At 56.3% G+C, this 57671-nt stretch carries 49 protein-coding genes, 2 tRNA genes, 1 other RNA gene and 1 pseudogene (2 of these 53 running past the window's edge); 22 read left to right on the top strand and 31 right to left on the bottom strand.

Translation table 11 applies throughout. From position 1 onward, the window contains the following. The 3 genes from ABX75_RS13105 to ABX75_RS13095 all read left to right on the top strand — a co-directional run. Positions 1-631, top strand: partial view of an oxygenase MpaB family protein gene (locus tag ABX75_RS13105; protein ID WP_047882058.1) — the 3' portion only. 239 nt of this gene lie to the left of the window's left edge; only the last 631 of its 870 coding nucleotides appear in the window; its start codon lies off the left edge, out of view; it ends in the stop codon at positions 629-631. Between the two features lie 68 nt (positions 632-699). After that, entirely contained in the window at positions 700-1716 is a 1017-nt protein-coding gene (locus tag ABX75_RS13100; protein ID WP_047882057.1) for a class I SAM-dependent rRNA methyltransferase, read from the top strand. An 87-nt stretch (positions 1717-1803) separates the two neighbouring features. Next, complete coding sequence (locus ABX75_RS13095; RefSeq protein ID WP_047882056.1) at positions 1804-4737, top strand: DUF748 domain-containing protein; 2934 nt, start codon at positions 1804-1806, stop codon at positions 4735-4737. A gap of 202 nt (positions 4738-4939) precedes the next feature. Here ABX75_RS13095 and ABX75_RS13090 read toward each other — a convergent pair whose 3' ends face one another. Further along, complete coding sequence (locus ABX75_RS13090) at positions 4940-5281, bottom strand: helix-turn-helix domain-containing protein (RefSeq protein WP_047882055.1); 342 nt, start codon at positions 5279-5281, stop codon at positions 4940-4942. Positions 5282-5431: 150 nt separating this feature from the next. Here ABX75_RS13090 and gstA point away from each other — a divergent pair, with 150 nt between their 5' ends. Next, positions 5432-6061 carry a glutathione transferase GstA gene (gene gstA / locus ABX75_RS13085; RefSeq protein WP_034100703.1) on the top strand — a complete coding sequence of 210 codons (630 nt, stop codon included), beginning with the start codon at positions 5432-5434 and terminating at the stop codon, positions 6059-6061. A gap of 229 nt (positions 6062-6290) precedes the next feature. Here gstA and ABX75_RS13080 read toward each other — a convergent pair whose 3' ends face one another. From ABX75_RS13080 to rlmE, 16 genes are all read right to left on the bottom strand, one after another. Next, a complete protein-coding gene (locus ABX75_RS13080; RefSeq protein ID WP_034100705.1) occupies positions 6291-6893 on the bottom strand; it encodes a BON domain-containing protein in 603 nt (200 codons plus the stop codon). Positions 6894-7189: 296 nt separating this feature from the next. After that, on the bottom strand, positions 7190-9295 hold the full coding sequence (pnp, locus tag ABX75_RS13075) for a polyribonucleotide nucleotidyltransferase (RefSeq protein ID WP_034100707.1): 2106 nt from the start codon (positions 9293-9295) through the stop codon (positions 7190-7192). A gap of 193 nt (positions 9296-9488) precedes the next feature. Beyond that, positions 9489-9758, bottom strand: a complete 270-nt coding sequence (gene rpsO / locus ABX75_RS13070) for a 30S ribosomal protein S15 (protein ID WP_003177875.1) — start codon at positions 9756-9758, stop codon at positions 9489-9491. Between the two features lie 115 nt (positions 9759-9873). Beyond that, positions 9874-10791: a tRNA pseudouridine(55) synthase TruB gene (truB, locus tag ABX75_RS13065; RefSeq protein WP_034100709.1), complete on the bottom strand. Its 918-nt coding sequence runs from the start codon at positions 10789-10791 to the stop codon at positions 9874-9876. Positions 10792-10794: 3 nt separating this feature from the next. After that, the gene (gene rbfA / locus ABX75_RS13060) at positions 10795-11190 is read right to left on the bottom strand and encodes a 30S ribosome-binding factor RbfA (RefSeq protein ID WP_034100712.1); all 396 of its coding nucleotides are present in this window, start codon (positions 11188-11190) and stop codon (positions 10795-10797) included. A gap of 159 nt (positions 11191-11349) precedes the next feature. Beyond that, on the bottom strand, positions 11350-13869 hold the full coding sequence (infB, locus tag ABX75_RS13055; protein ID WP_034100714.1) for a translation initiation factor IF-2: 2520 nt from the start codon (positions 13867-13869) through the stop codon (positions 11350-11352). 27 nt (positions 13870-13896) lie between these two features. Beyond that, positions 13897-15378, bottom strand: coding sequence for a transcription termination factor NusA (nusA, locus tag ABX75_RS13050; RefSeq protein WP_034100716.1), 1482 nt, complete (start codon positions 15376-15378; stop codon positions 13897-13899). Between the two features lie 47 nt (positions 15379-15425). After that, a complete protein-coding gene (gene rimP, locus ABX75_RS13045; RefSeq protein ID WP_034100945.1) occupies positions 15426-15884 on the bottom strand; it encodes a ribosome maturation factor RimP in 459 nt (152 codons plus the stop codon). Between the two features lie 140 nt (positions 15885-16024). Further along, positions 16025-16101 (bottom strand) — tRNA-Met (locus ABX75_RS13040). Positions 16102-16197: 96 nt separating this feature from the next. After that, positions 16198-16283 (bottom strand) — tRNA-Leu (locus ABX75_RS13035). Positions 16284-16305: 22 nt separating this feature from the next. Beyond that, entirely contained in the window at positions 16306-16689 is a 384-nt protein-coding gene (gene secG / locus ABX75_RS13030) for a preprotein translocase subunit SecG (RefSeq protein ID WP_034100718.1), read from the bottom strand. Positions 16690-16693: 4 nt separating this feature from the next. Next, entirely contained in the window at positions 16694-17449 is a 756-nt protein-coding gene (gene tpiA, locus ABX75_RS13025) for a triose-phosphate isomerase (protein WP_047882054.1), read from the bottom strand. Between the two features lie 66 nt (positions 17450-17515). Continuing rightward, on the bottom strand, positions 17516-18853 hold the full coding sequence (gene glmM, locus ABX75_RS13020; RefSeq protein ID WP_034100722.1) for a phosphoglucosamine mutase: 1338 nt from the start codon (positions 18851-18853) through the stop codon (positions 17516-17518). Positions 18854-18869: 16 nt separating this feature from the next. Beyond that, complete coding sequence (gene folP, locus ABX75_RS13015) at positions 18870-19721, bottom strand: dihydropteroate synthase (protein WP_047882053.1); 852 nt, start codon at positions 19719-19721, stop codon at positions 18870-18872. 8 nt (positions 19722-19729) lie between these two features. Beyond that, positions 19730-21640, bottom strand: coding sequence for an ATP-dependent zinc metalloprotease FtsH (gene ftsH, locus ABX75_RS13010; RefSeq protein WP_034100726.1), 1911 nt, complete (start codon positions 21638-21640; stop codon positions 19730-19732). Between the two features lie 200 nt (positions 21641-21840). Next, the gene (rlmE, locus tag ABX75_RS13005) at positions 21841-22491 is read right to left on the bottom strand and encodes a 23S rRNA (uridine(2552)-2'-O)-methyltransferase RlmE (protein ID WP_034100727.1); all 651 of its coding nucleotides are present in this window, start codon (positions 22489-22491) and stop codon (positions 21841-21843) included. Between the two features lie 105 nt (positions 22492-22596). Here rlmE and ABX75_RS13000 point away from each other — a divergent pair, with 105 nt between their 5' ends. Beyond that, on the top strand, positions 22597-22905 hold the full coding sequence (locus ABX75_RS13000) for a YhbY family RNA-binding protein (protein ID WP_010206607.1): 309 nt from the start codon (positions 22597-22599) through the stop codon (positions 22903-22905). Between the two features lie 8 nt (positions 22906-22913). On the opposite strand, the gene ABX75_RS12995 is transcribed toward ABX75_RS13000, so the two are convergent. From ABX75_RS12995 to grpE, 8 genes are all read right to left on the bottom strand, one after another. Beyond that, positions 22914-23318 (bottom strand): hypothetical protein, encoded by a 405-nt coding sequence (locus ABX75_RS12995; protein ID WP_034115105.1) that lies wholly within the window; start codon positions 23316-23318, stop codon positions 22914-22916. 28 nt (positions 23319-23346) lie between these two features. Next, positions 23347-23823: a transcription elongation factor GreA gene (greA, locus tag ABX75_RS12990; protein ID WP_034100946.1), complete on the bottom strand. Its 477-nt coding sequence runs from the start codon at positions 23821-23823 to the stop codon at positions 23347-23349. A 2-nt stretch (positions 23824-23825) separates the two neighbouring features. Next, positions 23826-27047 carry a carbamoyl-phosphate synthase large subunit gene (carB, locus tag ABX75_RS12985; protein WP_034100733.1) on the bottom strand — a complete coding sequence of 1074 codons (3222 nt, stop codon included), beginning with the start codon at positions 27045-27047 and terminating at the stop codon, positions 23826-23828. Positions 27048-27152: 105 nt separating this feature from the next. Continuing rightward, complete coding sequence (gene carA / locus ABX75_RS12980; protein WP_047882052.1) at positions 27153-28289, bottom strand: glutamine-hydrolyzing carbamoyl-phosphate synthase small subunit; 1137 nt, start codon at positions 28287-28289, stop codon at positions 27153-27155. Between the two features lie 259 nt (positions 28290-28548). Then, positions 28549-29355: a 4-hydroxy-tetrahydrodipicolinate reductase gene (dapB, locus tag ABX75_RS12975; RefSeq protein ID WP_034100737.1), complete on the bottom strand. Its 807-nt coding sequence runs from the start codon at positions 29353-29355 to the stop codon at positions 28549-28551. A 10-nt stretch (positions 29356-29365) separates the two neighbouring features. Then, the gene (gene dnaJ / locus ABX75_RS12970; protein ID WP_034100739.1) at positions 29366-30490 is read right to left on the bottom strand and encodes a molecular chaperone DnaJ; all 1125 of its coding nucleotides are present in this window, start codon (positions 30488-30490) and stop codon (positions 29366-29368) included. A gap of 317 nt (positions 30491-30807) precedes the next feature. Then, positions 30808-32730, bottom strand: a complete 1923-nt coding sequence (gene dnaK, locus ABX75_RS12965) for a molecular chaperone DnaK (protein WP_034100742.1) — start codon at positions 32728-32730, stop codon at positions 30808-30810. Between the two features lie 102 nt (positions 32731-32832). Continuing rightward, positions 32833-33486: a nucleotide exchange factor GrpE gene (gene grpE, locus ABX75_RS12960; RefSeq protein WP_256203856.1), complete on the bottom strand. Its 654-nt coding sequence runs from the start codon at positions 33484-33486 to the stop codon at positions 32833-32835. A gap of 162 nt (positions 33487-33648) precedes the next feature. Here grpE and recN point away from each other — a divergent pair, with 162 nt between their 5' ends. After that, complete coding sequence (gene recN, locus ABX75_RS12955) at positions 33649-35322, top strand: DNA repair protein RecN (protein WP_047882051.1); 1674 nt, start codon at positions 33649-33651, stop codon at positions 35320-35322. A gap of 82 nt (positions 35323-35404) precedes the next feature. Here the strand turns inward: recN and fur are convergent, their stop codons facing one another. Then, entirely contained in the window at positions 35405-35809 is a 405-nt protein-coding gene (gene fur / locus ABX75_RS12950) for a ferric iron uptake transcriptional regulator (RefSeq protein ID WP_010562662.1), read from the bottom strand. A 98-nt stretch (positions 35810-35907) separates the two neighbouring features. Here fur and ABX75_RS12945 point away from each other — a divergent pair, with 98 nt between their 5' ends. Then, entirely contained in the window at positions 35908-36435 is a 528-nt protein-coding gene (locus ABX75_RS12945; protein ID WP_047882050.1) for an outer membrane protein assembly factor BamE, read from the top strand. Between the two features lie 65 nt (positions 36436-36500). Here ABX75_RS12945 and ABX75_RS12940 read toward each other — a convergent pair whose 3' ends face one another. Together ABX75_RS12940 and ABX75_RS12935 are read right to left on the bottom strand one after the other, a co-directional pair. Then, the gene (locus ABX75_RS12940; RefSeq protein WP_034100752.1) at positions 36501-36803 is read right to left on the bottom strand and encodes an RnfH family protein; all 303 of its coding nucleotides are present in this window, start codon (positions 36801-36803) and stop codon (positions 36501-36503) included. Further along, positions 36796-37230 carry a type II toxin-antitoxin system RatA family toxin gene (locus tag ABX75_RS12935; protein ID WP_034100754.1) on the bottom strand — a complete coding sequence of 145 codons (435 nt, stop codon included), beginning with the start codon at positions 37228-37230 and terminating at the stop codon, positions 36796-36798. The genes ABX75_RS12940 and ABX75_RS12935 overlap by 8 nt, the downstream gene beginning before the upstream one ends. Positions 37231-37398: 168 nt before the next feature. Between ABX75_RS12935 and smpB the strand changes: the two genes are divergently transcribed. Continuing rightward, positions 37399-37881: an SsrA-binding protein SmpB gene (smpB, locus tag ABX75_RS12930; protein ID WP_024077453.1), complete on the top strand. Its 483-nt coding sequence runs from the start codon at positions 37399-37401 to the stop codon at positions 37879-37881. A gap of 34 nt (positions 37882-37915) precedes the next feature. Here smpB and ABX75_RS12925 read toward each other — a convergent pair whose 3' ends face one another. Further along, entirely contained in the window at positions 37916-38683 is a 768-nt protein-coding gene (locus ABX75_RS12925) for a GntR family transcriptional regulator (RefSeq protein ID WP_034115111.1), read from the bottom strand. Between the two features lie 261 nt (positions 38684-38944). Between ABX75_RS12925 and ABX75_RS12920 the strand changes: the two genes are divergently transcribed. From ABX75_RS12920 to ABX75_RS12885, 10 genes are all read left to right on the top strand, one after another. Beyond that, positions 38945-40639: a lactate permease LctP family transporter gene (locus ABX75_RS12920; protein WP_047882049.1), complete on the top strand. Its 1695-nt coding sequence runs from the start codon at positions 38945-38947 to the stop codon at positions 40637-40639. A 70-nt stretch (positions 40640-40709) separates the two neighbouring features. Then, a complete protein-coding gene (locus tag ABX75_RS12915) occupies positions 40710-43520 on the top strand; it encodes an FAD-binding and (Fe-S)-binding domain-containing protein (RefSeq protein WP_034100760.1) in 2811 nt (936 codons plus the stop codon). A 135-nt stretch (positions 43521-43655) separates the two neighbouring features. Further along, a complete protein-coding gene (locus tag ABX75_RS12910) occupies positions 43656-43934 on the top strand; it encodes a hypothetical protein (protein ID WP_034100762.1) in 279 nt (92 codons plus the stop codon). A 94-nt stretch (positions 43935-44028) separates the two neighbouring features. Continuing rightward, positions 44029-44418, top strand: a transfer-messenger RNA (tmRNA) gene (gene ssrA / locus ABX75_RS28405). 186 nt (positions 44419-44604) lie between these two features. Then, on the top strand, positions 44605-45861 hold the full coding sequence (locus tag ABX75_RS12905; RefSeq protein ID WP_047882048.1) for an integrase domain-containing protein: 1257 nt from the start codon (positions 44605-44607) through the stop codon (positions 45859-45861). Positions 45862-46765: 904 nt separating this feature from the next. Beyond that, positions 46766-48133 carry a YfjI family protein gene (locus ABX75_RS12900; RefSeq protein WP_047882047.1) on the top strand — a complete coding sequence of 456 codons (1368 nt, stop codon included), beginning with the start codon at positions 46766-46768 and terminating at the stop codon, positions 48131-48133. Further along, the gene (locus tag ABX75_RS29015) at positions 48117-48476 is read left to right on the top strand and encodes a hypothetical protein (RefSeq protein ID WP_047882046.1); all 360 of its coding nucleotides are present in this window, start codon (positions 48117-48119) and stop codon (positions 48474-48476) included. Before ABX75_RS12900 ends, ABX75_RS29015 begins: the two co-directional genes overlap by 17 nt. Then, positions 48454-49434 carry an integrase domain-containing protein gene (locus ABX75_RS12890; protein ID WP_047882045.1) on the top strand — a complete coding sequence of 327 codons (981 nt, stop codon included), beginning with the start codon at positions 48454-48456 and terminating at the stop codon, positions 49432-49434. The genes ABX75_RS29015 and ABX75_RS12890 overlap by 23 nt, the downstream gene beginning before the upstream one ends. Further along, positions 49431-49709: a hypothetical protein gene (locus ABX75_RS29665; RefSeq protein ID WP_073844145.1), complete on the top strand. Its 279-nt coding sequence runs from the start codon at positions 49431-49433 to the stop codon at positions 49707-49709. The genes ABX75_RS12890 and ABX75_RS29665 overlap by 4 nt, the downstream gene beginning before the upstream one ends. Before the next feature lie 479 nt (positions 49710-50188). Beyond that, on the top strand, positions 50189-51076 hold the full coding sequence (locus ABX75_RS12885) for a hypothetical protein (protein WP_047882044.1): 888 nt from the start codon (positions 50189-50191) through the stop codon (positions 51074-51076). Between the two features lie 105 nt (positions 51077-51181). Here the strand turns inward: ABX75_RS12885 and ABX75_RS12880 are convergent, their stop codons facing one another. Both ABX75_RS12880 and ABX75_RS29010 read right to left on the bottom strand, forming a co-directional pair. Further along, positions 51182-52096 (bottom strand): Kiwa anti-phage protein KwaB-like domain-containing protein, encoded by a 915-nt coding sequence (locus ABX75_RS12880; RefSeq protein ID WP_047882043.1) that lies wholly within the window; start codon positions 52094-52096, stop codon positions 51182-51184. A 4-nt stretch (positions 52097-52100) separates the two neighbouring features. Next, positions 52101-52607 carry a hypothetical protein gene (locus tag ABX75_RS29010; RefSeq protein ID WP_144419298.1) on the bottom strand — a complete coding sequence of 169 codons (507 nt, stop codon included), beginning with the start codon at positions 52605-52607 and terminating at the stop codon, positions 52101-52103. Between the two features lie 674 nt (positions 52608-53281). Here ABX75_RS29010 and ABX75_RS28395 point away from each other — a divergent pair. From ABX75_RS28395 to ABX75_RS12865, 4 genes and pseudogenes are all read left to right on the top strand, one after another. Further along, a pseudogene (locus ABX75_RS28395) lies at positions 53282-53571 on the top strand (IS5/IS1182 family transposase); the annotation flags it as partial. A gap of 166 nt (positions 53572-53737) precedes the next feature. After that, positions 53738-56128, top strand: coding sequence for a class I SAM-dependent DNA methyltransferase (locus tag ABX75_RS12875; RefSeq protein ID WP_047882042.1), 2391 nt, complete (start codon positions 53738-53740; stop codon positions 56126-56128). Then, complete coding sequence (locus ABX75_RS12870; protein WP_047882041.1) at positions 56125-57417, top strand: restriction endonuclease subunit S; 1293 nt, start codon at positions 56125-56127, stop codon at positions 57415-57417. The genes ABX75_RS12875 and ABX75_RS12870 overlap by 4 nt, the downstream gene beginning before the upstream one ends. Before the next feature lie 10 nt (positions 57418-57427). Then, positions 57428-57671: the start of a type I restriction endonuclease subunit R gene (locus tag ABX75_RS12865; protein WP_047882040.1), read on the top strand. Its footprint extends 2798 nt past the window's final position; only the first 244 of its 3042 coding nucleotides appear in the window; its start codon is at positions 57428-57430; its stop codon lies off the right edge, out of view.

The following is a 57671-nucleotide window of genomic DNA, read 5'->3' as shown; positions in this document are numbered from 1 at the left end:
GGACATGCTTGGACGTCTGCGACGTACCTCGCAGTTCATTTCCGGCACCACCTTCGGCGCGCGCAAGGACGCTGATTGGCTGATCGAGAAAGTGCGCACCATCCACCTGCAAGTGGTCGGCCACGCCCCGGACGGGCGCCCCTACGCGGCGAGCGATCCGGCGCTGCTGACGTGGGTGCATGTGGCGGAAGTGAGCAACTTTCTCGCCGCCCATCTGCGCTATCGCAACCCACGCCTCTCAGGCGCCGATCAGGACCGTTACTACAGCGAGATTGCGCTGGTCGCCGAACGCTTGGGCGCGCAGAACGTACCGCGTTCCAGGCAGGAAATTTCTGAGTATCTAGAGCGCATCCGCCCCGAACTGCTATGCGACGAGCGCAGCCGGGAAGTGCTACGCCTGCTGCTCAATGCGCCCGCGCCCAGCCCCTTGGCCAAGCCGTTTGGCGCTCTGATGATGCAGGCCGGCATCGACCTGCTGCCGGATTGGGCCAGTGAAATGCTCGATCAGCATCAGAACCCGCTGCAGCGCCGGATGATCCGAGCCGGGGTCAAGCGCAGCGCACCGTTGCTACGCTGGGCGATGCGCGATGGTTCGGTGCACCGCGCCCATCGACGGATGGGGTTGCTGTAGGCCGCATCCCTTAGCTGGTAGACTTCGCGCCCTCATTGCCCACATTTACCTAAAGCAAGGCGCGCTCCATGTCTCCCCTGAACCAGGCGCTGCGCGCCGCCCTCGACCATCGCCAAGACTTGATCCACGAGCTGCATGCTCAAGGCACCGATTGCTACCGACTGTTTCATGGCAGCCAGGAAGGCGCCGGCGGCTTGACCATCGACCGCTATGGCCCGCAGTTGCTGGTGCAGAGTTTCCATCAGTCGCTGCAAGCATCCGACTTGCTGGACCTGCATCGACAGATCAACCAGTACATGGGTATGGAGTTGCTGCTGGTGTACAACGACCGCTCCCGAGGCAACTCGCGGATCGATCGCGAAGACTCGGTGTACCGCGCCGACCCCGTCGCTCTGCAAGACCTGGTCGGCCACGAGTGGGGCCTCAATTACCGTGTGCGCGGACGGCATGCCGGACAGGACCCGCTGTTGTTTCTCGATCTGCGCAACACACGTGGCTGGGTCAAAGAACACGCCGCCGGCAAGAGCGTGCTGAACCTGTTCGCTTACACCTGCGGTGTGGGCCTGAGCGCCGCCGCTGGGGGGGCTCGGGAGGTGTGCAACTTGGACTTCGCCGAAGGCAACCTGGCGGTCGGGCGCGAAAATGGCCAGCTCAACCCCCACCTGCAAACGATGAACTTCGTGCAATCGGACTACTTCCCCGCCATTCGCCAATTGGCCGGCCTGCCGATCACTCAGCGTCGCGGGCAGAAACTGCCCAGCTACCCGCGCCTGGAGCAGCGCCAATACGACCTGGTATTGCTCGACCCACCCGCCTGGGCCAAAAGCGCCTTCGGCACCGTCGACCTGCTCCGCGACTATCAAAGCCTGCTCAAACCCGCCCTGCTCACCACCGCCGATAACGGCGTGCTGATCTGCTGCAATAACTTGGCAAAGGTCAGCATGGACGACTGGCGTGAACAGGTGCTGCGCTGCGCGGAAAAAGCCGGGCGCCCTGTACGTGATTGGAAAGTGATGACTCCGGGCGCGGATTTCCCATCGCAAGATCAACAGCCGCCCCTGAAAACGCTGATCCTGCAGCTGTAAGATTCGTCCCAAACGCCCGGCTCTTCGGAACCGAAAACCCGTGCCATACTCCAAGGCACTCCTTGTTCGACATAGATGGCGTCACCCATGCCCAAAGGATTGATCCGCGCCGCCGGCGCCTTGTTGACTGCCCTGGCCTTGTACAGCTTGCTGGGCTTTTTGATCCTCCCCGGCATTGGCCTTCGCATTGCCAACCAACAATTGGCCGAGTACGCCACAGTGCCGGCACGCATCGAGCGGATCGAACTGAACCCGTTCAGCCTTGAGCTGACGGTCTGGGGCCTGAAAATAGGTGACCCGGGCAAGGAGCAGCTGGGCTTCGAGCGTCTGTATGCCAACCTTCAGGTCGACAGCCTTTGGACCCGCGCCCTGCATCTGGCCGAAGTGCAACTGGACAAGCCCAAGACCGAATTGCTGTTCAACAAATCCGGCCAATTGAACCTGGCGCAGTTGTTCAAACTACCACCCAGTGAGCCAACACCGACTGATCCTGACGCCAAGCCCTTCCCGCTGCGTGTGGACAACATCAAACTGGCCGGTGGCTATTTGCACTTTGAGGACTTGCGCCCCAGCGAGCCCATCGAATTCCTCTACGACAAACTCGACTTCGAACTGAAGAACCTCAGCACCCTGCCTGAGGACAATGCCGACATGACCCTGGTCGCGGCCGGCCCCGAGGGCGGGCATATCGACTGGAAAGGCAATTTCAGCCTGGTGCCGATCACGTCCCAGGGCACCCTGAAGGTCACCGACGGCAAAATGAAAGCCTGGTGGCCGTATGTGCGCGACGCACTGCCCTTGGTGCTTGAAGATGGCGTACTCAATTTCAGCACCGAATACACCCTCAGCCTGGCCAAAGATACCCAACTGAACCTCACCAACACCGCCGCCAGTATCGCGCCGTTTGCCATCAAGGCGCCGGACGGCCGGCCACTGGTGCGATTGGAGCGTCTGGACGTCAGCGACACCACCGTGGACCTGGCGAAACAGCAAGTGGTCGTCGGCAAAATCCGCAGCAATAAGCTCGAAACCTGGGCCGCGCGTGAGGCTGACGGGCAACTGGACTGGCAAAAACTGTTCGCCAGCCAACCGAGCAAACCGGCCAAGGCACCGGAGCCGGCCAGCGCCCCTGCCACCGCCGACTCGCCCAAGGCAGAACCCGCCGCGCCCAGCAAGCCATGGCAAGTGCTGCTCAAGGATGTGCAATTGCGCAACTACCAAGTGCACCTGGCTGATCGTCAGGCCAAGCCTGCGGTCGCACTGGAACTGGGCCCGCTGAACGTCGACATGCAGAACTTCGACAGCCTCAACGGCAGCCCCTTCAACCTGAAAATCGATAGCGGCTTGGGCAAACAGGGCAAGCTGCAGGCCAGTGGTGAGGTCAACCTCAACCCGGTCAGCGCCAGATTGAAAGTCACGACCCAGGACATCGACCTGCGTGTCGCCCAGTCCTATATCAGCCCTTTCATACGCCTGGAACTGCGTAGCGGCATGCTCGGGAGCAATCTGGACGTCAACCTCAAAAGCACCGAACCGCTGGCACTCCAAGTCACTGGCCGGGCTCAGGTCGACCAACTGCACACCCTCGATACGCTGAAGACCCGCGACTTTCTCAAGTGGCAGCGTCTGGTACTCGAAGGCGTGAATTACCAACATGGCCAAAGCCTGTCGATCGATAAGGTCAACCTGCTGCAGCCCTACGCCCGTTTCATGATCAACGATGATCGCACCACCAACGTTGATGACCTGCTGATTCCGCAGCCGGCGGACACTGGCGCCAAGTCGACAGCCAAACCGGCTGCGAGCAAAGACAAGCCGCTGGGCATTCGCATTGGGCAGATTGCGATCAACGACGGCTCGGCCAACTTTGCCGACTTCAGCCTCACGCCTAACTTCGCCACGGCGATTCAACAGCTCAACGGCCAGATCGGTACCATCGACAGCCGCCAGGCCAAGCCTGCCAGCGTCGACATCAAGGGTAAGGTCGACCGCTATGCGCCCGTGACGATCAAAGGCAGTGTCAACCCGTTCGATCCGATGGCGGCGCTGGACATCGCCACCAGCTTCAAGCGGGTCGAACTGACCACCCTCACGCCTTACTCAGGCAAGTTCGCCGGTTTCCGTATCCGCAAGGGCCGCCTGAACCTCGACTTGCATTACGTGATCACCAAAGGCCAACTGAAAGCCGAAAACAAAGTAGTGGTCGAACAGCTGCAATTGGGGGAAAAAGTCGACAGTGCCGATGCGGTGGATTTACCGATTCGTCTGGCCATCGCACTGCTCAAAGACAGTGACGGCAAGATATCCATCGAGCTGCCCGTCAGTGGCGACCTCAACAATCCCCAATTCAGCGTTATGCCGATCGTTTGGCAGACCCTGCGAAACCTGGTGGTTCGCGCCGCCACGGCGCCTTTTAAATTCATTGGCGGGCTGGTCACCGGCGGTGGTGCCGAAGACTTGGGCAACGTCTCGTTCGCACCGGGCTCCAGCGAATTGAGCAAGGACGCCGAAGGCGCGCTGAATAAACTGGCCACAGCGCTTAAAGAACGCCCTACCCTGCGCCTGGAAATCGAAGGCACTGCCGCCGCCAGCAGCGACGGGCCATTCCTGGCTGAACAACGTCTGGAGCGCGAATACCAATACAACTACTACAAGATGCTGCAGCGTCGGGGAGACAAAGTCCCGGCCCAGGCCTCATTGCTGCAAGTACCGGAAAGCGAGAAAGCGCCCCTGCTGGAAGGCATCTACCGAACCCGCTTGAAACAGCAGCCGCCCGCGGAGTGGAAAGACCTGAGCCGAGACGAGCGTTCGGCGAAGCTTAAGGACGGCGTGATCAAGTTCTGGAGTACCAGTGATGTGCTGTTGCGCCAATTGGGTCAAGACCGTGCCAGCACTATCAAGGACTACTTGGTGGATAAAGGGCAATTGGAAGACGATCGGGTTTACTTCATTGATGCGCAGTTAGGCCAGGCTGAAAAAGACGGTAGCGTGGTGACGCCAATGCATCTGGATGCCGAGTAGTGAGGGGGCGTATCTAGGCGCATTGTGGCTGGGGCCGTGCTCGTAGTGTCCGTCTGGCCCCAAAGACGATGATGCCTACCTCACGCCAAGTCACAGTCTTGGCGTACTTTGAAGGAAGCCCTCAAACGGCTGCAGGCGCAGCCGGTAATTAAGATCAGCCAGCTACCGCAGCCTACGTGGAATGGCGACTAACTAAGGCACGTTAAGCTGGACCGACGCCATCAACGCACTGGCGGCTCTTGACCCATAGCCCAAACTGTTTCATTACCTCAACCACAGGCTCTAACCGCCGTCCGTCGAGTGTGAGCTCATATTCAACCGTGACGGGCACGGTGGGAAATACTGTACGTTTGACGAGACCTGCTTCCTCAAGAGCGCGTAAATCGAGGGTTAACATTCGTTGGGAAATAGCGGGGATGTCCCGCCTAAGCGCATTAAAGCGCTTTGGCCCATTGAGCAGGTATGAGGCAAGGAGCAGACGCCAGCGACCACCGAGCAAACGCATCGCTTCTTCGACCGAGCAGCCAGATATATTGTCTTTCATGGTCAAAATCCTAAACGCATGCAGGTATATTTTTTGTACCTATACTACAAAATAGTGCGTTCTTCCTATTTTATACCTGACATCTAGAATGAGCTGAAACCACCTCTGTGTTGGAATTGAAAGCGCTCGCTCATGCTCTGGAGTCTGTAAATGAAGCTGTACTACATCCCCGCATCTTGCTCCTTATCGCCCCATATCGTCATGAATGAGCTTGGTCTCGACGCCACGCTGGTTAAAGTCGATCACAAGAAACACCTCACCGAATCAGGTGCCGATTACTTCGAGGTCAACAGCTTTGGTTATGTGCCGGCAATCGAGCTGGACGACGGCACTATCCTGCGTGAAGGCCCAGCAATCGTGCAATATTTGGGTGACCTGAGGCCGGAGCTTGGGCTTGTTCCCCCCCATTGCACCCTTGATCGATACCGGCTTCAAGAGTGGCTGAGTTTCCTGGCGTCTGAGATTCATAAGGGGTTCATTCCGCTGTTGTACTCCACACTCGCAGGTAAATACGTAGACACTGCCAAGCCGAAGTTGGAGAAGCGCTTCGCCTGGATTGACGAACAGTTGAGTACTCGCCCATACCTCATGGGTGATTCCTTCACTGTGGCGGATGCCTATTTGTTCGCATTGACAGGCTGGGGGCAGGCCGCGTGGCTGACCAGTTATTACAGGGCCGACATTCACTTCGACAATTTGCCTAACCTACATGCCTGGTATGACCGGGTTAAAGTGCGTCCTGCCGTTCAAAAAGCGTTGCAAGACGAAGGTCTTGCGTGAACGTGGGTGCAGGCCGATTCGAGATAGCTATGGACAATCAATACTAGCTCCCCCGGTGCAATAGGCTCGCTTATTGCAGTCGGCCTTAAAATAGAACAGGCCCCGACACAAAGTGCCGGGGCCTGTAATGACCACATCCGTGTAGTCGGTCGCATGAATCTCAGAGGTGCATTGAGTGGATATCTAACTCACGCGCCGCCGCCGCTAAGCTCAGACGAACCATTGAGCGTTACTCAGCTTTCAGGCCATCAGCCGATACAGCTTTCACGCCTTTGATTTTCTTGGTGATCGCAACAGCAGTGGCTTTCTGCGATTCGGTCACTGGGGTAGCGGACGACAGGGAAACCACACCTTTGTTGGTCTCGACCTTGATGTCAGTGCCAGGAATGCCTTTTTCGGTTACCAGGTCAGCTTTCACCTTGGTGGTGATCCAAGTATCCGAAGTGGCTTCTTTGGACTTGTCGATGTTGTCAGCCTTTGCAGCGCCGCCAGCCATCAGGCCATCAGCGGAAACAGCGGTAACACCTTTGATTTTCTTGGTGATAGCTACGGCAGTCGCCTTCTGCGAGTCCGAAATTGCTACATCGGAAGACAGGGAAACCACGCCTTTGTTGGTTTCAACCTTGATGTCCGAACCTGGAATGCCTTTTTCGGTCAGCAGGTCAGCTTTGACTTTGGTGGTGATCCAGGTATCCGAAGTGGACTCTTTAGCCTTGGTCATCTCGCCAGCAGCCAGGGTCATCGGCGCCTGAGTAGGTTGGGCGAAGGCAGCGTTGGCCATAGCCAGGGTCAGAGCGGTAGCTGTTGCGGTAGCGAGAGCGAACTTCTTCATACGAGTAACTCCTGTTTTATTAAAAGTCTGCAGCGTGTAAACCTCAATGCTGCAGCGTTAACAGGGATATTGCAGACACTGTGCCAATTCTATTCTTGCTATTAAAACCTTTAAAAACAATGACTTACAAATCAACACCATTTCCGGAATCGTGCATATTGCATGAAGCCCTCAACACCTGCATGCAAGTTGCGGCATTTGGGTTTTCATTAACCGTCTGATTTTTAGGCATTTTCCAGCAGCCATAAAAAAAGGACTCCGAAGAGTCCTTTTTTTAGCTTGAGAACTAGGGGTAATTAAACGCCCGAGGCTTTGGCCGCTGCTACGTCTTTGATGGACAGTTTGATACGGCCGCGGTTGTCCACGTCCAGTACCAGTACTTCCACTTCCTGGCCTTCTTTGAGGATATCGGTCACCTTCTCAACGCGAGCGTCGCTCAACATGGAGATGTGAACCAGACCGTCCTTGCCTGGCAGGATGTTGACGAATGCGCCGAAGTCGACAATGCGCTCAACCTTACCTACGTAGATTTTGCCGATCTCAGCTTCTGCAGTGATGCCCAGCACGCGCTGACGTGCAGCTTCCGCAGCTTCCTTGGTTTCGCCGAAGATCTTGATCGAACCATCGTCTTCGATATCGATCGAGGCCTTGGTTTCTTCGCAGATCGCACGGATGGTCGCGCCGCCTTTACCGATAACGTCACGGATTTTGTCGGTGTCGATCTTCATCGCGATCATGGTCGGAGCGTTTTCCGACAGTTCGGTACGCGACTGACCAATGATCTGGTTCATCTGGCCGAGGATGTTCAGGCGCGCTTCAAGGGCTTGGCCCAGAGCGATTTCCATGATTTCTTCGGTGATGCCTTTGATCTTGATGTCCATCTGCAGCGCAGTAACACCTTTAGCGGTACCGGCTACTTTGAAGTCCATGTCGCCCAAATGGTCTTCGTCACCCAGGATGTCGGTCAGGACGGCAAACTTCTCGCCTTCCTTCACCAGGCCCATGGCGATACCGGCAACCGGCGCCTTCATCGGCACACCGGCGTCCATCAATGCCAGGGAAGCACCGCACACGGAAGCCATGGAGCTGGAACCGTTGGACTCAGTGATTTCCGATACGACACGGATGGTGTACGGGAACACGTCAGCAGCCGGCAGCATGGCCTGAACCGAACGACGGGCCAGACGGCCGTGACCGATTTCGCGACGACCCGCACCGCCCATGCGACCGCACTCGCCCACCGAGAACGGAGGGAAGTTGTAGTGCAGCATGAAGGGGTCTTTTTTCTCGCCTTCCAGGGTGTCCAGCAGTTGTGCGTCACGGGCAGTGCCCAGGGTCGCAACTACCAGTGCCTGAGTTTCACCACGGGTGAACAGGGCCGAACCGTGAGTCTTCGGCAGAACGCCGACTTCGATGTTCAGCGGGCGCACGGTACGGGTATCGCGGCCGTCGATACGTGGCTTGCCGTTAACGATGTTTTCGCGAACGGTGCGGTATTCGATTTCACCAAATGCAGCTTTGACGTCGCTGGCGGAAGGCTGGCCTTCTTCACCGGACAGCTTAGCCACCACCTGATCCTTCAACTCGCCCAGGCGAGCGTAACGGTCGGCCTTGACGGTGATGGTGTAGGCGTCGGAGATGGCAGCGCCGAACTCAGAACGGATGGTGCCCAGCAGTTCGGTAGCTTCGGCTTGCGGAGCCCAGGTCCAGGTTGGCTTGGCGGCTTCAGCAGCCAGCTCGGTGACCGCTTTGATAACGGCCTGGAATTCGTCATGGGCGAACAGTACAGCGCCCAGCATCTGGTCTTCAGTCAGCTCTTTGGCTTCCGATTCAACCATCAGTACGGCTTCCGAGGTACCGGCAACGACCATGTCCAGGCTCGACGCTTTCAGTTGCTCGTAAGTCGGGTTCAGCAGGTAACCGGTGCTTTCGTGGAACGCAACGCGGGCAGCGCCGATCGGGCCATCGAAAGGAATGCCGGAGATGGCCAGGGCAGCCGAAGTACCGATCATCGCAGCGATGTCCGGATCGGTCTTCTTGCTGGTGGACACGACGGTGCAGACAACCTGCACTTCGTTCATGAAGCCTTCAGGGAACAGCGGACGGATCGGACGGTCGATCAGTCGGGAAGTCAGGGTTTCTTTCTCGGAAGGACGACCTTCGCGCTTGAAGAAACCGCCAGGGATCTTACCGGCAGCGTAAGTCTTTTCCTGGTAGTGAACGGAAAGAGGGAAGAAGCCTTTGCTAGGGTCAGCGGTCTTGGCGCCAACAACGGTCACCAATACGGTAACGTCATCATCAACGGTAACCAGCACTGCGCCGGAGGCTTGACGGGCGATACGGCCTGTCTCGAGGGTAACGGTCGACTGACCGAACTGAAATTTTTTGATAACCGGGTTCACGGTGTCCTACCTTCTTTGTGGCTCTTGGGGAACTTGTCTTCTTGCGAAATTCTTGGGCAATGCCGGGAATCGGCCCGACGCTCGTCCAGGGTAAAACGTGTATCCAGATAAAACTTGAGGCTGGGAGCCTGCCATGGGCCAGCGGGATTCCACTGACACACGGCAGACAACCAACCTCTAGCGCAATCGCTTATTAGCGACGCAGACCCAGGCGACCGATCAGAGTCTGATAACGACCCAGATCTTTGCCTTTCAGGTAGTCCAGCAGCTTACGGCGCTGGTTTACCATGCGGATCAGACCACGACGGGAGTGGTGGTCTTTACCGTTGGCCTTGAAGTGACCTTGCAGCTTGTTGATGTTGTGGGTCAGCAGTGCAACTTGCACTTCTGGCGAACCAGTGTCACCAACAGCTTGCTGATAGTCAGCTACGATTTGTGCTTTTTCTTGAACGTCGAGAGCCATGAGGCAATCCTTTTTTCAGGAAACCACCCAAAGGGAAGTTTCAACAGGCCAGGGACAAATCCCTGTATCTAAAAATGAGTGTTGACCATGCCTGTTAACAGCCACACTCGTTCGGTCATTCTGACCGAATCAGTCGACGCGGCGCGATGCGCCCGTCTTCGCTCACTTCACCGATACCGATAAAGCGACCGTTGTGATCCTGTACTCGCACCATACCGAACTTCGGGGCATCCGGAGCGCGTACCGGTTGGCCGTTGAGCCAGTAGAACGCGCTGTGTTCCGAGAAGTGCAGCAATGGCCAATCCAGCAGCCCACTGTCCGATGGCATCAGGAAGCGATCAACCGCTTCATTACCGCCTTCGGCATGCACCGCTTCCAACTCTTCCAACGTCACCGTCTGGGCCAGACTGAAAGGCCCGGCCTGGGTGCGTCGCAGTTCTGCAACGTAGGCACCGCAACCGAGCTTTTCACCGATATCTTCCACCAGGGTACGGATATAGGTGCCTTTGCTGCAGTCCACGGCCAAACGCGCGGTATCGCCTTCACAGGCGAGCAATTCCAAGCGCGCAATAGTAACAGAACGCGGTTCACGCTCCACTACTTCACCCGCACGCGCCAACTTGTAAAGGGGCTGGCCATCACGCTTGAGCGCCGAGTACATAGGCGGTATCTGGCTGATTTCTCCACGAAAAGCGGGTAAAACAGCCTCGATATCAGCACGACCAACGGTCACGTCACGAACCTGCAGAACATCGCCTTCGGCGTCGGCCGTGGTAGTGGTCTTGCCCAGTTGCATCAGGGTTTCGTAACCCTTGTCGGAATCGAGCAGGTATTGCGAGAACTTGGTGGCCTCGCCGAAGCACAGCGGCAATACGCCCGTAGCCAGCGGATCGAGACTACCTGTGTGCCCGGCCTTCTCAGCGTTGAGCAACCAGCGGACCTTCTGCAGCGCTGCATTGGAGGTAAAGCCAATGGGTTTGTCGAGCAGAATGATGCCGCTGACGTTACGACGGATACGTTTGACCTGAGCCACCGCTTACTCCTTGGCGTCTTCAGGTGCGGACGGGTGCTGGCTGTCTTCAGCCACGGCGCGCTCAATCAGTGCCGACAGATGCGCACCACGCACCACACTTTCATCGTAGTGGAAGTGCAGTTGGGGAACGCTGCGCAGCTTCATTTCACGGGCCAACTGCATGCGCAGGAAACCTGCTGCAGCGTTGAGCACCTTGATGCTTTGCGCTATTTCTTCGCTGTTATCCTGCCCCATCACGGTGATGAAGATCTTCGCGTGGCCCACGTCACGGCTCACCTCAACAGCGGTGATGGTGACCAGGCCAACGCGCGGGTCTTTGACTTCGCGACGGATCAGTTGAGCCAACTCACGCTGCATCTGATCGCCGATACGCTGGGTACGGCTGTATTCTTTTGCCATGTCTTGTTACCTGTTACTGCCACACGGTGAAACCCGTGGGGTCTGAAAGCGGCAAACGCCCGGCCTGACAAAAGCCAGACCGGGCGTTGCGTTTAGAGTCCGTACACGGTGCGGGGCATTTGCATACCCACTCGCCGCGTGGCTCCGGAAGTGCGCGAGTTAGAGGCTGCGAGCAACCTGAACCTTCTCGAAGACTTCGATCTTGTCGCCAACCTTGACGTCGTTGTAGCTCTTGACGCCGATACCGCATTCCATGCCGGCACGCACTTCGGAAGCGTCATCCTTGAAGCGGCGCAGGGATTCCAGCTCGCCTTCGAAGATAACGATGTCTTCACGCAGTACACGGATTGGGCGGTTACGGTACACAGTGCCTTCGACAACCATGCAACCGGCGATCGCACCGAATTTCGGCGAGCGGAACACGTCACGCACCTCGGCGATACCCAGGATGTTCTCCCGGACGTCGCTGCCAAGCATGCCGGTAAGGGCTTTCTTGACGTCTTCAATGATGTCGTAGATGACGTTGTAGTAACGCATGTCCAGGCCTTCCTGCTCGACGATCTTGCGAGCGCCGGCATCGGCACGCACGTTGAAGCCGAACAGTACAGCGTTGGAAGCCAGTGCCAGGTTGGCGTCGGATTCGGTGATACCACCGACACCGCCACCGACAACGCGCACTTGCACTTCGTCGTTACCCAGGCCGTTCAAGGCGCCGTTCAACGCTTCGAGGGAACCACGTACGTCGGATTTGAGGACGATGTTAAGCGTCTTCTTCTCTTCCTGGCCCATGTTCTCGAAGATGTTTTCAAGCTTGCCGGCGTGAGCACGGGCCAGTTTGACTTCGCGGAACTTGCCTTGACGGAACAGAGCCACTTCACGGGCTTTCTTCTCGTCGGCAACCACGCTCATCTCGTCGCCAGCGTCCGGGGTACCGTCCAGGCCGAGAATCTCGACTGGAATGGCCGGACCGGCTTCCTTGATTGGCTTACCGTTCTCGTCGAGCATGGCACGTACACGGCCGTAGTTCGAACCGACCAGAACCATGTCGCCTTGGCGCAGGGTACCGTCTTGAACCAGCACCGTCGCAACCGGGCCACGGCCCTTGTCGAGGCGGGATTCGACCACGACACCGCGGCCAGGAGCCGATGGTGTTGCGGTCAGTTCCAGAACTTCGGCTTGCAACAGAACGGCTTCAAGCAGTTCGTCAACGCCGGTACCCATTTTCGCGGAGACCGGTACGAATGGAGTGTCACCACCCCACTCTTCGGAAGTCACGCCATGAACCGACAGTTCGCTACGGATGCGATCAAGATCGGCGCCCGGCTTGTCGATTTTGTTCACAGCTACAACCAAAGGAACGCCAGCAGCCTTGGCGTGCTGAACGGCCTCGATGGTTTGTGGCATCACGCCGTCGTCCGCCGCAACCACCAGGATCACGATGTCGGTCGCCTTGGCACCACGGGCACGCATTGCGGTAAACGCGGCGTGACCAGGGGTGTCAAGGAACGTCACCATGCCACGGTCGGTTTCAACGTGGTAAGCACCAATGTGCTGGGTGATACCACCGGCCTCGCCCGCAGCCACCTTGGCACGACGGATGTAGTCGAGCAGGGAGGTTTTACCGTGGTCAACGTGGCCCATTACGGTCACAACCGGTGCACGGGAAACCGCTTCACCTTCAAACTTCAGGGACTCGGCCAGGGAATCTTCCAGGGCGGTGTCGCTGACCAGGGTCACTTTGTGGCCCAGCTCTTCAGCAACCAGTTGAGCAGTTTCCTGATCCAGTACCTGGTTGATGGTGGCCGGAGTGCCCAGCTTGAACATGAACTTGATAATTTCAGCAGCCTTGACCGACATCTGCTGGGCCAGATCGCCCACAGTGATGGTCTCGCCGATCTTCACTTCGCGCACAACAGGGCCGGTTGGGCTCTGGAAACCGTGGGCGTTGCGTTTCTTCAGCTTGGCCTTGCCGCGACCACCGCGACGGAAGCCATCGCTCTCTTCGTCGGTAGTACGTGGGGCAACGCGTGGAGCAGGCGCTTTCTCTTTGACCGAAGCACGATGCGGAGCGTTTTTACGCTCGCCATCGCCGCCGCCGCGACGATTGTTATCGTCGGCACGTGGTTTGTCCGGACGACGGGGCTCTTCACGCTTACGGTCAGCTGCAGGGGCTGGTGCAGCGGCAACCGGAGCGGCCTCACGCACAGCTTCAACAGGTGCACTTGGCGCGGCAACCGCTTCAGTGGCAGCAGGTTGCGCAGCAGCAGGCTGGCGACGCGCTTCTTCTTCGGCGCGGCGCTTGGCTTCTTCTTCAGCCTTCTGACGTGCAGCATTTTCTACTGCGCGACGTTCTTCCAGTTCACGTTTGCGCTCGGCTTCGATTTCTTCCGGGCTGCGCTGTACGAAGACTTTCTTCTTGCGTACTTCAACGCTGATGCTCTTGCTACCCGCAACACGCAGGGTGCTGGTGGTTTTGCGCTGCAATGTAATCTTGCGCGGTTCTTCCACTTTCGCCTTGTGGCTGCTCTTCAAGTGAGTCAGCAAAGACTGCTTCTCACTATCGCTCACACCTTCATCGGCGGCGGTGTGCGGCAGACCTGCCTCACGCATCTGCTGCAACAGGCGCTCTACCGGTGTTTTGACCTCATCGGCCAGTTGTTTCACCGTGACTTGCGTCATGCACTTCTCTCCTCAGGCCGCGCCTAGTTACTCGAACCAATGGGCTCGGGCGGCCATGATCAACTTGCCGGCACGATCTTCGTCAATGCCGTCGATGTCGAGCAGATCGTCAATAGACTGCTCGGCCAGGTCTTCGCGGGTAATTACGCCGCGCACCGCCAGTTCCATCGCCAAATCCTTGTCCATACCCTCAAGCGAGAGCAGGTCTTCGGCCGGATGGGCGTCTGCCAGCTTTTCCTCAGTAGCGATGGCTTTAGTCAACAAGCGATCCTTGGCCCGAGCGCGAAGCTCGTTGACGATATCTTCGTCAAAGCCGTCGATGTTGAGCATTTCTTCCAACGGTACGTAGGCAATCTCTTCCAGGCTGGTGAAACCTTCATCTACCAGAACCTGTGCCAATTCTTCATCGACTTCCAACTCTTCGATGAAGTTGCGCAGGATGTCGCCGGTTTCAGCTTGCTGCTTAGCCTGGATGTCCGATTCGGTCATCACGTTCAGGGTCCAACCGGTCAGTTGGCTGGCCAGACGCACGTTCTGACCACCACGACCAATGGCCTGAGCCAGATTGTCTGCGCCAACGGCGATGTCCATGGCATGGGCATCTTCGTCAACGATAATTGCCGCCACTTCAGCCGGCGACATGGCGTTGATCACGAACTGCGCCGGGTTATCGTCCCACAGGACGATATCCACACGCTCACCGCCCAACTCACCGGACACCGCCTGAACGCGCGAACCGCGCATACCAATACAAGCGCCCTGCGGGTCGATACGTTTGTCCTTGGAGCGGACCGCGATTTTGGCGCGCGAACCCGGGTCACGGGACGCAGCCATCACTTCGATCAGACCTTCGGCAATTTCCGGCACCTCGATACGGAACAGCTCGATCAGCATTTCCGGTGCGGTACGCGACAGGATCAACTGAGGGCCGCGGTTCTCGGTGCGGATTTCCTTGAGCAGCGCACGCAAACGCACGCCGACACGGAAGGTTTCGCGAGAGATGATGTCTTCACGGGCCAGCAACGCTTCGGCGTTGTTACCCAGGTCGACGATCACATTGTCGCGAGTTACTTTTTTAACGGTACCGGAGATGATCTCACCCAGGCGTTCGCGATAGGCGTCAACGACTTGAGCGCGCTCGGCTTCGCGAACCTTCTGCACGATGACCTGTTTAGCAGTCTGTGCAGCAATACGGCCGAATTCAATCGATTCGATCTTTTCTTCGACGACATCACCGACCTTTGCGCCAGGGTGCGTTTCAGCAACCTTGCTCGGCCAGGTTTCGATGGCCGGATCATCAAGATCGGCTTCTTCGACGACCGTCCAGCGACGGAAAGTCTCATAGGCACCGGTGTGGCGGTTAATTTCCACACGCAGATCAACTTCGTCTTCAAAACGCTTTTTGGTAGCAGTGGCCAAAGCCAGCTCCAACGCTTCAAAAATCACGTTTGCCGGTACGCCCTTTTCATTGGATACCGACTCAACAACCAGCAGTACTTCTTTGCTCATCGTACGCCTCGCCTTTCGCAAGCCATTGGATCCGCGGGATCCGCGTCTCAGTCAAAACTGGGAATAATGTTGGCCTTGTCGACCATATCGATCGGCAACAGGAACTCATGGTCTTCTACCTGCACCACGACGTCCTGCTCTTCTACACCGCGTAGAAGGCCCTGAAAGTTGCGTCGCCCTTCAAAGGGAGATCGCAGCTTGATCTTCACTTGTTCACCGACATATTTAGCAAACTGCTCGAGAGTGAACAGTGGGCGTTCCATGCCTGGCGAGGAAACTTCAAGGGTGTACTCAACGGAAATTGGATCTTCAACATCCAACACACCACTGATCTGACGGCTGACAATGGCACAATCGTCCACCAGCACGCCGCCCTCTTTATCGATATAAACGCGCAACATTGAGTGGCGACCTTGAGCCGAAAACTCAATACCCCAGCATTCATAGCCTAGGGCCACGACCACCGGGGCCAGCAAGGCCTGCAACTCTTCTAGCTTGCTCGACACCTGAACCCCCTCGTGCATGTATGTGCATGCTGTGCAAAATAAAAAAATGGGCGAAACGCCCATCCTTGAAACGCCGTCGAACAGCGGCGTTGAAAGTGTCCAGCTAACAAAAAGCCCCTTAAAAGGGGCTCCGCTAAAACTGGTTGCGGGGGCCGGATTTGAACCGACGACCTTCGGGTTATGAGCCCGACGAGCTACCAGACTGCTCCACCCCGCGACAAAGCTGGGGCGGAAGTATACGACCGATCCCTTACAGGGTCAATGTAACCTTCCACCTACAAGAAAGCCCGCAACAGCGGGCTCTCCTGATAATTGGTACCGAGAAGGGGACTCGAACCCCTACACCCTATGGGCACAACCACCTCAAGGTTGCGTGTCTACCAATTCCACCACCTCGGCAATACAGCGTTTAAAACCCTTCTTACTTCTGCTCTTGAGCTGGAGGTACGTCAGTCGCTGGAGTAGCCGACTTTTGCTCTTGAAGCACCGGGACATCATCAGAAGCCGGTTTTGCTTTAGGTACTTCTAACACTGCTGGATCTGGCAAACCTACTTGAGTCAGCATATGAGCTTTCTCTTTAGCAAAGTAACCTAACCCCAAGCTGGTTATGAAGAAACCGGCGGCAAGTATAGCAGTAAACTTACTAAGAAAGGTAGAGGAACCTTGGCTTCCGAACACAGTATTTGAAGCACCTGCACCGAAAGACGCACCAGCATCCGCACCTTTACCCTGTTGCAACAAAACCAGGGCAACTACGCCCAGGGCAGCCAACAGATGAAAAACGACTACGACTGTTTCCAGCATTTTTTCAGTTTCCCGCGGCGCGACAAATCGCACCGAACTCATCTGCATTCAGGGAAGCTCCACCAATGAGCCCCCCATCGATATCCGGCATGCCGAACAGTTCGACCGCATTGGCCGCCTTCACGCTGCCGCCGTATAGAAGACGCACACCTTGTGCGACTTCAGAATTCTCTGCCGCCAACTGAGCGCGGATGGCTGCGTGCACATCCTGCGCCTGTTGCGGTGTAGCAGTCAGCCCGGTACCAATGGCCCAGACCGGCTCATAAGCAATGACCGCCTTTGCAAACGCGCCAACGCCCAACTCTTCAATGATGCTGCCAAGCTGACGCGAGACAACCTCAAGAGTCTTGCCGGATTCGCGCTGCTCCAGGGTCTCCCCTATACACAACACAGGAACCAGGCCACATGCTTGTGCTGCTGCGAACTTGCGATTGAGGGTGCCATCCCGCTCACCCATTATCTGGCGACGCTCGGAATGCCCAACAAGCACAAATGAACATCCCGCGTCGACCAACTGACTTGGCGCAATCTCGCCAGTCAAAGCACCTTGCATGGCCTCCACTGCAGAATTCTGCGCGCCGACCTGAATCGACTTACCTTTCAAGCCATCAACCACCTGGGTGATATGCAAGCAAGGCGGGAAAACCGCAACATCAACACCGCTAGGCAAAGCCAAGTGACGAAGGCCATTGATCAGCTCAGCGACACTGGCGCGGGTACCGTGCATCTTCCAGTTACCAGCTACCATAGTGCGACGCATGCTGTACCTCGTCGGTCAAAGTGGGCGCAGATGTTACCCAACCACATCATCACTGGCAAGCCGAATTCAGGCGCAAACTTCAGTTACCAGTTTCGCCAGGTCTTCTGCATGGCCACGGACCTGTATTTCATCTTCCCCTTCGACCATGACACGCACCAGAGGCTCGGTCCCGGACTTACGCAACAACACGCGTCCACGGCCAGCCATCGCTTGGGTCACGCGCTCGCACGCTTCCTTAACAGCAGGGTGCTCGATTGGGTTTTCGCCACCGGCAAAGCGCACATTGAGCAGCACCTGCGGGCATTTACGCATGGCCTGACGCGCTTGAGCGAGGCTCTCTTCACGACGCCGCAGCGCAAGCAACACCTGCAATGCAGCGATAATGGCATCACCTGTCGTGGTGTGCTGGAAGCAGACAACATGCCCGGAGTTCTCGCCCCCCACCTGCCAATTTCGCTCCAGGAGCTCAGCAATCACATAACGGTCCCCAACATTCGCGCGAATGAAAGGAATGCCTAATTCCGCCAGAGCCAACTCAAGGCCCAGATTGCTCATCAGTGTCCCAACGACACCGCCCTGTAACTTGTTACGCTCATGCAGATCGCGAGCAATGATGAATAACAGATCATCACCGTCTACTACAGTACCGGTGTGATCCACCATCAACACACGGTCACCGTCGCCATCAAAGGCAATCCCCAGATCGGCATGCTGAGCCAAAACTGCGGCCTGCAATTGCTCCATATGAGTAGAACCGCAATTCTCGTTGATGTTCAAACCGTTAGGCTGGGCCGACAGCACTGTCACATCAGCGCCCAACTCCTTGAATACGCTTGGCGCCACTTTGTAAGTCGCACCGTGAGCGCAATCGACAACGATTTTAAGGCCAGCGAAATTAGTACTGCTTGGCACACTGCTTTTGCAAAATTCGATGTAGCGGCCCGATGCATCATTGATACGTGACACTTTGCCCAACTTACTGGACTCGACCACTGTCATGGGGGCATCCAGCAACTCCTCGATCATTAACTCGATTTCGTCCGGCAGTTTAGTGCCCTGCCCAGAGAAGAATTTGATGCCGTTGTCGTCGTGAGGGTTGTGAGAAGCGCTGATCACAATACCGGCCTCAGCATGAAACGTGCGCGTCAGGTAAGCGATCGCCGGCGTAGGCATTGGCCCCAACAACATCACATCCGCACCTGCAGCTGACAAACCAGCCTCAAGCGCTGATTCAAACATGTAACCGGAAATTCGAGTGTCCTTCCCCACCAGGATGCGGCACGCCCCCATACTGCGGAACGCCATGCCTGCCGCCCACCCCAACTTGAGCATAAAATCAGGAGTAATGGGAAACTCGCCGACCCGACCACGAATACCGTCGGTGCCAAAATATTTTTTAGTCATAAGTGCTCCATCATTCTTATTCGGCTGATTCTACTGCGGCAATCATACGCACCACGTCAACGGTCTCGGCGACATCATGCACGCGCAAAATCCGTGCACCTTTGGTCATGGCAAGCGCCGCCAGTGCAAGGCCGCCATACAGACGTTCGCCAACAGGACGATTCAACGCCAGCCCAATCATGCTCTTGCGCGACACCCCGACCAACAGGGGACGACCAAGGGCATGCAAGGACTCCATGTGTTTGAACAAACTTAAATTGTGCTGCAAAGTCTTGGCGAATCCAAAACCCGGATCCAGGATGAGCTGCTCCGGCGCTATTCCGACTGCCGCGCACTGAGCGATTCGCTCAGCCAGGAAACCCGTTACCTCACCTACCAGATCATCGTAATGGGGGTCGTCCTGCATATTCCCGGGCTCACCGAGCATATGCATCAGGCACACCGGCAATCCTGTAGCCGCAGCCGCATCCAAGGCTCCATCACGCCGTAGAGACCGCACATCATTGATCAATCCAGCCCCAAGTCGCGCGGTTTCGCGCATGACAGCCGGAGTCGATGTATCAACGGAGATGATCACATCCAGCTCACGTGCGATGCGCTCGACAATGGGAGCAACCCGCTCCAACTCCTCAAGTGGAGAAACTATACGAGCACCAGGCCGAGTCGATTCGCCGCCGACATCGATCAAGGTCGCACCAGCCGCCACCATCGCCTCGGCATGACGCAACGCTGCATCCTGCTGACTGAATCGGCCGCCGTCGGAAAAGGAATCGGGGGTTACATTGAGAATGCCCATGACATGCGTATGGGCCAAATCAAGAACCCGGTTGCCGCAAGGCAACCGGGTGGAGGACAACACAGAAGTCATTTCAAACCTTAGTGGTCAGCCGCAGGGCCGCCGATTGGGGTCTCAGGGCGTTCATTCTGAACAACGGGCGGAGTACCCGAGGTACCTGAACCACCCTCCCAGTCACGAGGCTCGCGCGGCGGACGACCCGCCATGATGTCGTCGATCTGATCAGCATCAATGGTTTCGTACTTCATCAGCGCATCGGCCATCGCGTCGAGCTTGTCGCGATTATCCGTGAGGATCTGCTTAGCAGTGCCGTAGCACTGATCAATGATGCTGCGCACCTCGGAATCGATCAGCTTGGCAGTCTCACCGGAGAAACTGGCATTTTGACCGCCACCACCACGCCCCAAGAACACTTCGCCATCTTCCTCGGCATACATAAGAGGGCCGAGTTTTTCGGACAAGCCCCACTTGGTCACCATATTTCGTGCAATCTGGCTGGCGCGCATGATGTCGTTGGAGGCGCCGGTGGTCACACCGTCAAAACCCAAGGTCATCTCTTCGGCAATCCGCCCGCCATACAGCGAACAGATCTGACTGATCAGCGCGCGCTTGGAGAGGCTATAACGGTCTTCCTCAGGCAGGAACATAGTCACGCCAAGTGCCCGGCCTCGTGGAATGATCGACACCTTGTAGACCGGGTCGTGCTCAGGCACAACGCGGCCCACAATAGCGTGACCAGCCTCGTGGTAAGCAGTGTTCTGCTTCTCTTTTTCGGACATAACCATGGATTTGCGCTCGGCGCCCATCATGATCTTGTCTTTTGCCAGCTCGAATTCTTTCATTTCAACAATGCGCTTGCCGGTACGCGCTGCAAACAACGACGCCTCGTTCACCAAGTTGGCAAGGTCGGCACCGGAAAAACCTGGGGTGCCACGAGCAATCACCGCAGGAGCAACGTCGTCGCCCATCGGCACTTTGCGCATATGAACTTTCAGAATCTGCTCGCGTCCACGAATGTCCGGCAGGCCAACCACGACCTGACGGTCGAAACGGCCTGGACGCAGTAACGCGGGGTCAAGCACATCAGGACGGTTGGTTGCGGCGATGACGATAATGCCGTCATTCATCTCGAAACCATCCATCTCCACGAGCAATTGGTTGAGCGTTTGCTCGCGCTCATCGTGACCACCGCCCATGCCCGCACCACGATGACGACCAACGGCGTCAATTTCGTCGATAAAGATAATGCACGGCGCATGCTTCTTAGCTTGCTCGAACATATCGCGAACACGGCTTGCGCCGACACCGACGAACATTTCGACAAAGTCAGAACCGGAAATCGTGAAGAACGGCACCTTGGCTTCACCAGCAATCGCCTTGGCCAGCAAGGTTTTACCAGTACCCGGAGGACCGACCATCAGCACACCGCGCGGAATACGCCCACCAAGGCGCTGAAATTTGCCCGGATCGCGCAGGAACTCGACGAGCTCGCCCACTTCCTCTTTAGCTTCATCACAACCGGCAACGTCGGCCAGAGTGGTTTTCACCTGATCTTCGGAGAGCAGGCGTGCCTTGCTCTTCCCGAAGCTCATCGGCCCACCCTTGCCTCCCGCGCCGCCTTGCATCTGGCGCATGAAGAACATGAACACAGCAATGATCACCAGGATTGGGAAGCTGGCTACCAATAGCTGGGTCCAGATGCTCTGTTGCTCCGGCTGCTTACCTTCAACGACGACATGGTTGTCCACCAGATCGCCGATCAGACCGTTGTCCTGGATTGCCGGACGAATCGTCTTGAAGCTGTCGCCATCGGTGCGTTTGCCGGTGATCACGTAGCCATCAACCGCTACGCGCTCGACCTTTCCATCCTTAACTTGCTGGATGAAGTCGGAATAGTTGAGGGTCTGCGGCTCGTTAGGGCTGGAGAAGTTGTTCATCACCGTCACCAGGACAGCCGCGATGATCAACCACAGGATCAGATTCTTTGCCATATCGTTCAATTAACTACCCTCTGAAGCAAGCTCCGCTGCTGGCGCGCGCTTCGCATGATATTCACCGACCTAACTTACTACATTACCTACAACTCTGGCAGGCACCGTCTGTAACCCTTTGTGAAACTTTGACTACACAATATTCGTAAAGCTTCATGACGAAAGCGATATAAAAAAACCTATCGACTCCGTTGAAACCTTCAAAGACGCTCATCACTCGCGGCGCCTTCGATGCCACGGAACCCTCGAGCCAACAGATATTGCTCGCGGGATCGATCCCTTGAGGAGTCCGGCTTGCGCATCTGCACCTTATCGAACAGCTTACGGATATTCTTGTGGTACTCGTCAAAACCTTCACCCTGGAAGACTTTGACCAGGAAATCACCGCCTGGGCGCAATACACGCCCTGCCAGATCCAACGCCAATTCACACAGGAACATGGCGCGTGGCATATCAACTGCCGGTAATCCACTCATATTGGGTGCCATGTCGGAAATCACAAGGTCCACCTGCGAATTTCCTACAGCCTCAAGGATCTCGGCCAGCACGGCATCCTGAGTGAAATCACCATGAACAAAGGTCACATCCGGGATGCTGTCCATCTCCAGGATGTCGGACGCGATCAACCGCCCCTGACCACCAATCAGACGACTGGCCACCTGCGACCAACCACCTGGGGCTGCCCCCAAGTCGATAACGCTCATGCCTGGCCGGAATAATTTATCCTTGTCCTGCAGCTCCAGCAGCTTATAGCTAGCCCGGGAGCGGTAGCCGTCCTTCTGCGCCTTTTTGACGTAAGGATCGTTGAAATGTTCTTTTAGCCAGTTAAGGCTGGTTTTGGAACGGGCCACGGGCCACCTCGAAAATAAAACGGGTCGTGATTAACTGGGCGGTCCCGGACTCGCTCGGGTAAACTGGCCGCCGCTTTTTACAAGATCAGACGCAGGGGTCAGATTATGCCGCTCACTCAAGAGCAGAAGAAACAGTACAAATCCATTGGCCACCATCTGAAACCAGTTCTGATTGTGGCAGACAACGGTTTGACTGAGGGTGTGCTAGCCGAATTCGAGCGCGCACTCAACGATCACGAACTGATCAAAATCAAGGTCAACATCCTTGATCGCGAAGCACGTCTGGCCGCCATTGCAGAACTGTGCAAAGTGGGCAAAGCAGATCTGGTTCAGGTTATCGGCAAGATGGCGCTGCTGTATCGCAAGAATTTCAGCGTCAACAAGCAACTGTCGAACGTTCATCGCTTCAAATGAGAAAAGAGTCAAGGGCGTGCTTTGCGCGCCCCGCCACTCCATCCCGGCGCAGGCTGCACAACTAGCACGAGCCCCGAGAAACCTAGCACAAGATAGCTGAATAGCCGCCAGCGCAACGCCTCAGGCAGCCAGAGATGCACGACGCAGTACATCGCGCAAGCATACAGCGCCATCAACAGCAGTTGCCCTCGAATATCCCGCCACAAACTCTCCAAACCTTCAGCCTTGATCAACACCAATGCTTGAAGCAATACGCACGCTGCCGCAAAGCCCACCAACAACGCACTGAGCATTCCGTCGAGCTCATCGATCAGCAACGGCGCCAAGCCAATCAAACCGAGTGCCGGCAGCACCCCAATATGGAGCAGCCACAAACCACCGACCCACAACATCTGAGTGAGTTGCCAGAGCATGGCGCCCGCACGAAGCGGGCGCCGCCTTTCAGATGTGACGAACTTCGACAATCTCGTACTCGATCACGCCACTTGGCGTTTTGACGGCGACCACGTCACCCTCTTCCTTGGCGATCAAGGCACGTGCAATAGGCGAACCGACAGAGATTTTGCCCTGCTTGATGTCAGCCTCGTCCTCACCCACGATGTGGTAAGTCACGCTTTCGTCCGTCTCAACGTTGGCGATTTCGACAGTGGTACCGAAAATCACCTTGCCGGTGTGCGGAATAGTGGTCACATCGATGATCACAGCATTTTGCATGCGACCTTCGATATCACGAATCCGCGCCTCGACCATACCCTGCTGCTCGCGAGCAGCGTGATATTCAGCGTTCTCCTTCAAGTCACCCAGCTCACGGGCCGTACCGATGTCCTGGCTCAGCTTCGGACGTACGACCTTGGTCAGGTGGGCGTGCTCCTCTTCCAGGGCGCGAGCGCCCTGAACAGTCATTGGATATTTGGTAATGCTCATGCCTTCAATCCTGCGTGTAGATCCTGCAAGCGACGAACGGTCTTTTCTGGACCGAACTTAAGTGCTTCACAGATAGCTTCGCCAGCAGCAATGGTGGTGGTGCAGTAAATCTTGTGCTGCAAGGCGTTACGACGAATGGAGTAGGAATCCGCGATCGACTGACGACCTTCGGTCGTGTTGATGATCAGAGTGACTTCGTCATTCTTGATCATGTCGACCACATGCGGACGACCTTCCGTTACCTTGTTCACGCGGCGCACCTTAAGGCCGGCAGCCTCGATCAACTTGGCAGTCCCTGCGGTGGCAACGACTTCGAAGCCCAAGTTGATCAGATCACGCGCCACGCCTGCAACCAGCGGCTTGTCGTCATCGCGAACACTGATGAACGCAGTACCGCCGGTCGGCAGAATTTCGCTGGCCCCCATCTGTGCTTTAGCAAAAGCCTCACCGAACGTGTCGCCCACGCCCATCACCTCACCGGTAGACTTCATCTCTGGGCCCAGGATCGGGTCCACGCCAGGGAATTTGGCGAATGGGAACACCGCCTCCTTCACGCTGTAGAAGTTCGGGATGATTTCTTTGGTGAAACCGATTTCTTTCAGAGTCTTACCGGCCATCACGCGCGCAGCGATCATGGCCAGGGACACGCCGATGCACTTGGACACAAATGGCACGGTACGCGAAGCTCGTGGGTTGACCTCGATGACGTAGATGTCTTCGCCTTGCAACGCCAACTGCACGTTCATCAGACCGACCACGCCCAACTCCAAAGCCATTTTCTTGACCTGGTCGCGCATCACATCCTGAATGTGCGCCGGCAGCGAGTAAGGCGGCAGCGAGCAAGCAGAGTCACCGGAGTGAACACCGGCCTGCTCGATGTGCTGCATGATCGCGCCGATCACTACGTCGGTGCCATCGCAGACCGCATCCACGTCCATTTCGATGGCGCAGTTGAGGAAGTGGTCCAGCAGCACCGGGCTGTCGTTGGACACTTTCACAGCATCGCGCAGGTAGCGCTTGAGTTCTTCTTCTTCGTAAACGATTTCCATCGCTCGGCCGCCCAGCACATAAGACGGGCGCACCACCAACGGATAGCCAATTTTGCTGGCCGCACGAATCGCTTCATCTTCGCTACGCACGGTGGCGTTTGGCGGCTGACGCAGGTTCAAGCGCTCAACCATTTGCTGGAAACGCTCACGGTCTTCTGCACGGTCGATGGCGTCCGGGCTGGTACCGATAATTGGCACACCAGCAGCTTCCAAGGCACGCGCCAGCTTCAGCGGAGTCTGGCCGCCGTACTGAACGATCACGCCTTTAGGCTTCTCGACACGCACGATTTCCAGCACGTCTTCCAGGGTCACCGGCTCGAAGTACAGACGATCAGAAGTATCGTAATCGGTGGAAACGGTTTCCGGGTTGCAGTTGACCATGATGGTCTCGTACCCGTCTTCGCGCAGGGCGAGAGCAGCGTGTACGCAGCAGTAGTCAAATTCGATGCCCTGGCCGATACGGTTAGGACCGCCACCCAGGATCATGATCTTGTCGCGACCCGACGGCGCCGCTTCGCACTCTTCCTCGTAGGTGGAGTACAGATAAGCGGTATCGGTGGAGAACTCGGCCGCGCAAGTATCCACGCGCTTGTAGACCGGGAAGATCTCCAGCTTGTGGCGATGAGTGCGCAGGTTCTTCTCGGTCACACCCAGCAACTTGGCCAGGCGCTGGTCGGAGAAGCCCTTGCGCTTGAGGCGGAACATCATGTCGCGGTCGATGCTGGCCAGACCCAGGGTCTTGACCTTCTCTTCTTCCTTGATCAGATCTTCGATCTGCACCAGGAACCATGGGTCGATCATGTTCATGCCGAAGATGTCTTCGACACTCAGGCCGGCACGGAATGCATCAGCGACGTACCAGATCCGCTCGGCACCCGGCACGGTCAGTTCGCGCTTGAGCACGCTCATGCTTTCCGGGTTGCTCAGATCGAGCTTTTCATCCAGGCCGCACACGCCGACTTCCAGGCCACGCAGAGCTTTCTGCAAGGACTCCTGGAAGGTCCGGCCGATGGCCATCACTTCGCCCACGGACTTCATCTGGGTAGTCAGGCGCGCATCCGCTTTGGCGAACTTCTCAAAAGCAAAGCGCGGCAGCTTGGTCACCACGTAGTCGATGGACGGCTCGAAGGACGCTGGGGTTTTGCCGCCAGTGATGTCGTTCGACAGTTCATCCAAGGTATAACCCACGGCCAGTTTGGCCGCGACTTTGGCGATCGGGAAACCCGTGGCCTTAGAAGCCAATGCCGAAGAACGGGAAACACGCGGGTTCATTTCGATCACGACCATACGGCCGGTGTTCGGGCAGATCCCGAACTGAACGTTGGAACCGCCGGTTTCTACACCGATCTCGCGCAATACCGCCAGGGAGGCGTTACGCAGGATCTGATATTCCTTATCGGTCAGGGTCTGCGCTGGCGCCACGGTGATGGAGTCACCGGTGTGCACGCCCATCGGGTCGAAGTTTTCGATGGAGCAGACGATGATGCAGTTGTCTTTCTTATCGCGAACAACCTCCATCTCGTATTCTTTCCAACCGATCAAGGATTCGTCGATCAGCAGCTCTTTGGTCGGCGACAGGTCCAGACCACGGGCGCAGATTTCTTCGAATTCTTCACGGTTGTAGGCAATACCACCACCGGTGCCGCCCATGGTGAAGGACGGACGGATGATGCATGGGAAACCCAAGGTCTCGAGGACCGCATTGGCTTCCTCCATGCTGTGGGCGATACCGGAGCGCGGGCAGGCCAGGCCGATGGACTTCATGGCCTTGTCGAAGCGCGAGCGGTCTTCGGCTTTGTCGATGGTGTCGGCATTGGCGCCGATCATCTCTACGCCGAACTTCTCCAGAACGCCTTCGCGCTCCAGATCCAGGGCGCAGTTCAGGGCAGTCTGGCCACCCATGGTCGGCAGCAACGCGTCCGGACGCTCTTTCTCGATGATCTTGGCAACCGTCTGCCATTTGATCGGCTCGATGTAGGTCGCGTCAGCCATCGCCGGGTCGGTCATGATGGTGGCTGGGTTGGAGTTCACCAGGATGACGCGGTAGCCCTCTTCGCGCAGGGCTTTACAGGCCTGGGCGCCGGAGTAGTCGAACTCGCAGGCCTGGCCGATCACAATCGGGCCAGCGCCGAGAATCAGGATGCTTTTTATGTCTGTACGTTTTGGCATGGGTTTGTCACTCAAATCCGCAGGTCAGTCGGCAAGCCGTCTTGAACAATCTTTAGAGAGCCCGCGAGGGCCACCGGGTTTCGGGGCCGCCCGCAGGCTGCTCAGTCAGCGTCGCTTGGCCATCTCATTGATGAAACGGTCGAACAGCGGCGCTACGTCGTTCGGGCCCGGGCTGGCTTCAGGGTGGCCCTGGAAGCTGAACGCGCTCTTGTCGGTGCGCTCGATGCCTTGCAGGGAACCGTCAAACAGCGACTTATGAATCGCGCGGACGTTGGCCGGCAAGGTGGCTTCATCCACCGCAAAACCGTGGTTCTGGCTGGTGATCATCACGACACCAGTGTCCAAGTCCTGAACAGGGTGGTTGGCGCCGTGGTGGCCGTGCCCCATTTTCAGGGTTTTAGCACCGGAGGCCAGAGCCAGCAGTTGGTGGCCGAGGCAGATACCGAATACCGGAATCTCGGTTTCCAGTACTTCCTTAATGGCCTGGATGGCGTAGTCGCAAGGCTCAGGGTCACCCGGGCCGTTGGACAGGAACACGCCATCCGGTTGCAGAGCAAGCACGTCGCTGGCTGGGGTTTGCGCAGGTACCACGGTCACGCGGCAGCCACGCTCGACCAGCATGCGCAGGATGTTGCACTTGACGCCGTAGTCGTAAGCGACCACGTGATAAGGCAACTCGGCAGCATCGATGGTCGCATGGCTATCTGTCTTCAAATCCCAGACCGTGGAGCGCCATTCGTACTTCTCTTTGACGCTGACAACTTTCGCCAGGTCCATGCCCTTCAGGCCAGGGAAGCCTTGTGCCGCGGCGATCGCCGCCTCTTCGGAAATATTGTCGCCGACCATGATGCAGCCGTTCTGCGAGCCTTTTTCACGCAGGATGCGCGTAAGGCGACGCGTATCGATACCAGCGATCGCCACCACATTGTTGGCTTTGAGGTAATCGGACAGTGACATCGTGTTGCGCCAGTTGCTCGCAACCAGTGGCAGATCACGAATCACCAGCCCCGCCGACCAGACACGATCAGACTCGACATCTTCCGGCGTAGTACCGGTGTTGCCGATATGTGGATAGGTCAGGGTAACGATCTGTTGGGCGTAGGAAGGATCGGTAAGGATTTCCTGATAGCCGGTCATGGCAGTGTTAAACACTACCTCTCCAACGGTTTGACCGTCGGCTCCAATGGCTTCGCCGCGAAAAATGCTGCCATCAGCAAGGGCGAGTATGGCTGGCTTAGTCAAGAAGACCTCCCGTAAATAAAGCCTGAAAGGGCGATCGCAGGTTGTAAAAAAGCGGAGTGACGTATGGACACGTCACCCCGCTTGTTCACTGAATTATTCTGCGCGCTTTTAGTGGACACACTAAAGCTGTAGCTTACAGAAAAAGGCTTTTTGGGTCCACCGCTAATGAGCCTTAAAGGCAGGGGAATGCGACAGGACGTCGCTTAGCGGGTAAAAACGGAGGCTCAGGATAATCCTGAACCCCCGTTTTGGCTACTGATTAGTGCAGATCCAGCACGTCTCGCATGTCGTACAGGCCAGGCTCACGCCCCTCCAGCCAGAGCGCGGCACGGACCGCCCCCTTAGCAAACGTCATACGACTGGAAGCCTTATGCGTGATCTCCAGGCGTTCGCCTTCGGCCGCGAATAGCACGGTGTGATCACCAACGACGTCCCCACCACGAACAGTCGCGAAACCGATGGTGTCGCGCGCGCGCTCACCGGTATACCCCTCGCGCCCGTACACCGCGACTTTTGACAAGTCACGACCCAGCGCATCAGCGATAGCCTCGCCCATACGCAGCGCAGTACCCGAGGGTGCGTCGATTTTGTGACGATGGTGGGTCTCGATAATCTCGATATCCGCCTCATCACCCAGCACTCGCGCCGCCATGTCCAACAGCTTGAGCGACAGGTTCACACCGACACTGAAGTTGGCGGCGAACACCACAGGGATCTCCTTGCCCGCCTCCACCAGCAACTGCTTTTGCTCGGCACTCAACCCCGTAGTGCCAATGACCATAGCCTTGCCTGCCTTGCGACAGAACGCCAGATTCTTGAGCATCACCTCGGGTAGCGTGAAATCGATCAAAACGTCGAACTCATCGGCCACCTGCTCCAGGCTGCCCGACAACGAAACGCCGATACGCCCCAATGAGGCCAACTCACCGGCATCCGCGCCGATCAACGTGCTGCCCGGGCGAACGATCGCCGCCGTCAGCCCGGAGGCCGGTGAGCGCAACTGCACCGCTTCAACCAGCGTCTTGCCCATGCGCCCGGCAGCGCCCATTACGGCTATACGTCGCATACTCAATTCCTTACAGATCGCCGAAGAAGCGCTTCACGCCTTCGAAGAAACCAGTGGTTTTCGGCGAATGGGTATCATCGCCTTCCAGCGAGCTACGGAACTCTTCGAGCAGCTCACGCTGACGACGCCCCAGATTGACCGGTGTTTCCACCGCCACACGGCACATCAAGTCACCTGCACCGCCGCCACGTACCGGCGCAACGCCTTTGCCGCGAATACGGAACTGTTTACCGGTTTGCGTGCCTTCAGGGATCTTGAGCTTGACGCGACCATCCAGCGTCGGAATCTCCAACTCGCCACCCAGCGCCGCATCGACAAAACTGATCGGCACTTCGCAGAACAGATGCTTGCCGTCGCGCTGGAAGATCGCATGCTCACGCACGTTGATCACCACGTACAAGTCACCCGTTGGTCCTCCCTGGGTGCCAGCCTCACCCTCACCCGACAGGCGAATGCGATCACCGGTATCCACACCCGCCGGCACTTTCACCGACAAGGTTTTGTATTCTTCGACACGACCTTCGCCATGACAGGAATCGCATGGATCGGAGATGATCTTGCCCTGTCCATGGCAACGCGGGCACGTCTGCTGCACCGAGAAGAAGCCTTGTTGCATACGGACTTGGCCAATACCACCGCACGTAGGGCAGGTGATGGGCGAAGAGCCTTTCTTGGCGCCCGAACCGTCGCACGGCTTGCAGTTGACCAGCGTTGGCACACGAATATTGACGCTGGTACCGCGAACCGCTTCTTCCAGGTTCAGTTCCAGGGTGTAGCGCAAGTCGCTGCCGCGCTGCGCACCGCCACGCTGACCACCGCGGCCGCCGCCAAAGAAGTCGCTGAACACATCGCCGAAAATATCGGAGAAATTCTGCCCACCAAAACCGGCGCCGCCGCCCCCCATGCTTGGGTCGACACCGGCATGGCCATACTGATCGTAGGCCGCACGCTTATTGGGATCACATAGGCATTCGTAGGCCTCATTGGCCTCTTTGAACATTTCTTCGGATTCTTTGTTATCCGGATTACGGTCCGGGTGGTGCTTCATCGCCAGACGACGGTAAGCCTTTTTCAGCTCCGCCTCGCTGGCACCACGCTCCACACCCAAAACTTCGTAATAGTCACGCTTTGCCATAAGTCTTTGCACTCTTAAGGACGTTCAGCCAGGCCCTCCTGAGCCTTGCCGAACTCGTTGAGCCCCAATACAGGCCCGGACCCAACTCACGTCAATTCAACGATCCTGGTCATCACTGCTTTCAGCCAGGCGCCCGGCCAAAAACGCGGTATTAAACCCTCGGAAAGCAGGAGCATCCCCGATCACACCGCCAGCATCCGACTGTTGTCGCATGCTGTAAAAATTCGCGTACCCCAAACACGCCAACGCGGGAGCAAGCTCCCGCGCGGCGACATCCTACCAGTCACCGCTTGAAAGCGGTCAACCGGGCGACCAAGTTACTTCTTCTGGTCTTCTTTAACTTCTTCGAACTCAGCATCGACAACGTCATCATGCTTGGCTTCTGGTTCTGCCTGTTGTGCAGCACCGTCTGCCGGCTGAGCTTGCTCGGCGTACATCTTCTGAGCCACTGGCGCAGAGACTTTCGACAACTCTTCAATCTTGGCTTCAATGGCGGCCTTGTCATCGCCTTTGACGGCGGCTTCCAGGGCAACCACGGCAGCCTCGATTGCAGCTTTCTCTTCAGCCGTTACTTTTTCGCCAGCATCCACGACCATTTTGCGGGTCGAGTGCACCAGAGCATCGCCCTGGTTACGAGCACCAGCCAACTCAGCAAACTTGGCATCGGCGTCAGCATTGGCTTCAGCATCACGAATCATCTGCTGAATTTCTTCATCAGACAGACCGGAGTTGGCCTTGATCGTGATCTTCTGCTCTTTGCCGGTCGCCTTGTCTTTCGCACCTACGTGCAGAATGCCGTTGGCGTCGATGTCGAAGGTCACTTCGATTTGTGGCACACCACGAGGCGCTGGTGGAATATCAGCCAGGTCAAACTTGCCCAGAGACTTGTTCTGAGAGGCTTGCTTACGCTCACCTTGCAGCACATGAATAGTCACGGCGCCCTGATTGTCATCGGCAGTCGAGAACACCTGAGATTTCTTGGTAGGAATCGTGGTGTTTTTCTCGATCAGCGCGGTCATCACGCCACCCATGGTTTCGATACCCAGGGTCAGCGGGCTGACGTCCAGCAACAGCACGTCTTTCACATCACCGGCCAATACCGCGCCCTGAATCGCAGCACCCATGGCAACCGCTTCGTCCGGGTTGACGTCTTTACGTGCTTCTTTACCGAAGAACTCGGTGACTTTCTGCTGCACCAGCGGCATACGAGTCTGACCGCCCACCAGAATCACGTCATTGATGGAGCCAACGTCGATGCCAGCGTCTTTCAATGCAATGCGGCAAGGTTCGATGGTGCGCTGAACCAGGTCTTCAACCAGTGCCTCCAACTTGGCGCGAGAAATCTTCACGTTCAAGTGCTTAGGACCGGTAGCATCTGCTGTGATGTACGGCAGGTTAACGTCAGTCGACATGCTTGACGACAGCTCGATCTTGGCTTTCTCGGCAGCTTCTTTCAGACGCTGCATCGCCAGCGGATCACCTTTAAGGTTCATGCCGCTTTCTTTCTTGAATTCGTCAACGAGGTAGTCGATCAGACGAATGTCAAAGTCTTCACCACCCAAGAAGGTGTCACCGTTGGTAGCCAGCACTTCGAACTGGTGCTCGCCATCGACTTCGGCAATCTCGATCACCGATACGTCAAAGGTACCGCCACCCAGGTCATAAACGATCACGGTGTGATCGCCTTTGGCCTTGTCCATACCGTAAGCCAGAGCAGCAGCGGTCGGTTCGTTGATGATACGTTTTACGTCCAGACCTGCGATGCGGCCGGCATCTTTGGTCGCCTGACGCTGGCTGTCGTTGAAGTAAGCCGGAACGGTGATCACCGCCTCGGTCACAGCTTCACCCAGATAGTCTTCGGCAGTCTTCTTCATCTTTTTCAAGACTTCAGCCGAGATCTGCGGAGCGGACATTTTGTTGCCGTTCACTTCAACCCAGGCGTCACCGTTGTCAGCCTTGGCGATTTTGTAAGGCACCATCTTGATGTCTTTCTGCACGACTTCTTCGTCGAACTTGCGACCGATCAGACGCTTTACCGCGTACAGAGTGTTATGCGGGTTAGTCACCGCCTGGCGCTTGGCCGACTGACCGACCAGGATCTCGCCGTCGTTGGCGTAAGCGATAATCGAGGGCGTGGTGCGCGCGCCTTCGGCGTTCTCAATAACTTTGGCCTTGCCGTTTTCCATGACCGAGACGCACGAGTTGGTGGTCCCCAGGTCGATACCGATAATTTTGCCCATGATTTACTCTCCCGAAACTTGAATTTTGTTGCCGCAGCAGTTTTGGCTAACTGCGGTAGCACTTAAACGCTTGACTTATAAATGGGGGCCTTGCGGCGGATTTCAAGCCTGCTCATCAATAGAAGGTGCAACGGGCGCTGGCGCCTTGCTTACCACCACCATTGCCGGGCGCAGCAAGCGACCGTTGAGCAGGTATCCTTTCTGGAACACCTTCAAGACGCTGTTGGGCTCAAGGTCGTGGCTTTCTTGCATGGCCATAGCCTGATGATGCTCAGCGTTGAACGGCTCACCGCCTTGCGGATCGATAGCTTCCAGCTGATACCGCTTGAGCGTGTCCTGGAACATCTTCAGGGTCAGCTCAATGCCTTCGCGCATCGCACGGATGTTTTCATCATCCGGATTGGACAGCTCCAGGCCGCGCTCCAGACTGTCGATAATCGGCAGCAGGTCGCTGGCGAATTTTTCCAGCGCGAATTTATGCGCTTTTTCTACATCCTGCTCGGCACGGCGGCGGACGTTCTGCAGATCAGCGGCAACACGCAAAGACTGATCCTGCGCAGCGGCCAATTGCTCTTCTAGCACTTGCACACGAGTTGCCAGTTCATCACCGACAGCCGAATTGGCGTCTGGAGTTTGCGTATCCTGCGTCTGTTCGTCAGCCATAGATTCTCTCCTTTCAAAATCATGCGCGAACTCAACTCGCGCTTCTGTTCCGGTATATGGGGCCACAATTTCCAGGTTCAAGGGCGCAAGCATGACCAAAAGTCACGCAGAGGGTCAGGATTAATTCCTGCCCGCAAATTCCCGATTGCGCTAAAAACAGTATGGATCCAAGCAAATCGAACTAAGCATCAGGATTGTCACCTCCTGACAAAACACTGTATAAATAACCAGACATAAAGCCTGGGAGCCGCCGTCATGCTCGTGCACCTGTCCGTACATAACTACGCCATTGTTGAACATCTGGATCTCGAACTGGATCGCGGAATGAGCGTAATCACAGGCGAAACCGGCGCCGGCAAGTCGATCATGCTAGACGCCCTGGGCCTGACCCTGGGCGATCGCGCCGACAGCGGCGTAGTGCGCCCAGGCGCAGAAAAGGCCGATATCCTGGCCACTTTCGACTTGGCGGATATTCCAGAAGCTGAAACCTGGCTGGCTGAGCGCGACCTTAGCCATGAAGGACCGTGCATCCTGCGACGGGTCATCACTGCCGAAGGGCGCTCACGCGGCTATATCAACGGCACGCCCTGCCCGCTTGGCGACCTGAAAGCATTGGGTGAATTGCTGATCGATATCCACAGCCAGCACGAACATCAGTCTCTGCTTAAAACCGACACACATCGGCGCTTGCTCGACGAATACGCTGGCGCCACCGATCTATCCAGGCAAGTGCAGCTTGCTGCGCAACGCTGGCGCCAGACACGCCTGGAACTGGAACGACTCTCCAATTCCGGCGATGAGCAACGCGCTCGCCATCAGTTACTCAGCTATCAGCTCGAAGAGCTGGAGAGCCTGGGTCTTGGCGAAATGGAGCTGGAGCAGCTTGAACAGGAACACAAGAACCTCACCAATGCAGAAACCCTTCTGGGTATCTGCCGTCAGGTGGTGGAGCAATGCAGCGAAAGCGATTCCGGAAATGTGCTCAACGCGCTCACGGCCAGCCTCAACCGCCTGTCCAGCGTGAATAACGCCTCGGGTTCGCTGAGCGAAGCGACAACCCTGCTGACCAGTGCGCAGATCCAGGTTGAAGAAGCAGTCGGCGAGCTGAATAGGTTTCTGGACCACTTCGATGCCGATCCGGCGCGCTTGCAGGAAATAGAAGAACGACTGGACACTATTTATACCCTGGCCCGCAAACATCGAATCCAGCCCACTGAACTGGCGGCGATGCAGCAGAAATTGCTGGATGAAATCGAAACCCTGAATGCCAACGATGAATCCATTGAAAGACTGGGCGACGAACTGGCTTCCTATGCTCGGCATTATCAAGAGAAGGCCCGCGAACTGAGCGAGTTACGCCAGCACGCGGCCACAAACCTTGCTGGGGCTGTTGAGCAAGAAATTCAGCGCCTGGGCATGCCTGGCGGGCGCTTTACTATCGAGCTGCGCACCAATGCCAGCAACGAACTGCAGCCCCATGGCCTGGAACAGGTAGAACTACTGGTCAGCGCCAACCCTGGACAACCTCTCAAAGCGCTGGCAAAAGTCGCCTCCGGGGGCGAGCTGTCGCGAATCAGCCTGGCTATCCAAGTGATTACCGCACAGACCTCCAGAGTACCCACGCTGGTATTCGACGAGGTGGACGTAGGCATCGGCGGGCCAACGGCGGAAATTGTCGGCCAACTGTTGCGCCGCCTGGGAGAGCGAGGCCAGGTACTCACAGTGACGCACTTGCCGCAGGTCGCGGCGCAAGGGCATCAACATTTGTTTGTACACAAGGTCAGAGGCAGCGATGCAACACGTACAGCTGTGTCCAGATTGAACAAGTCAGAACGCGTGGAAGAAGTGGCTCGCATGCTGGGTGGGATAGACCTGACCAAAGAGTCTCTGGCGCATGCGAAGAAGATGGTCGTAGCCGCCAAGGCATGAACCGGAATTTTCTTGCAAACAGCACGAAGGCGACCCAAGGGTCGCCTTCGTGCTGTTTGCAAAGTACATCTGTAGCGTTTTTTTACTTTTTCTTACGGATGTACAACACAAGATTATGGTCAACCAGATCGAAGCCATGTTCTTCAGCGATTTCATGCTGAAGCTTCTCGATTGCCGGGCTGGTGAACTCAATAACCTCATTGGTATCGAGGTCCACCATATGGTCGTGATGACCGCCGTCAGCCAGTTCGAACACTGCATGACCGCCGTCGAAATTATGACGAACCACCAGCCCTGCGGCTTCAAACTGGGTCAGCACACGGTAAACCGTGGCCAGGCCAACGTCCTCATTAGACTCCATCAGCGCCTTATAAACATCTTCAGCACTCATGTGGCGCTGCTCGGCAGAATCGAGCATTTGTAGAATCTTGACTCGTGGCAGAGTCACTTTGAGACCGGCTTTGCGTAGTTCGCTATTTTCAACCATGGTTAGCTTTCTCGCGGATGCTGCTTCGCAGCTTCTCTTAATACGGGTATGATCGGCGTTTACGTTGTCCCAGCCAAGATAGTGGAAGTCGCCCACCGATGCAAAACACCAAGCTCTTGCTAACCAGTTTCACCTTTGTGGGACTGCTCGCACTCGCCGGTTGTTCATTCCCCGGGGTTTACAAAATCGACATCCAGCAGGGCAATGTCGTCACGCAGGACATGATAGACCAGTTACGCCCCGGAATGACCCGACGGCAAGTACGGTTTATTATGGGTAACCCCCTGCTGGCCGACACTTTCCATGCCGATCGCTGGGATTATCTCTACAGCATTCAGCCGGGTGGCGGTGAACGCCAGCAGGAGCGCGTCAGCGTCATTTTTAATGGCAGTGACCAGCTTGTCAGCCTGTCAGGTGACTTCATGCCCGGCGTAAGCCGTGATGAGGCTTTGCTTGGCAAAGATAATGGCGCGAACGTTACGGCCCCCGCGCAAGAGGGGGAAAAGCCGAAGTCGGAGGTCCCAGCCAAGCCGGGTTCCTTGCTGGACAGAATCCAGAAGGATGTCGACGGCGTGGAAACCGTTCCCGTCCCGACACCTCAGCCGTTGGACACCAGCCCACAATAAAACTGTGCGGCACACGAAAAAAAGCCCGGCATGCCGGGCTTTTTCGTATCTGCCGATTAGCGGAGCTAAGTATTCTGCTGCCTGGCAAGCGCTGCCTTGGCTGCACGCAACCTGCGCACTTCCTTGGGATCAGCCAACAAGGGACGGTAAATCTCAACTCGATCGCCCGCTTGTACAACACGCACATCAGCGTCAGAAATAGCCTTACCGAATATCCCTAATGCACAAGTCGCCGGATCAATACCGGGGAACTGCTCCAGAACTCCCGAGAGCTGTACCGCGTTGCGCACACTCGTGCCCAAGGGCACGGTCACAGCAAGCAAGACCTGACGATCGACAGCGGCGTGCACCACTTCGATTTCAACCATGCAGCTGCTTAGCCCGCTGACAGAATGCATCCACCAAGGTATTGGCCGCCTGATTGAATAACGGCCCAAGCGTCGCTCGTACGATGGGTCCGGCATAATCAAACGACAAATCCAGGCTGATTTTGCAGGCCTTGTCCGTCAATGCTTTAAAAATCCATACGCCATGCAACTGGGTGAATGGGCCTTCCTGCAAATTCATTTCGATGGATTTACCCGGCACCAATACATTGCGCGTAACGAAGTGCTGACTAAGCCCCCCCTTGGCCACGCCCACGCTGGCGACCATGTGCTCAGCACTGCTTTCAAGCACTTCGGCAGTTGAGCACCAGGGCAGGAATTCCGGATAACGCGCCACGTCGTTGACCAGATCATAGAGCGCCTGTGCCGGATAGGGCAGCAGCGCCGAACGTTGAATATGCGTCGTCATGTGTGCGTTATTTCCACAGCTGAGCGGCAAACATCGCGAAGGAACAGCCCGATCCGCGAGAGAAAAAAACCAAAGAACTGCCCGCATTGTCCGGGATTCGTCCAACACGCTCAAGCACGCAGGTTGACCGTAGCCGCCAAGCTCGCAACTGCCTATAATGCCGCCCCTATGGCTAAACAAAAGAAACACCCCACAGGGACCATCGCGCAAAATAAAAAGGCGCGACACGATTACTTCATCGAACATCGTTTCGAGGCTGGTCTGGTCCTGGCCGGCTGGGAAGTAAAGAGTCTGCGTGCCAGCAAACTGCAGCTGGTCGACAGTTACGTACTGCTCAAGGATGGTGAAGCGTGGCTGCTGGGCAGTCATATCACCCCGCTGACCACCGCGAGCACTCATGTGATTGCCGACCCGGTACGCACCCGCAAGCTACTGCTCAACGCCCGCGAGCTGGACAAGCTTGCCGCGGCCGTGCAGCAGAAGGGCTATGCCTGCGTCTGCCTGTCCTGGTACTGGAGCAAGCACTTGGTCAAGTGCGAGATCGCACTGGGCAAGGGCAAGAAGGAATACGACAAGCGCGACACCGAACGCGAGCGCGACTCCAATCGCGAGCTGCATCGCGCGGTACGCAACAAGGGCAAGGAAGAATAACCTTGTACGATGTAGCCTCGGCCAGCACCCGCGGCTACATCCCTTTGCGTCGCTCCGCACGTGCCACGCGCTGAACCTCCTGACGAACTTCCTCCAACACTTCCTGCACGTACAACAAGTGTCGTGTAGACACCTCCCTTGCCTGCTCGGCCCGCCCCTCGATGATCGCTAGGTACAAATCCCGATGCTGATTGATCAGCATGTCACGGGTTTCTGTACGTTGCTGATACATGCCACCGATATTAGTCACCACGTTACGCTTGAGCAGATCGAACAAACCTCGAATCGTGTGCAGCAACACCGCGTTATGACTGGCCTCGGCAATGGCCAGATGGAACCGAGCATCCGCCGCCCCCTCCTCGGCCCGACTGACTTCATCGACGCGCGTGTAGCAGTCCTGCAACGCTTCAAACGCAGTAGTCAGCCGTTCCCTGTCGACTTCGGTGGCACGCAACGCCGCGTAATACGCGCATGACGCCTCCAAAGTCTGGCGAAACTCCAGCAAGTCACGCTGGGCTTCTGGATTGTTCTCCAGTAGATGCAGGAGCGGATCGCTGAAAGTCGAACCCAAAGAGTCGACGACATAGTTGCCGCCCCCCTGACGACTGACTAACAATCCTTTGGCCGCCAGCTTCTGGATAGCCTCGCGCAACGACGGACGCGAGACTCCGAACTGCTCAGCCAAGGCACGTTCAGCCGGCAAACGCTCGCCGGATTTCAACGTACCCTCAAGGATCATTCCTTCAAGCTGCTCGACAATATCGTCAGACAGACGGCGCTGCCGCACCTGATCAAACGCCATAACTCACTCTCCACCATCCCGACCACTCGCCGGGCCCTCTATTCTGGCCTATCGCCGCCGTTCCAGCACCCATCAGAGTGCCTTCGATTTTGCCGCTCAGATCCCCTCAGCCATCCCACTACGACCAAAGTTTTGCAGGCGGCAAATTGACACATCCCACGAAGGCTTTTAACCTAGCTCACATCGATTGTAAATTGGTATTACCAATTATCCATATCGACAAAAAAGTGCCTGACCAACAACAATTAGGGGCCACCCCATATGCAAACCTGGCAACAGCTTTACAGCCCACTCGGCAGCCTCGGCTTGTCCGCTCTCGCCGCAGTCATCCCGATCGTATTCTTCTTCCTGGCCCTGGCAGTGTTCCGCCTCAAAGGGCATGTGGCCGGCAGCATTACCCTGGCACTGTCGATCCTGGTGGCGATTTTTGCTTTCCAGATGCCGGTCGATATGGCTTTCGCCGCTGCCGGTTACGGGTTCGCCTATGGTCTGTGGCCTATCGCGTGGATCATCGTGGCGGCCGTGTTCCTCTACAAACTCACGGTTAAGAGCGGCCAATTCGAGATTATCCGTAGCTCGGTTCTGTCGATCACCGACGACCAACGCCTGCAAGTGCTGCTGATTGGCTTCTGCTTTGGCGCCTTCCTGGAAGGTGCGGCCGGTTTCGGCGCACCAGTGGCCATCACCGCAGCGCTGCTCGTTGGCCTGGGCTTCAACCCGCTTTACGCCGCCGGCCTCTGCCTGATAGCTAACACTGCCCCCGTCGCATTTGGCGCACTGGGCATCCCCATCATCGTGGCCGGGCAAGTGACGGGCATTGATGCGTTCAAGATCGGGGCCATGACTGGCCGCCAACTGCCACTGCTGTCGCTGTTCGTGCCGTTTTGGCTGGTGTTCATGATGGACGGCCTGCGCGGCGTACGTGAAACCTGGCCAGCAGCCCTGGTTGCGGGCTTGAGCTTTGCGATCACCCAGTACTTCACCTCCAATTTCATCGGCCCGGAACTGCCAGACATCACTTCGGCGTTGGCCAGCCTGATTGCCCTGACGCTGTTTCTGAAAGTCTGGCAACCCAAGCGCACCGCTGGCGCGCAAATTGCCGGCGCCACCTCAAACACGGTAGTGACTGCAAGTGCCGGCGGCTTTGGCCAGCCGCGCAGCACGGTCGCATCGCCGTACAGCCTGGGGCAGATTTTCAAGGCGTGGTCGCCGTTCCTGATTCTCACGGTGTTGGTGACGATCTGGACCCTCAAACCGTTCAAGGCGATGTTCGCCGCCGGCGGCTCGATGTACAGCTGGGTGTTCAACTTCGCGATTCCGCATCTGGATCAACTGGTGATCAAGGTCGCCCCCATCGTGACCAACCCCACCGCAATCCCGGCGGTGTTCAAGCTGGACCCGATTTCAGCCACCGGTACGGCGATTTTCTTCTCCGCACTGATCTCGATGCTGGTGCTGAAGATCAACATCAAAACTGGTCTGACCACTTTAAAAGAAACGTTTTACGAACTGCGTTGGCCAATCCTGTCCATCGGCATGGTGCTGGCGTTCGCCTTTGTCACCAACTATTCCGGCATGTCGTCGACCATGGCGCTGGTATTGGCCGGCACAGGGGCTGCTTTCCCATTCTTCTCGCCATTCCTCGGCTGGCTGGGGGTTTTCCTGACAGGCTCCGACACCTCGTCCAACGCACTGTTCAGCTCGCTGCAGGCCACCACTGCCCACCAGATCGGCGTCAACGACACGCTGTTGGTTGCCGCCAATACCAGCGGTGGCGTTACCGGCAAGATGATCTCGCCACAGTCGATCGCCGTGGCCTGCGCCGCTACCGGCCTAGTCGGCAAGGAATCCGACCTGTTCCGCTTCACCCTCAAGCACAGCCTGTTCTTTGCCACCATCGTTGGCTTGATCACGTTGGCACAGGCCTATTGGTTCACCGGTATGCTGGTGCACTGAGACCTGCACGTAATAGGGTAAGAACCGACGCCGGGTAACTATTCCGGCGTCCGCTATTTCTGGAGGACGAATGAGTCTGCCTGCCGCTTTCCTTAATGACGTCGCACAGCTGATCCCACCAAACCGGCGCTTCGACGACCCGCTGTCCACCCTCGCGTTCGGAACCGACGCCAGCTTTTACCGATTGATCCCACAACTGGTGATCCGTGTAGAGTCCGAAGACGAAGTCGTGACGCTGCTGCAATGGGCCCAGCGCGACCATGTACCCGTTACTTTTCGCGCCGCCGGCACCAGCCTGTCCGGGCAAGCGATCAGCGACTCGGTGCTGATCGTACTGGGCGACAACTGGAACGACCGCGAAATTCGTGGACAAGGCACGCAGATCCGTTTGCAGCCCGGCGTGATCGGCGCGCAGGCCAACGCCTGGCTCGCGCCGTTCGGGCGCAAGATCGGTCCGGACCCGGCATCCATCAACGCCTGCAAGATCGGCGGTATTGTTGCCAACAACGCCAGCGGTATGTGCTGCGGCACCGCACAGAACACTTACCACACCCTGGCGGGCATACGCTTGGTGTTGGCCGACGGTAGCCGTCTGGATACGGAAGACCCTGTCAGCGTCAGCGCTTTTCGCGCGCAACACGGCGCACTGCTGGAGCGTCTGGCAACACTGGGGCGCGAAACGCGGGCAAATACCGAGTTGGCGGCGAAAATTCGCCATAAGTACCGTCTGAAAAATACCACCGGCCTGTCACTTAACGCTTTGGTGGACTTTGACGACCCGCTGGAAATTCTCAGCCACCTGCTGGTGGGCTCCGAGGGTACGCTGGGTTTCATCAGCGCAGTGACCTACAACACCGTGGTCGATCATCCGAACAAGGCGTCGGCATTGATTGTGTTCCCGGATGTGGAGACCTGTTGCAACGCCGTCACCGTGCTGAAAACTCAGCCAGTCTCGGCCGTAGAGCTACTGGACCGCCGTAGCATGCGTTCGGTGCAGAACAAACCCGGCATGCCCGCGTTCGTACAACACCTATCGGAAAATGCCTGCGCACTGCTGATCGAATCCCGCGCGGCGACTTCCTCGCTACTGCAGGAACAACTGGCACTGATCATGGCGTCCCTGGCCCGTTTTCCTGTGGAAAAACAGGTCGACTTCACCGAAGACCCCGTGGAAAACGCCCGCCTGTGGGCCATTCGTAAAGACACCTTCCCCGCCGTCGGCGCCGTGCGCAAGACCGGTACTACAGTGATCATCGAAGATGTGACCTTCCCGGTCGAGCAATTGGCTATCGGCGTAAACCGCCTGATCGAACTGTTCGACAAACACCACTACGACGAAGCGATCCTTTTCGGACACGCGCTGGAAGGCAATCTGCACTTCGTGTTCACTCAAGGCTTCAACAGCAGTGAGGAAGTCACACGCTATCAAGCGTTCATGGATGACGTCGCGCAGTTGGTTGCAGTGGAGTTCGGCGGTTCGCTCAAGGCCGAACACGGCACCGGGCGTAATATGGCCCCATTCGTCGAGCTGGAATGGGGCAGCGATGCCTATCAGTTGATGTGGCAACTCAAGCGCCTGCTCGATCCCAACGGCATTCTCAACCCGGACGTGGTGCTCAGCGAAGACCCGCAGATCCACCTCAAGCACCTCAAGCCGCTGCCCGCCGCCGATGAGTTGGTGGATAAATGCATCGAGTGCGGATTCTGCGAACCGGTGTGTCCGTCCAAAGGGCTGACACTGAGCCCGCGCCAGCGCATTGTGATCTGGCGCGATATACAAGCCAAGAAACGCGCCGGGGTCGATACCACCGAACTGGAAACGGCATACCACTATCAAGGTATCGACACCTGCGCCGCCACCGGCCTCTGCGCCCAGCGCTGCCCTGTGGGAATTAATACCGGCGACCTGGTGAAAAAACTGCGTGCCAGGAACGCAGACCGTACGAAAACGGCCGAATGGCTGGCCACCCATTTCTCCACTGCGTTGCAAGGTGCGCGCTTTACCCTGCATGTGGCGAATGGCGCCCGCATGCTGCTGGGCGCGCCGCGTCTGGCCAAGCTGTCTGCCACAGCAACCCGTTTGTCGAAAGGGCAAATCCCTCAGTGGACAAACGCCATGCCCCAGCCGGAAAAAGCCATTCGCTTCAGTCCTCCTGTAACTGACGAGCGGCCCCGCGTCGTCTACCTGGCGGCATGCGTGTCGCGGGCAATGGGCCCAGCTGCCGGCGATAAAGAGCAGATGTCGCTGTACGACAAAACCCGTGGCCTACTGGAAAAAGCCGGTTACCAAGTGGTTATCCCAGAGAATCAAGACAACCTCTGCTGCGGTCAGCCATTCGCTTCAAAAGGTTACGCCGAACAGGCCGAACACAAACGCCAGGAACTGATCGGCGCCCTGCTCCACGCCAGTCGCGGCGGCCTGGACCCCATCTACTGCGACACCAGCCCCTGCACCCTGCGCCTGGTGCAAGACCTGGGCGAAACCCGCTTGGACCTCTATGACCCGGTGCGGTTTATCCGCACCCATCTCATGGATCGACTGGACTTCACACCGCAGGAAGCACCGATCGCGGTGCACGTCACCTGCAGCACCCAACACCTGGGCGAAAGCCAGGCGCTGATTGAACTGGCCCGACGTTGCGCCAGCACCGTGATCATCCCGGAAGGCATTCATTGCTGTGGTTTTGCCGGTGACAAGGGTTTTACCACGCCGGAACTCAATGCCCATTCACTGCGCTCACTCAAGGACGCAGTGCAATTTTGCAGCGAAGGTATTTCCACCAGCCGCACCTGCGAGATCGGCCTGAGCCAACATGGCGGCATCGATTATCACGGACTGGTCTACCTGGTGGACCGGGTCACCCAGGCCCGTGCCCATTAACGCTGCAAAAAAACAGAACCCCCGCGCGTCGGCGTAGTCAGCTGAATAGGCCTCGACAATCGAGGCCCTCACTGATGTCGCTGGCAGCCGTCGAACGCCAGCAGCGTCGAGCCCTTTTGCGCAAGGAGATACCCGATGAAGCGTTCCGCTCTAGCTGGCTTGTTCATGACTGCTGCGATGCTGGCCTCTCCCGCCTTTGCCGCCGGCGACAAAGACCTATGCCAGATCAACTTGGATAAAATCAATAACGGTAAAGCGTTACTCGCCACCGACACCAGTGGCAAAAGCGACGAAATCGACACCGCCGTGGCCCAGGCTAAAGCGGCCCACGCCGCAGGCGATGACAAGAAGTGCATCGAGATCACCTCCAAGACGCTGCAAGACCTGCAAAACAGCGAGAAAGGTGGCGAGTAAGCGTTAAGGCCAACCTTCGGGTTGGCCTTCCGTGACGGTTTGGCGTACACTGCACAGGCTTGTCACTCACTAAGAAACAACGAGTTACAAGCACGGGGCCGTTTAGGATTCGACGCCGGTTGCGAAACTTTAGGTGCATGCCGAGTTGGTAACAGAACTCGTAAATCCACTGTTGCAACTTCTTATAGTTGCCAATGACGACCAATACGGTGCTGCTCTCGCTGCTTAATTGCAGCTGACATGCACTCCTGGTGCCTTCGGGCCCAGCAATCATCAGGGGATGTCTGTAAACCCAAAATGATTGTCATATAGAACAGAATCGCCGTGCAGTACGTTGTGGACGAAGCGGCTAAAACTTACACAACTCGCCCAAAGCACCCTGCCCGTCGGGTCGCCAAGGGTTAACTTAATAGACACGGCTACGCATGTAGTACCGACAGCGGAGTACTGGCGGACGGGGGTTCAAATCCCCCCGGCTCCACCACTTCATCATCTAAAGACGTCCACGGACGTCTTTTTTTGTGCCTGAAACCCAGTAAATACGGGGCTTTCACCGCCATTGGCTTCCACAGAAGCTTTTAGAGTTCCAGGCGTTTTGGTATCCCAGTTGGTATCCCGAGCCCACTGGTGCTATTTTTGGGATACCAAAACGGTGTCAGAGGTAGCTCTCATGCCTACTAATGCAGCCCGCCTATCAGACCGCCAACTCAAGGCAGTCAAGGCAACAGGAAAAGACTTCGTTCTCACTGACGGCGACGGCCTTCAACTCAGGGTCAGAGCCAGTGGCTCGATGATCTGGAACTTCAATTACCGCGCGCCGGTAACCAAAAGCCGCCTCAACATGGCGCTCGGCCCTTACCCAGCCCTCTCGTTGGCAAATGCCAGAAAGAAAGCAGCTGAGGCACGCGAACTGCTGGCGCAAGGCATCGACCCCAAAGCGCACCGCGATGAGCTAAGGCAGGCCAAGCTGGCAAAAACCGAGCACACATTCGAGAAGGTGGCCACCGCTTGGTTCGAGTTGAAAAAACACTCCGTCACAACGGCCTACGCCGAAGACATCTGGCGCTCACTCACGCTGCATGTTTTCCCCAGCCTCAAAGCCACACCCCTCGCAGACATCACCGCCCCCATGATCATCAAGCTCCTACGCCCGATCGAGGCCAAAGGCAGCCTGGAGACGGTCAAGCGACTTTCCCAACGTCTCAACGAAATCATGGCCTACGGCGTCAACTGCGGACTGATCTTCGCGAACCCGCTCAGCGGCATACGGGCAGCCTTCAAAAAGCCGCAAAAAGAAAACATGCCGGCACTTCCCCCCGAAGAACTACCCGACCTCATGGTGGCGATTGCCAACGCTAGCATTAAACGCATCACCCGCTGCCTCATCGAATGGCAACTGCACACCATGACCCGCCCTGCCGAGGCTGCCGGAACGGCCTGGGCAGAAATTGATTTCGAGAAACGCATCTGGACCATCCCAAAGGAGCGCATGAAAAAACGCCGAGCGCACCCCATCCCCCTGAGCGACCAGACGCTCGCGTTGCTGGAGACACTCAAACCCTATAGCGGCCACCGGGAACATGTGTTTCCGGCAGACCGAAATCCGCGTACTCACGCCAACAGCCAAACCGCGAACATGGCGTTAAAACGTATGGGTTTTCAGGATCGGCTGGTCAGCCACGGCCTGCGATCAATGGCTAGTACCATCCTCAACGAACATGGATGGGACCCGGAGTTGATTGAAGTCGCACTCGCCCATGTCGACAAAGACGAAGTCCGAAGCGCGTACAACCGAGCGGACTACATCGAGCGAAGACGCCCGATGATGACTTGGTGGAGCGACTACATTCAAAAAGCCGCCACCGGCAATTTGTCGGTGACGGCCATTCATGAAAACAAAAACGGGAACGTCATCCCGTTTCGTTAATCAGTTCCTACTGGCGACAGCGGCGACACTGGCGACAACCCACTTATTTAGCGGTCCTGCGCATGGCGACAAAGCGGCGACCGTCGCCACCATCTGCATCGCCCACAAGCTTTTAAGGCCCAGCCCCTGAGGGCAGGAAGGCTTTGCCTTCCCGTCCTCAGGGGCTCACTTTAAAAACCGACGAACGGCCCACTGTCCATTCAAAGCCACCGTCTTCCATACACATCCATCGCCTAAAAACCCCACCCCATACACGGTTGACCACCCTCCGAGCACGCGCTACACCAGAGCCGTAGAGCGCTGTCATCGACAGCATTGCCCAGGTAGCCAGGGATCTTTAAGGCTACGCCCTACAGTGGTGGTCCCAGCCATGCGCGCTCGCTTCCAATTAGGCGCGCAGTCACGCCCAACGTGATCGAAGCCAACTTATCCACAGTGCAAATGCGGCAGCCCACGCCCGTCTCTTTCTCCAGGAAAGAGACGGGCGCCGAAACCACTGCCGCAGCCCTTGCCGGGCAACACATTGCAGCGTTTGTCACTGTGACAATCGGCGTGACAAACCCCGATGTCACCCGCAGCAGCAATGCAGATGATGGTGCCGCAGCCCACGGAATGGACTGCACCTGACTGACAGTCAGGCACGCCCTGGTCATCGCATTACTGCCTGCAACAGACTCAGGATCTCGCGGCGCTGGTCTCGTCAGCCAACGCAGCCTCCACCCGCCCACCGTTATCGGTGCTCAGGAGGCCAGATCATGAGATGCCCAAGCTCCCGGTCGTAAAGAGCCGCCCGTCCCGCGTAAGTGGACACCCTCACAGGCTGCAGGGGCCTTGATCCCTGATAACACTCAACAACCGTGGCGGGGAGAGTGAGGGGGAAATTCGAAGCACCAGGAGAATGACGATGCAATTGTGCGAAGTGTTCGACCTGCCACAGCCACTTCTGGAATACCGGCCCGAGCCGCTGGTGTATCCAGTCGAAGCGTTGGGACAGATCTTAGGGCCAGCCGTCGAACGTATGGCCGAGGTGATCGGCGTGCCCTGTGCCATGGCTGCGCAATCGGTGTTGGCCACTGCCGCCCTGGTGGCCCAGTCGCACGCCAATGTGCATCTCGATGGCCGTGTTTATCCGTTGTCCCTGTACATGCTGACGGTGGCATCGTCGGGTGATCGGAAAAGCGCAGTGGATCATCTGGCGCTGGCGGCTGCGCGTGAGTGGGAGCGGCGGCAGTGGGCGTTGTATTTGGAGCAACTGAAATCCAATCGCGCCGCCATTCGAGGAAAGCACGAAGCTCGTGAGTTATCCGACCCCATACCGCCCAGGTTGATCATCGCCGAGCCCACCATTGAGGCGCTGATCAAAAACCTATGCCAGGGCTTGCCCAGCATGGGGTTATTCAACGATGAGGGCGGCCAGTTTCTGGGCAGCAGCACCATGAGCAAAGAGAACCAACTCAAGGCCATCACCACCCTGTCAGCACTCTGGGACGGCAGCCCCATCGACCGGGCGCGCTCCATGCCTGGCGAAAGCCTGCGAGCTTATGATCGTCGCCTCAGTCTGCATCTGATGCTGCAACCTTACCTGGCCACCCAGCTACTCACAGACCGGATGATCAACGGCCAAGGCATCCTTGGCCGTTGCCTGATCAGTTGGCCCGAACGCCTAGTGGGGCGACGCTTGTACAAGGCGGTCGACCTTACGCGAGATGCCAGGATCCAGCGCTACCAAGCGCGCATTACCGCTCTGCTGGATAAGCCGCTGTCGCTACACAACGACGGCTCACTTAACCCTGACAGGCTGGAACTGACACCCAGCGCTCGCGGTGCCTGGATCGATATTCACGACACCATCGAATGCCAATCTGGTGAGTTTGGCGAGCTGGCCGGCATTCAATCTGTCGCCGGGAAAGCAGCCGCCAATGTACTGCGTATCGCCGGGGTATTGGCGGTGATTGAAGACGCGCCCGTAGTGGACGAACCCCATATCCAGCGCGCCTCGACGCTGATGGATTACTACCTGGCCGAAATCCAGCGCCTGACGGAGCAAGAACCCATCAACACGTTACGCGAGGAGGCGGATCGACTGCTGCGCTGGCTGACGCAAAAAGGCTGGACCCAATTTACCGTCCGCGACCTCAATCGCAATGGCCCCCGCTTTGCCCGCAAAAGCAGTCATCACACCATTACGCTGCTGGTCGAATTGATCTCACATAGCTGGCTGGACTCTTCTGACGGAAAGACCTTCGAGGTGCGCCATGTTCCGCCTCAATGACGCGGTGCGCCGTTACCAGGCGCAGCATCAGACACGACCTGCATTGCGGAGTGTCGCCACTTCCGTCGCCGCCTTGTCGCCATGCTTCAGAGCAGCAACTACAAGGGTTGTCGCCACTGTCGCCGTTGTCGCCACATCCGCCTTAGGGCCTGTCAACATCGGCCAACTGATCCACCAACTGCGCGAAGAGGGAGCAATGCTGCGGCATCAGCAAAACGCCCTGATTATTCGTCCCGCACATTGGCAACAAGTGAACAAGATCAGCGCCCACTGGAAAGCGGTGCTGCGCTTTCTGCAAGACAATGAAAACGGTGAAGCCGATGGCATTGGTCGGCCGACGTGACGGGCGCAACTTTGGCTACGGCCGTCAGCTCAGCTATGCCGGCCCACAAGCGCTGAAAGATCTGTTTGCCGGCGGCCACTTCGCTACGGTCAAAGCACACAGTGATCGCTGGCAGGCTTTCGTGAAGTGGTGTCGATCAGCGGACGGCCCCGGTTACAACGACGCCCGCCAGATAGATCGCAGTACCTTGCACAGCTACGCCACACACCTGCGTCAGCAAATCCAACAAGGTGAAATCTGCATCGCCACCGCGCAGAACCGCCTGAGTAGCGTAAACCGTACCCTCGCAGCACTACGCGGCGACCAGTACGTGAAAATCGCCAGCCCGAGCAAGGCACTCGGCATGCAGCGATCAAGCGTACGCACCCGCGCACCGGATGGCCAAGATCACCAACAACTGAGTCGAGTGATTGAAGCGCTTCGCGAACAGCACCACCACCGCGTCGCTGCGATTATCTGCCTGGCCCGCGCAACCGGCATGCGCTTGCGCGAAACGATCTTGGCTGACCTGCCACGCTTGCAACGTGAGGCTAAACACTTAGGCCGCATCAATATTCAGGATGGGACCAAAGGCGGCCGGGCTGGCGCTTCAGCTCCGCGCTGGATCATCGCAAATAACGAGGTTAAGGCAGCCTTGCAGATGGCTCGTCACGCTTCACCACACCACAGCCGCAATTTGCTGGCCGAAGGTGAAAGCTACGCCAAGTTCCAGCAGCAGACGGTGAGGCCAGCCCGTGAATTGCTTCAGAAGCTGGGACTGAAGGGGGTTCATGAATTTCGAGCGGCTTATGCGTGCGAGCGCTACATACAGCTCACGGGCCACGCGGCCCCCGTCAATGGTGGCCGATGCTATCGCATCGACCACGCTCTGGACCAAAGCGCGCGACGGCAAATTAGTCTTGAGCTTGGGCACAATCGAATCGAGGTGGTTTCGGCTTACATTGGGGGTAGAGCGTGAGCAAGCCTTTCGATATGGCACTTTTCCTGGGTGGAGTACTGAACGGTTCGACAGCCACGCAGCAAAGACACATTCGACAAGCTCGTATCATGCAGGCAGCTATCCAACAGAGGTGGCAGCGCGATAACCCTTGGGGCTGGCACTTCAAGCATGTGCGTTGGTTTTTGGTACACCAGCTGAAGGACCGCTCAGAAGCCACCCGTTACTACTACAGGCTCACCGCACAACTTATCTCGAAAAGATTAGGCCGGAGCTGGCTTTGCCTTGATATCTAAGCGCCGACCGTCCCGGCCACATAAGTGGCCCTCCACGTTGACATTTCCCTTGACAAATGGTTATCTCGATAAAGACCATGGTACTTAGTGCCGTTAAGAGCCGTCTAGGTGCATGGGGCCTGTTTCACAGGCCCCATGCACCTAGACGGCACCCTAACCCATGCATTTCGTCGGCTAATCCCTTGCAACCACAGCCCTTCGCCTATAAATGCGCCAACTGAATGTGCTAACCTCAAATCCAAGTCTATTTCCACCCTTATGGGTACTTTCGCCATGATCAGCGGCCACCAGCATTCAAAAGACCTTAGCTTTGCGGAAATGATGAGCCTTAAAAGCAGCTCACGTGACCGCCAGGTTGATGCTGTCTATGCTGCAGACCCTGAGATGCTTGAAATGGCTGCTGCCCGTGCCAAAGCCGCCCTTCGTGGCAACTCTGCTTCAATCGCTCGCCCACTACGATTCTCTGCGCTAAGCAACTGATGCCCGAAGCGGCAAACGAAGACGCTCCGTTCGCCTTACTTGAACGTTCAGAGCTCTTCGCATTTCTGCTCGATCTAATTCAGCGCGTCTACCGCCCCTCAATTCAATCAGCTGTCACCGATTACGGCCTTGTGATCGTTGGCGGGCAATCGCTTACGCTTTGGGCCCGGCAATACCTCATCGACGAAATGACAGGCGAGGATGTCGGATTCGTCACTAGCGATGATTTGGACTTTATCGGTAAACCCAACTCTATTGATTATTGCGCCCGCGTGATGGGAGTCCCTTTTCGCAAGGCTAAGATGGACGACAACACTATAAACATTGCCGCCGCGTATATTGACTGGGTTGACGGTAAAGAGGTCATTGTCGATATCCTGGAAATGGACAGCGTCGGGGGCGCGCCTCAAAAAGAGATTTTCAAGTATTTATCTGTCCTGGATATCGAAGGTGTGCAGATCGCCGTCATCGACCCCATCACATGTCTGAAGTCTCGTTTATTCAATTTATTCTCTTACTGGCAGGATCGGCCACATCGGGAATCCGTGCGGGTGACGATTGCACTTCGCGCGTCGAACCATTATCTGCGCGACCTGCTGGTAAATGATGGGTATCGAGTCATATCAGAGCATATCCGCCGGATCAAGGCCTTAGCCCTGACACCGCTCGGCAAGCGTGTTTATGTCGAATATGGAATCGACGTGCTGGATGCCATCCCCTACGATCCGGCGCTATTCCCAACCGCCTACATGGATCGGGAACGACCGAACATGCTTCGCCAAATAGGTGATGCACGCCGACGGAAGTTAATTCAGTACCAACGATTCGCTTGTGGTCCTATTCACCTGAGCCATCTTCATCCCGCGGTAGAGAACGATCCAAGATAAGAGAATCTGGATAACGCAAAACACTCACGCGGTCATCTCATCGACTCTGCAACCAAGGATGGTGACGGAGACAAGGCCACAGCTCTAATAGCTACCGATAGAGTATTAAATATTTTCAATATTTTGTACGTCGTAATACTCTCCAGAGAAACGGGAAAACAACCGATGATTGAGAAGAGCCAAAAAAATGTACTTACAACTTTCGGCGCTTGGCACTATTTTCCCGTTCAAATCAAAATCAATTAGCAGTTGCATTTCCACAGCATTATTACGAATATTTTGTATATAAACATCATTATTGTAGTGGGCCTTTTGCTTAATTGCGGAGGCTCTTCTTAACTGAATCTTATTGTTTCCCACATAGGCATCAATCTCATCCATACTGGAAAACAATGATGAAAATTTCGGCTCCAGCTTTAACAACCCAAAATCTTCTTTATGAGCCTCTTTATAGCTTAATATTGACTCCGTCTTATTTTTTTGCTTAGCAATTACATCGCCGTCAAAAATGAAAAAATCTATACTCTTAGAAATATTAAAAGTTGGCGTATTATCGATATCCAGAGCATTGTCTTTGAATACCGCCCTATATGCGCCAGCCAGCTTCTTTAACTTCCAAGAGTCATCGGTCGATTTTACTGCATAGAGAGAATTTTGATCATCAAGAGTAAGCCTTACTGCATAAAAATGGGCATTCTGTATATCTTTAAGTTTTTTCACCTTCTTTTCATCGCGAGCCACGCACTCTTGTATCAATTGTCCTGCATGTGTTTCATCTGCTGGAATCGACAAGACACTAGTTTCGTTATTTTCGGCGAGCAGCGAGTATTCTCGAATTTCTTCGACACTTTGGACTGCAGCATTGACATTTTCTTTTATTTTAGCATCCAAAAGTTCAGAAGTCTCAACCCAGCGCCCTGTATAAACTATTTTACCCGCGCGAGTAGATCTCTTGAAAACCCACAGAGTAACAGTTGAATTGAGGACATCAAACGCTTTCAATGCTAAAAGATCGGCCATAATGTTAGTCTCGTTGTTTTAGAATTTTGACTTTATCAATACTGCTATAACGAAGAACATCACCAGTTAACGGTTGAAACTTAGCCAAACAACCTTCTGTATTCGATATAGAGTCGCCTTCATATCGATACTTTATTTCGTAATGCCCCCAACCAAACGCAACCAGCGCAGGATTTAAAATCACTTGCCCCGACTTGTAAGTCAGCCAAAATATCCAAGCCAGAAATATAAAAAAACCCAGAAATTTACCCGTCTCTTGATAATCCAAACTCATAAATGAAACCACATAAGGCAAAACGTAGTTCATTAGATCTGCTGGAACATGCTTGCACTCTTCCACAATGATTTTCCGCTTTGGTGTGGCGAGCCAAATTGTTCCTAATGATATTGAGAGCGAAATGAGACAGAGGGTAAAAAAACCAAGTGCTAATAAGGGATGCTTTAACGGCAGCTCACATTGACTGGCGAAATTTTTCCAGTCTGAGCACAGACTTTGAGCAGTCGAACCCATTGTAAAATCTTGGACGAGTAAGATCATGCTCAGGGGAAGGTAAGATCCTAAGTAGATCAATAATGCGACTAAAATCCTTGTCTGCATTTTGTAAATAGTCCTGAATCTGGTGATCTTTATTTAAAGGATTCTGGTGGCGGTCAGCCCCACAAAAACGCCACACAGCTCACTAAACTAGACAGAGCCAAGCTAGCATATTGCCATCTACAGGTCTAACCCTCCTGCGTTCTTTATCGGTTGGCGTTCAAGTTGCTGGCGGCTTCCTATCCGACAGCGGCGCGATCCTGGGTCACCAACAGACGCTCGTAGTAGAGCATGCCGATCTATCGATCCAGCACACGAGTACTCCAGTTTTGCGTGGCGGCCTCAGTCATATATCACCGGCGGCGCTACCAACCTTGAGCAAGGTGCGGTAATAGATCTAGCTCAATTCGGTACGCAATCCGTTCCAAATTGGTAAGGCCATCGTGACCTAATCCCTGAGCAAGAGCGCGGTTGAAGTAGCGTTTCAGGACATCGCAGCGGGTCACACTGCAAGCCCGTACTTCGTCCAGCCTATTGGTTATTGTCGTCTTTCTTTGCTGCCTGTGCGGAGGTTGGAGCTTTCGGCTGCGTAATATGTCAGGAATGACGCTGTGACTGTTACCGCTGACCGAAAACTGACCCAGTAAAGGCTGGTTGCCGACAAGGGCTATAACGCAGAGGCATTTCGTCAGCACTCTGACCGTTATCGAATGCAGCCAGTCATCCCGCTGCGCAAGATGATACGTAAGCCAAAGCCCGCGGCACCCCGCCGGCTCAACAAGCCCCAATACACGAGACGAGACATCATTGAGCGGATGTTCTGCTGGCTGAAAGACAACCACCTGATTGGTAACCGCTACGACAACCTCGCGACAGCTTTTCTGCGATGCTCTCGCTGGACTGTTCGCTGCGGTGTTTACGACAGCTGGTTTCGTACAGAGTCCAGACCTCACCGAATGTTCGTATTCATGGGTCTCCTTTAATGGATTTGACAAGTAAAAAACACCACGGTGGCCGAGTCTGTAACGCTCATGGATAATGGTGGGTTTCCGGCCGTTCAGCTACACGTCGCGCCCCTTTGACACCAGGACAATAGCCCCTTCCCCATGAACCATTACGCACATACCAAACTTGTCTCATTCATTTGGTCTATCGCGGATGACTGCCTTCGCGACGTTTACGTCCGGGGCAAATACCGTGACGTCATCCTGCCGATGGTTGTTCTGCGTCGCCTCGATACTCTCCTCGAGCCCACCAAGGCCGAAGTCCTGGAGGAGGTCCGCTTTCAGAAAGGCGAAATGAAGGCGACTGAGCTGGACGATGCACCGCTAAAGGCGGCCTCTGGCTACGTATTCTTCAACACGAGCAAATGGACACTGAAGCTGCTGCATGCAACCGCCACTAACAACCAACAGATACTGCTGGCCAACGTGGAAGACTACTTGAACGGGTTCAGCGACAACGTCAAAGAGATCATCTCGCGCTTCAAGCTACTGGAGCAGATGCGGCACATGGCAAACAAGCAGGTCTTACTGGACGTGCTAGAAAAGTTTATCTCGCCCTACATCAACCTCACGCCACATCAGGTCGAAGACCCTGACGGTAACACCCTGCCAGCCCTCAGCAACCTCGGCATGGGCTATGTCTTCGAAGAGCTGATCCGCAAGTTCAATGAAGATAACAACGAGGAGGCGGGCGAGCACTTTACTCCGCGTGAAGTGATCCACCTTATGACCCACTTGGTCTTCGACCCGATCAAGGATCGGCTGCCCCCCGTTATGACCATCTATGACCCCGCCTGTGGTAGCGGCGGCATGCTAACGGAGTCGCAGAACTACGTCATTGACCCCGATGGTTTGATCAAAGCTACCGGCGACGTCTATCTGTACGGTAAGGAAATCAACGACGAGACCTATGCCATCTGCAAATCCGACATGATGATTAAGGGCAACAACCCCGAAAACATCAAGGTCGGCTCCACCCTGTCCACCGATGAGTTCGCCGCCCAGCGCTTTGATTTCATGTTATCCAACCCGCCCTACGGCAAAAGCTGGAACAGTGAACTCAAATACATCAAGGACGGCAACGACGTCATCGACCCGCGCTTCAAGGTCGAGCTGAATAATTACTGGGGCACCAGGGAAACCAAAGACGCAACCCCCCGCTCCAATGACGGCCAACTGCTATTCCTGATGGATATGGTGGGCAAGATGAAGTCCACCAAGGACAGTTCCATAGGCTCGCGTATCGCCTCGGTCCACAACGGCTCCAGCCTGTTTGCAGGCGATGCTGGCAGCGGCGAGTCCAACATCCGCCGCCACATCATCGAAAACGACCTGCTCGACACCATCATCCAGTTGCCGAACAACTTGTTCTACAACACCGGCATCACCACCTATATCTGGCTGCTGACCAACGCCAAGCCCGCAGCACGACAGGGCAAGGTGCAACTGATCGACGCCAACCCGCTATTTCGTAAGCTACGCAAAAACCTTGGTGACAAGAACTGCGAATTCGCTCCTGAACATGTCGAAGAAATCACAAGCGCCTATCTTGCTTTCCAATCGGTCGAACGGAAGCTGGATGCCAACGGCGACCCCACCGGCATTGCCGTGCAGATCTACGACAACACCGATTTCGGCTATCACAAGGTCACTATCGAGCGCCCCGACCGCCGCCGCGCCCAGTTCAGCGCTGAACGGCTTGCTCCCCTGCGCTTCGATAAATCCCTGCGCGAACCGATGGAGTATCTGTGGGAAGCACACGGTGAGGCGGTCTATGAGCCGGGCTTCCTGAATGCGCATGCTAAGCCGGTCATGGAGTGGTGCGAAGAGCAGGGCATCACCCTGAACGCCAAGGCCCGCGCCAAGTTAATTGATACCGCCAACTGGAAGCGTCTGCGCGAATTGCTCGATCACGGACACCAGTTGATGCAGGCCATCGGTACGGATGAAACTGCCGACTACAACGAGTTTTGTGATCGCATTAGCAAGGTGCTGAAGACCCGAAAGATCAAGCTGTCAGCGACCGAGAAGAACGCCATCTTGAATGCGGTGAGCTGGTATGCCGAGGACGCAGAAAAGGTGATAGACAAATCTCTTCGCTTTACCGACCTGGAGCTCGCATCGGTAGCTGCGCAGCTAGGCTGCGACGTATCAGCGCTAGGCGATTTTGGCTTTTATGCACAGGCCGATGGCACCTGGCTGACCTACGCCTCAAACACCGACCTCCGCGACAGCGAGTCTGTGCCGCTGAAGGACAGCATTCACGGCTACTTCCTGGCCGAGGTGAGGCCCTATGTCGAAGAGGCCTGGATCAACCTCGACTCGGTCAAAATCGGATACGAGATCAGCTTCAACAAATACTTCCACTATCACAAGCCGCTGCGGAGTTTGGGCGAAGTTACGGCGGATATTCTGACGCTGGAGCAGCAGGCTGACGGACTGATCTCGGATATTTTGGGTGTCCCGATGGCGGCGTTGTCGGAGGTGGGATGATGGATAGGTTTGGGTTCGAGCAGTACGAAAGCTACGCAGAAAGCAATGTTAGATGGATTGGTAAATTACCATCGCATTGGAAAGTTGAGCGAAGCAAATGGCTTTTTTCTGACCGCAAAGAGCGCGCAAGACGGGGCGAGCCACAACTTGCAGCTACTCAAAAATACGGCGTGATTCCTCAATCGCAATTCATGGAGATTGAGGGACGCCGAGTGACCCAAGTCTTTCTTGATTTTGACATTCTAAAACATGTTGAATCTGGCGACTTCGTGATGAGCATGCGTAGCTTCCAGGGCGGAATTGAGTACTCTGAACACACGGGGTGCGTTAGTTCAGCATATGTCGCTTTGCGACCTGGACCGCGCGTAGAGCCAGCCTTTTTTCGCTATCTACTTAAAAGCACCAGATATATTGAGGCCCTACAAAGCACATCCAATCTAGTGCGTGATGGGCAGGCGCTTCGCTTTGACAACTTCTCGGCGGTCGACCTATTCATCGTTCCCATTGAGGAGCAGCGTTCGATCGCGACATTCTTGGACGAGAAGTGCGCCAAGATCGATGTAGCTGTGAAGATCAAGGAAGACCAGATCACGCTGCTACGCGAGCGGCGTCAGATCATCATTCAGGAAGCCGTAACCCGCGGCCTGAATTCCGCCACTCCATTGAAAGACAGCGGCATCGACTGGATTGGCCAAATCCCAGCGCATTGGGAGGTGCGGCGCAGCAAGTTTGTCTTCACGCAACGCAAAGAGTTGGCGCGAAAGGATGACATTCAGCTTTCTGCCACCCAATCCTATGGGGTTATTCCTCAAGAGAAGTTTGAGGAGCTGGTTGGTCGCAGGGTCGTGAAAATCCAGACGAACCTCGAAAAACGCAAGCACGTAGAGTTGGACGACTTCGTGATCAGCATGCGCAGCTTCCAAGGCGGCCTGGAGCGAGCTTGGGCGGCGGGCTGCATCAGGTCCTCCTACATTATTTTGCGACCGCACGAGGAGATTTGCCCGACCTTCTTCGGCTACCTTTTCAAAAGCCCTCGATATATTAAAGCCCTGCAAACAACTGCAAGCTTCATTCGCGACGGGCAAGACTTGACCTTCGAAAATTTCGCGATGGTCGACCTTTTCCTTCCACCCATCAATGAACAGCGTGAGATTGCGGACGAAATCAAAAGAAAATGCGAGAAGGTTGAGAATGGTATTGCCATCAAAGAACGCCAGATCGCCGCGCTCAAGGAATACAAAGCCAGCCTAATCAACGCGGCCGTCACCGGCAAGATCAAGGTTATTTAAGGGATAGTATATGGTCAGCAATACTAGGGAAGTTGCACTCGAGCAGGCGATTCAGAAATATCTGACCGGCTGGACGACCGAAGAGCTGGCAGGCAAGCCCGTGCCGGTTGGCGGCGGCCCCTATAGCATCGGCCTGCCCGGTGACTTCAACGCCCAGTATGCGCTCGACACTGCCATGTTCTGGCAGTTTTTGGAGTCGACACAGGGCAAGGAGCTGGCCAAGCTGCAATCGCGCAACCCATCAGATTGGCAAG

This window comes from Pseudomonas sp. ARP3 (assembly GCF_001029595.1).
GTDB classification, from domain to species: Bacteria; Pseudomonadota; Gammaproteobacteria; order Pseudomonadales; family Pseudomonadaceae; genus Aquipseudomonas; species Aquipseudomonas rhodesiae.
This window is presented reverse-complemented; position numbering and strand designations above follow the sequence as displayed.

Coding starts and splice junctions, on each gene's coding strand:
- ABX75_RS12905 (WP_047882048.1), top strand. CDS start 44,605: ATGCCTACTAATGCAGCCCGCCTATCAGACCGCCAACTCAAGGCAGTC.
- ABX75_RS12920 (WP_047882049.1), top strand. CDS start 38,945: ATGCAAACCTGGCAACAGCTTTACAGCCCACTCGGCAGCCTCGGCTTG.
- secG (WP_034100718.1), bottom strand. CDS start 16,689: ATGCTGGAAACAGTCGTAGTCGTTTTTCATCTGTTGGCTGCCCTGGGC.
- ABX75_RS12935 (WP_034100754.1), bottom strand. CDS start 37,230: ATGACGACGCATATTCAACGTTCGGCGCTGCTGCCCTATCCGGCACAG.
- smpB (WP_024077453.1), top strand. CDS start 37,399: ATGGCTAAACAAAAGAAACACCCCACAGGGACCATCGCGCAAAATAAA.
- infB (WP_034100714.1), bottom strand. CDS start 13,869: ATGACGCAAGTCACGGTGAAACAACTGGCCGATGAGGTCAAAACACCG.
- ABX75_RS13090 (WP_047882055.1), bottom strand. CDS start 5,281: ATGAAAGACAATATATCTGGCTGCTCGGTCGAAGAAGCGATGCGTTTG.
- ABX75_RS12995 (WP_034115105.1), bottom strand. CDS start 23,318: ATGCTCTGGCAACTCACTCAGATGTTGTGGGTCGGTGGTTTGTGGCTG.
- tpiA (WP_047882054.1), bottom strand. CDS start 17,449: ATGCGTCGCACTATGGTAGCTGGTAACTGGAAGATGCACGGTACCCGC.
- folP (WP_047882053.1), bottom strand. CDS start 19,721: ATGACTTCTGTGTTGTCCTCCACCCGGTTGCCTTGCGGCAACCGGGTT.
- dnaK (WP_034100742.1), bottom strand. CDS start 32,730: ATGGGCAAAATTATCGGTATCGACCTGGGGACCACCAACTCGTGCGTC.
- recN (WP_047882051.1), top strand. CDS start 33,649: ATGCTCGTGCACCTGTCCGTACATAACTACGCCATTGTTGAACATCTG.
- glmM (WP_034100722.1), bottom strand. CDS start 18,853: ATGACTAAAAAATATTTTGGCACCGACGGTATTCGTGGTCGGGTCGGC.
- ABX75_RS29010 (WP_144419298.1), bottom strand. CDS start 52,607: ATGGGTTCGACTGCTCAAAGTCTGTGCTCAGACTGGAAAAATTTCGCC.
- rpsO (WP_003177875.1), bottom strand. CDS start 9,758: ATGGCTCTCGACGTTCAAGAAAAAGCACAAATCGTAGCTGACTATCAG.
- ABX75_RS12940 (WP_034100752.1), bottom strand. CDS start 36,803: ATGGTTGAAATCGAAGTGGTGCACGCCGCTGTCGATCGTCAGGTCTTG.
- rbfA (WP_034100712.1), bottom strand. CDS start 11,190: ATGGCAAAAGAATACAGCCGTACCCAGCGTATCGGCGATCAGATGCAG.
- ABX75_RS13080 (WP_034100705.1), bottom strand. CDS start 6,893: ATGAAGAAGTTCGCTCTCGCTACCGCAACAGCTACCGCTCTGACCCTG.
- ABX75_RS12885 (WP_047882044.1), top strand. CDS start 50,189: ATGCCCGAAGCGGCAAACGAAGACGCTCCGTTCGCCTTACTTGAACGT.
- ABX75_RS13000 (WP_010206607.1), top strand. CDS start 22,597: ATGCCGCTCACTCAAGAGCAGAAGAAACAGTACAAATCCATTGGCCAC.
- nusA (WP_034100716.1), bottom strand. CDS start 15,378: ATGAGCAAAGAAGTACTGCTGGTTGTTGAGTCGGTATCCAATGAAAAG.
- ABX75_RS12915 (WP_034100760.1), top strand. CDS start 40,710: ATGAGTCTGCCTGCCGCTTTCCTTAATGACGTCGCACAGCTGATCCCA.
- ABX75_RS13095 (WP_047882056.1), top strand. CDS start 1,804: ATGCCCAAAGGATTGATCCGCGCCGCCGGCGCCTTGTTGACTGCCCTG.
- ABX75_RS12875 (WP_047882042.1), top strand. CDS start 53,738: ATGAACCATTACGCACATACCAAACTTGTCTCATTCATTTGGTCTATC.
- grpE (WP_256203856.1), bottom strand. CDS start 33,486: ATGCTTGCGCCCTTGAACCTGGAAATTGTGGCCCCATATACCGGAACA.
- ABX75_RS13100 (WP_047882057.1), top strand. CDS start 700: ATGTCTCCCCTGAACCAGGCGCTGCGCGCCGCCCTCGACCATCGCCAA.
- ABX75_RS29015 (WP_047882046.1), top strand. CDS start 48,117: ATGTTCCGCCTCAATGACGCGGTGCGCCGTTACCAGGCGCAGCATCAG.
- fur (WP_010562662.1), bottom strand. CDS start 35,809: ATGGTTGAAAATAGCGAACTACGCAAAGCCGGTCTCAAAGTGACTCTG.
- ABX75_RS12945 (WP_047882050.1), top strand. CDS start 35,908: ATGCAAAACACCAAGCTCTTGCTAACCAGTTTCACCTTTGTGGGACTG.
- ftsH (WP_034100726.1), bottom strand. CDS start 21,640: ATGGCAAAGAATCTGATCCTGTGGTTGATCATCGCGGCTGTCCTGGTG.
- gstA (WP_034100703.1), top strand. CDS start 5,432: ATGAAGCTGTACTACATCCCCGCATCTTGCTCCTTATCGCCCCATATC.
- ABX75_RS12870 (WP_047882041.1), top strand. CDS start 56,125: ATGATGGATAGGTTTGGGTTCGAGCAGTACGAAAGCTACGCAGAAAGC.
- ABX75_RS12880 (WP_047882043.1), bottom strand. CDS start 52,096: ATGGCCGATCTTTTAGCATTGAAAGCGTTTGATGTCCTCAATTCAACT.
- carB (WP_034100733.1), bottom strand. CDS start 27,047: ATGCCAAAACGTACAGACATAAAAAGCATCCTGATTCTCGGCGCTGGC.
- ABX75_RS12910 (WP_034100762.1), top strand. CDS start 43,656: ATGAAGCGTTCCGCTCTAGCTGGCTTGTTCATGACTGCTGCGATGCTG.
- dapB (WP_034100737.1), bottom strand. CDS start 29,355: ATGCGACGTATAGCCGTAATGGGCGCTGCCGGGCGCATGGGCAAGACG.
- ABX75_RS12925 (WP_034115111.1), bottom strand. CDS start 38,683: ATGGCGTTTGATCAGGTGCGGCAGCGCCGTCTGTCTGACGATATTGTC.
- ABX75_RS12900 (WP_047882047.1), top strand. CDS start 46,766: ATGCAATTGTGCGAAGTGTTCGACCTGCCACAGCCACTTCTGGAATAC.
- ABX75_RS12890 (WP_047882045.1), top strand. CDS start 48,454: ATGGCATTGGTCGGCCGACGTGACGGGCGCAACTTTGGCTACGGCCGT.
- dnaJ (WP_034100739.1), bottom strand. CDS start 30,490: ATGGCAAAGCGTGACTATTACGAAGTTTTGGGTGTGGAGCGTGGTGCC.